Here is a 57671-nt window from a genome sequence, read left to right on the forward strand (position 1 = left end):
CGCCGGCGTGCGCGGCGATCTGTCGGAGGGCGAACGGGCCAAGAAATTCGCCGGCCACTCACTGCGCGCCGGCCTCGCCTCGTCGGCCGAGGTCGACGAACGCTATGTGCAAAAACAGCTCGGCCATGCCTCCGCGGAGATGACCCGCCGCTATCAGCGCCGCAGAGATCGCTTCCGCATCAACCTGACCAAGGCGTCCGGCCTCTAAGGAGGCAAAGCCCCTTCCCCTGCCGTTCTTGCCTCTCGGGATCCGCGCAGGCCTTGCACCCTGACCAGGCATCTTCGCTAAATGAATTGGTCACTTCTGTCGTTCGGGACCGCCCCTGCCCATCCGGCCTGTTTCATCGCCAGGACAGCTGGTCTTTCGGCAGCCGACCGCTCGGATCGAACACGTTCACCTTGTGCGGAAGATCCGGGCCCCAGTCCCATAGCACCAGATTGCGGTCCTCCGTCTCCGCGCCCGGAGCGAAACTCGGCACCAGAATTCCAGCGATGCCTTGAGGCCGCAGCCGGTCATAGATAGACCAGGATCCAAGTCGCTCGCCGTTGCTGAGAGCCGTGGCCCAGGCGCTGCCCATGTCCGCAAGCGTGACAGAAGATCCTCCCCTCCCCTGCTCGGTTGCCAGATCAGTGATGTCCTCGCAGTCCACCTCATAAGAGCACAGCACGCAGGGATCGATGCGATGCGCGAAGCCCTGGTTGGCTTCCTTGACAGCCGGCATGCCAGATACAGCGCGGGCACACCTTTGGGATTGAATCGAGCGCCCCTGATCGCCGCTCCATCACCGGAACTCGGCTTGAATGCCCAACGTGGATCATGCGCCCTGTAGCAGGTTCCGACAAACCTCAAGCAAAGCCACCCAGGGCCATGTGATCGAGGTAGTCGCGAATAGCAGCGGCCTTGCCGTCCTTCACGAGGGCTTCGGCGGTGCGTCCACCGAATGCCGGCAGCGGCTGGGCTCGGTACCAGGCCATGGCCTGTTCCTTGCCTCCGGCCCATTCCGTCACGCGACTGATGATCTCGAGCATCTCGCGCAGACGGCTCTGCGTCTTGGCCGTGCGGCTGCGCTCCAGCCGATAGAGGGTTTCACGGGCAAGCCCGGCCGTCTGAGCCAACTGACCCTTGGACATTCCAAAGCTGTCGGCCACCTGGCCAACGGCAATTTTCCCGGCCCGGTCCATATAGGACAAAAAACCAGGGGTTCATTCTGCACGGATTTCTTGAGGGCCTGCCCCATCGAGTTCCTTGTCATATTAGCAGCCGCCTTCACTGTGCAAAGGGCGCTTTTCCACTGGTTCAAGCCCGCAGGCGCATGGCGTGCTTCTGATTGCGTACGACCCGCTTGCCATCCGCCTCATCGACCGCGCGCGGACCACCAGCAACGGCAGCATTACGCACAAGAGTTTTCAGCCCTTAGCCGGTCATTCTTGCCGTCGTGCCATTGGCCTTGAGTGCTGCCATCAGCATGGGTCCGACCGAGAACTGTCCTGCCCTCGCCTTTTCAGTCAGCACGCGCAGATAGCCCCCGGCCGAGTTGATATGCTGCGCCCTTTGCAGGATACAGGCAATCACGATCGCGGCGACCTCCTGGCCCATCACATGGCAAGCCTCCTCATACGCGGAGGGCGACACGCCAAGGTAGCCACGCACCTGGGCGGCGGTGATCATCAAATCGCGCCAGCTTGCGATTCCATGGGCGGCATAGTCGGCAAGTTCGGGGCAGGCCTTCAGCACAAGTCCTATCGGGAAGCCTTTCGGCTTCTCGGCGTAGGCCGTTCTTGGTTCGACCGTCGCCCTGCTTTGTTCTAAAGCTGGTTCAAATACAAAAGTGGAGTCTGTGTTTGAATCAGATTGCTGCCGCTCGTTTTGGGACTCATTGCCGCTAGGATTCGTGGAATTCATGAAGCTTTCCAGCATCATATCCACTTCGTCGTGCAGCAAGGAGAGCTCCGCAACAATCGCTTCCAGATCCGACAGCCCTGCCCGCCGAGGAATAGCCTCCACGATTGCTCTGAACCGCCTCCAAATGGTTCCCCAGTCGCCAGGCGCGCCCTCGTCGATCGCGGCTTCGACCAGCTTGTGAATGTCGCGCCGATGGAGGGTGATCCGCTCCCGCGTTAATTTGAGCGCCCGGCTGTCGGCGCGGACCTGCTCGGCAGCCTCCTGAAACTCCGCGGCCCGTGCAAGCAGTGGCGCCAGCGAGAACCCGAACGCCTCCTCGACTGCGCCGCCCTTTGCCTTGCGAGCGAACCGTTTGCCGTTTGGACTGTCTCGGCGGATGATCAGCCCGCTATTCACCAGTTCGGCCAGGTTCCTGCGCAGCGTGGAATCGGCCATGCCGTGCGCCCGCAGTGACAGCTGCGCGTTCGAAGGATAGACCATCAGCCCGTTCTCTTCGCTGATCTGATCGTCCGGATAGAACGACAGCAGTCCGCTGAGGACGGCCAGGGCGCGATCTCCCACGCCTATGATCGTCTTGCCCTCGCACAGCCAGCGATACACCTGCCATTTCTCGACGGCGGCCCCTTCAGGAATCTTTCGTGATGTCGTGTTCGCTTGCACCAAGGCAAGCGTCATCGGCCGCCGCCCAAAGGGCGTCGTCGCATAACCACTCTCCATTTCCCTCGCCTTTCAATCAGGCAAAAGAAAACTGCTCGTCGAAACGACGCCAACGACTCTTGACAGTGATTCGGGGAAATGCGATTCTCAGCTTGCTACAGACCTGAGAAGGGCTTCCGCGACGGTGACGTTCGGGGGCCTTTTTCTTTTGCGGTTTCAGTCTCCTGTTTTCTTTGCCGTTTCCGATGCCCTGAAAGCCTCGAAAAGCTCGTCGAGCTTGTCGGCGATGAATGCGCCGAAGGGCGATGCATCCTTTGACTTCAAGGCAAGCGTAAACACCTTTCCCGTGTCGGTGATCTTGGCTCGGACCGACCTGTCCTGGGGCACCCAGGCCTTTTCCTCAGGCTTCGATGCGGCTCGCGGCTGCTTCACCGGCGCATTCAAAAAGTCGAACAGACGAGCAAAACGAGCGTCACTGCCCGGTTGCCCGAAATCGGCACTTGTCACGTACTCTGCCGCCCGTGCGGCGGTCCCGGGATGCTCCATGAGCTTGGCAAGCTGCCACCAGCGGTCCCGGCCTATGCTCTTGGCGGCGCCGACGGCCACAATGACCTGCTCGGGAATGTTGTTGGTCACGGAGCGCATCTTCGAGAAGGTCGTATCGTCGAGCGCAAGGGCCGACTTCACCGTGTCCGGCGAATGGCCCCGCTTGAGAATGCGATCGGCAAAAAGCGTCCTTTCGATGAAGGACAGGTTGGCCCTGGCAGCATTCTCCTGGCCCTGCGCGATGACATGGTCCTCATCGCCGATCTTCTTGACGACTGCACGAACGGGCCTGCCCAGCTGGCGTGCGACCTTGACGCGCCTGTGGCCGAACACGGTCTGAAACCGGCCGGAACTATCCGGGTGGGGCCTGACCAGAATCGGAGAATCCTGCCCTCGCTCGCGAATCGCCGCCAGCAGCTCATGAAATGCTTCATCGTCATCGTCCATGCGGTCCGAGACGAATGAGGTGTCGACCAACGCCGGATCGAGATCGACGACCGAACTCTTAGAGAGCTCCTCGAATGACTGCATGATCGACCGGGATGCCCCGCGAACCGCATAGCCCGAGACATCCCCGCTGTCGGCGACTGACGTCGCGGGGCCCATCACGCTGCCGAATACATCCTTGCGCGCCATTCAATCACTCCGATTCGCAGCTAGTCGGCTGATTTCACGAGCGAAATTTCCACTTTTTACTGCCGTAAAATGCGCCGTCATGACCGCCCCCATGCGCGATGGATAAGCGCGACAATCTCGGAATTCACCGCGTCCAGCGATTCCAGCGCCCTCTCGTAAGTTGAGCGCGTGAAAGACGACTTCTCCACCTCGTAGAGCGTCTGCTTCGTCAGGCCTGCATCCGAAATCGCCGTCGACTTGAGCATCGGGTTTTCGAGGATCTGGCCGGCAAGCATCGATTGCATGAAGCCCACCATCTGCGCCTGGGGAATGTCGGTGGGTTCGTAGCGCGTGATCAGATAACGGAACCAATCCAGCTCGATCGCAGCACCTGCAGCTTTGATGGTCTTCAATATGCCGCCCAGCATCAGCAGGAACTGGCTCATCGACATAAGGTCGAGCATCTGGGGGTGGACGGTGATGAGAACCGACGTCGCCGCCGACATGGCGGTCAAGGTGAGGTAGCCAAGTTGCGGCGGGCAATCGACCACGACCACATCATAGCGCTCGTCGACTTCGGACAAGGCCTTTGCAATCCTGGTGAAGAACTGGCGGCCAATGCTGGATGATTTGTCCTGCATGGCAAGCGGCGTGTCGTACTCATACTCCTGAAGCTCGAGGTTGGCCGGGATGATATCCAGGCCCGGAAAATTGGTAGGCACGATGACGTCGGATATCGGCTTGCGCTCGTCGTCGTACCGGATCGCCTCATACAAAGAGAGATTGCGATCGAGTTCCGGCTGGAAGCCATGAAGAGCCGAAAGTGACGCCTGCGGGTCGAGATCGATGGCAAGCACGCGGTGCCCGGTCAGCGCAAGGTGCTGGGCGAGGTGGGCCGCAGTCGTCGTCTTGCCGCTGCCGCCTTTGAAATTGACGACAGCAACCACCTGGAGCTTGTCTCCAGGCTTGCGGTGCGGGACATATTTTTTTACCTCGGTCCTGCCATGCCGATCCAGAAAATGGCGCAGTTCAAGCATCTGTTCGGCGGTATAGGAACGGCGTCCGGAAGGTATCTGCTCGGGCAGGGGGCCCTTGCCCTCCAGATGGAGGCGCTTGAGATTGTTCTGCGAGACCCCGAGGTAGTGGGCCACTTCCGCCAGCGAAAAAGGACGAAGCGTCTTTGTTGCGTTTGGCGGAAACTTCTCCATGCGGAGCTGGTTAAGCCGCCGCGATATTTCTGCGCCCTGCTCGAGGATCTTGTCATCGAACTCGAAGCGTGGCAGCCGCATGGATATATTCATTTCTGTCGAAACCTGAATTGGCGCTTTTTGTGAGCAATTCACTCAACAAGCGCCATTAAGCTCCGATTCGGCCGGCCCCGGCAAGAAGTTTTAGGTTAACAAAAGGTTAACGGGCCTGACTGGCTTTTTCTTGCTCTCAGCTGCTCTTACCGTCACGGAGGCTGCTCAGTTTTTTGAACGCGGTATTGTCCTGCTATCCAAGCTAACGGCATGTTTTCTCTGTCATAAGGATCATATTTTACGGCAGTAAATCAGGCACGCTCAGATGCGGGATGCAAGTGCCGGCGGGCAGGGCAGGGCAGGGCACCGGATCCGATGGCACGTGGCCGGTTGGGTTCGTTGTCGGTTAGGGTAAAGCTGTTCAACGCCAGACTGACTCTTTCAGCTCGAGGAGCGGACCGGCTGGGGCGAGGCCGATATCGGAATAGCCGACTACAATGAAGACAGTGAGGGGAGACCGTTGACGGAGTGGGTGAAGCCCCTCCTCAAGACCGAGGTAAAGCCTGATCAACACCGGGAAGCAAGGAAAGAGACAGCGTCGAGTTCATGCGGAGAACGCTCCCCGGTCCATAACGGCGAAGCTCGATCTCAACACCGTGGCGCACTAGAATTCGAGCACCTTCGCGTCAGCATGGCGGCAGGGGCGTCGGACCATGGTCGCGGTTGTCCGGAGTTCATGTGTCCTGCTTGGTGTCCGGTCGACTTCGAAGACCAGGTCAGCCACCGCTGGCATATTGGGTTATCGCGATGAATCGCTGGCGCACAATCTCGACCCGGCCTTGGGGGCCTCTGATGTTGCCTTCCAGAAAGTCGTCGAAATCTGGGGCTGCAAGCATGTCTTTGAACTGGTCGCCGATATAGGTACGGACCTCCTCTTCCGCGGCTCCCAGCTCAGCGACCAACTCTTCTCGGCCGTCGACGATCAAAAGTATGTCCTCGGCATCCCGGCTAGAAAGCAGATCGTTCCCACCTCTGCCGAGATATGCCTCCAGCTTCGTCGCGACGAAGAGTGCCGGTGTTAAGAGGCGGATGATGAGCTTATCGTCCAACGGACAATCGACCGCCGTCTCAATACCCGCTTCATACCAACGATTGCTGAATCCGAGGATTTTGGGATCGTCCGGCATGAAGTCGACTTTGATCTGGCCAAGATGCATTCGGCAAATGACACTGTCGTTAGGTGACTCCGAGAAACCCCGCTCTCGAAGCCGTTCCAGGAGCTGCCCCCATTCCGAAAAGCCGGCCAGATCGACAATTAGGTCGACGTCGTCAGTCGCCCTGACATCCTCGAGCGTGATGGCATCGGTGATGAAAAGAGCGGTCGTACATCCGCCGATGAACACAAGACGTTTGCGCAGGTCATCGCCTAGAGCTTCCGCGACAGCCCTTAGCATTGCTAGTAGCTGGCCTTGGATGCTGGTCATTTCTGCCCGAGCCTTTCCGCAAGACGCTCCGCCGCGAGGCCAGCCTCGCGCTGGTTTCCGAGTCTTACTGCGTCCGCAAGGGCAAGATACTCGTACAGCCGATCATCCTTTTGAACGGCTTCAGGTACGCTTTTGAACAACGGCGTCACCGATTGTCCCATGTCGCGGCCGCTGGCATAGGGCCACACATAGATGTAGCTGCCAGCGCTTATTAGCGCGTTCTTTAGGATGGGCGCCGCAAAAGCGGTCGGGATTCCGCGCTGCATTGCTCCGGGCTTCGCTGGAAAAACGAACTTCAACCCGTGCACGATGAAATTCTGCAGGCTCCTGCGGCTCGGCTTCGCTCGGCCCGTGTCTCTGTCCCTGGCCGCGATACCGGATGCAAGACTTCGATTGATGGATGCATTGACCTCCGTCTTGCTTATGCCAAGAGAAGACTCCAGATTGCGCACCGAGTACGGATCCTCGCCCTGCGCTTCTCGGCGCAGAGTTTCGACACCTTTTTCTTTCTCCTGCTCCTGAAGGCTGACGAGCTTGAGCAGGACGACGATGTCCTGGCTTTTCATTTGATTCCGATCCGCTGTCCGCTGTCCGAGGACCACGGACACCTACACGGGCAGTGCGGTTCTGTCAAAGAGTATCAAGAATGCCCGGAGCTCACGTGGGCCAATAAGAATTCGGCCGCATTCAGAATAGAGCCGTGCGCGTTTCAATTTAAGGCGATTCCGCTGCGCTGATCCGTCTTGAATTTCGTTGAGCCTTTCGGGCTTTGTATAGGTGTACCCGCGCTTTCCCCTTGCGAGTTGTGCCCTCTCGAATATTTGAACCGTCACAATCGGCTCCATGACCCGGATACGGACCCATTTATCGGGAAAGTTTGGCTTGGATCGGCTACTCATACTGTGCGACGTTCGGTTGTAGACATAGTAGCTATCATCAACTCGCTTTTGAGGAGGGATGCGACGCGCCCGGTCGTCCACACATAGCCATATGTGGAGGGCACTCCTTCCTTGTTCAGACGAACCGATATGCCGGCCATGCTCTGCCCTTCAGCAACAAACATGTTGAAGATGCGCCTAACAAGCTCGGTTTCGTTCGGCGGGCCGGGCACAAGGAGAACGCGGTCGCCAGCGAGCCCTTTCTGTTCTCCAGAGCCGAGAAGGTATCGGGGCTCCCCATCTTTATCCAGCAACAGTCGCCTGACGCCGTAGGGCACAGGTCCGCCCTGTCTGAATCCGAGACGAGCCTGCTGCAGGTGCGCTCTGGAGACCTTTGCGGATAGCTCGCGGCTGTACTCGCTTGCCATCACCCGTTTCATGTTCTTGAGGATTGCAGAGACCATGCTGCCGTCGTTCTCGAATTCTTCGCCGCAATATTCCACCGCGACGCCTGCATCACGACAGAGAAACTCGTAATGAGCGGACTGGTCCGTATCCGGAAAGCGGCCCCAGCGGCTGACGTCAAGAACGAGGATTGCCGAGAAAGTCTTTTGGCCAGTCATGACATCGGCCAGTAACTGCTTCAGTCCGTCGCGACCTCTTATGCTCAGGCCGCTTTTCCCAGCGTCTTCGTAGGTTTGGACGATAGTGTATCCGCGCCGCTCCGCGTACTCTCTAATGGCCATCGCCTGGTTCTCCAGGGAATAGAGTTGATGTTCAGTGGACATGCGAATGTACTGCGCCGCACGGATAGGGGGCGCTGTCTGCAACTCGAAAGCCATGGGGTCTCCTTGGGCTTGAACAACCCCAGAGACACGAAATGTCTTTCAGAACTCTGTCGCATTCGGTGAATTCCCCATTCGGCGGCCCGCAGATCTCAGTGTCTTTGAACATTGGCGACGCATCTTGTCTGGCAATGCACGAGTTTGTTGCCTGCTCGCACAAAGTGCTCGAAACCGGTAAGGTCCTGGGTTAGAAGAACTGGCAGGATGCCCCTTATGAAAAACCCGACGATGGACGATACCGACGATGGGCGCCCGAATGGCGGACGCAGCGCTCTGTTCACGCCGCCCGGCGATGCGTCCGGCGCGGAGCGGGTTTCGCGCCGGCGCAAGGCGCTGCTGTCGTCCTCGATGGTCGGCTCGACCAATCGCGGCCGTGTGCTGCAGGCCCTGTTCGATCTTGGGCCGACGAGCAGGGCTGAACTGGCCCGCCTGGCCGGGGTCAACCGCACCACCATTTCCGGAATCGTGCAGCCGCTGATCGACGATCAGGTGCTGGTCGAGAGCGACCCGGTTCCTCCCAGTCCGGGCGGCGGCAAGCCGGCCCGGCCGCTGTGGTTTTCGCCCAATGCCCGTCCGATCTGCGGTGTGCTGCTCATGCCGGATTCCGTGCATGCCTGCGTGGCGACGCTCGACGGCAAGATCGAATCGGAACGCAAGATGGCCCTGCCGGACGGCAGGGGTCCGGTCCGGCCAATCATCGAGACCATCGCCGAATGCGTCGGCGACACTCTCTCTAGGGCGCGGCGCACGCCTCTCGGGATCGGTGTTGGCGTCGGCGGCATGGTTGACACCGATCGCGGGTCGATCGTCGCTGTCAATCTCGCGCCGGCGCTCGACCGCTACCCGCTTGCCGACGAGCTCGGGCGACGCTTCGGCCTGCCGGTCAAGCTCGACCATCATCCGCGCGCCTTGCTGGTCGGTGACCGCTGGTTCGGCGCCGGGCGCGGCGTGAGGCAATTCGCGGTTGTCTACACGGGCGAGGTTCTGGGCGGCGCACTCTATTTCGACGGGCACCTCTATCGTGGCACGGCAGGCGCAGGCGGCGAACTGGGACACACTTTCGTGCAGCTCGACGGCGAGCCCTGCCGCTGTGGCAGGCGCGGCTGCTGGGACACCATCGCCACCTTGAGCTGGCTCCGGCGCGAGGCCGCCCGCGCGGCTCTGCCCGAACCCGACCTGATCGACTCGGCCCGCCTCGTCGACATGGCGGCGCGGCGGCTGCCGGGGGCGGCTGAACTGCTCGACCGCTATGCCCGCAATGTCGCCGTCGGCATCGCCAATCTCCAGCAGACGGTGGCGCCCAACATTTTCATCATGCATGGCGATGTCGTGCTGGGCGGCGATCGCCTGCTGGGCGCAATCGCGGAGCATGTGCGCAGCATGGTTCCGACACGACCGGGCGGCGCCATCGAATTCATTGCCGGCGATGCAGGCGACCGGGCCGCCCTCGTTGGCGCAGCCGGTCTGGTGATTTCCGAGCTGCTGCAGCTTCCGATCTAGTACCGCCGTTTTCACGGCCCGCGTTGGAGCTTTCCACGCTGACGCACACGCCTGCTTCCATACCGCTGGCCGATGACAGCCTCGAAGAGGTCGTTCGAGGGCAGGAACATGTCGAATCGTCAATCATTACCAACTGGAGGCAGGGAGGTTCCCGACAGCGCAAGACGGCTACGCGGCCTGTTGGCTGCGGCCGGCGCCACGACCGCCATGGCTTTCGGATTTGGCAGCCTGGCGCTCACATCCGTCTTCATCAGACCGCTTGAGGCGGAGTTTGGCTGGTCGCGAGCCGATATAAGCCTTGCCTACACGCTATCGAGCGTCGGCATGGCCCTGGGCGGGCTGTTCTGGGGCCGGCTTGCGGACCGTTTGAATATCAGAACACTGCTATTCATCGGCTCGGCCGGCATGGTGATCGCGCTCGCCGCGCTTTCCTTCGCCACTTCGCTCTGGCAGATCTATGCGGCCAACTTCGCTTTGGGCGGGCTAGGTTTTGCCTGTCTGTACGCGCCGGTACTTGGCGTAACCGGACTCTGGTTCGACCGCCGGCGCGGCCTGGCGATAGGGATCGTCACAGCAGGCGGAGCCCTTGGTCAGGGCATACTGCCCTACGCCGCAAATGCATTGATCGACGGTGTCGGCTGGCGCCTCGCATACGCGATCATAGCTGTGGCGACGACGGCTGCGCTGGCGATCTTCATGCCGGCGGTTCAGGCGCCGCCCGTAGATCGGATCCTTGCCGCACCGGTGCGTTTTTCAGCGACGCCAGGCTTCCAAGGTGGCCATCTTTCCCCGGTGACGCTGCTATCTGCCGCAGCCTTCCTTTGCTGCGCCTGCATGGGCGTCCCGCTGATGCACCTCACGAGTTTCGTCACGGCCGTGTGCGGGTCTTCGGATGTCGGATCGCTTAGCGTGTTGATCGCCATGCTGTTCGGCGCCATCGGGCGGATCGCATTCGGGCTCCTCGCCGACCGGGCAGGCAACCTTTCTGCCTACGCCCTGGCGTCGTTTATTCAGACGGCATGCGTTGCGATTTTTCCCGCGCTTGACCAGCAATTGAGCCTGCTGTCGCTGTCGGCGGTTTTCGGCTTCGGCTTTGCCGGGAACATGACGTGCCTGATCCTTTGCGTGCGCCAGTTTGCGCCAGCCGAACGCTTTGGCCAGTCACTCGGCATCGTCATGCTGATCGCCTGGGTGGGCATGGGCGTGGCCGGCTATTTCGGCGGTTTCGTCTATGACAGCTTCGGCAGCTATGGGCCTGCTTTCCTGGTGGCATCTGTCGCAGGCGCGGCCAATCTCGTGGTTCTGGGCCTGTTGGCGGCATCATCCGGCGCAAGAGCGCAGGTCCCATTATGCGGCCGCCTTGCGGATCCTGCGATGAGGCGCTGATTCAAACGTTGAAATTCGGCTTAATTCCACGTTGGTTCGAACGCTGCAAACCACGGCCTTCCTGCCAAACTCAGAGATCGAAGAGGGCGGAGCACCGTCATCACCAGGCAAGGACAGCTGAGATGAGCAGTATCTACGACAGCATTCTCGACACGATCGGCGACACGCCGGTCGTCCGCCTTTCCCGCATCAACAATGGTGCCGCTTCGCTCTATGCCAAGATCGAGGCATTCAATCCTGGTGGCTCGATCAAGGACCGTCTTGCCGCCGCGATCATCGAAGAAGCGGAGAGTTCGGGTGCACTTCGGCCTGGCCAGACGGTGATCGAGGCGACGAGCGGCAACACGGGCATCGGACTTGCCATGGTTTGCGCGCGGAAAGGCTATCCTCTCGTCATCGTAATGCCGGAGAACGCCAGCCTCGAACGCCGCAAGCTGATGCGTTTCTTCGGTGCCAAGGTCGTGTTGACCCCTGCCGTCGAGCGCGGCAGCGGCATGCTCGCCAAGGCGGTCGAGCTGGCCGGAGCGCACGGCTGGTTCCTCTGCCGGCAATTCGAGACGCCCGTCAACGCCGATGTCCATGCCCGCACGACAGCGCTCGAAATCCTCGCGGCGTTCCAGGACCGTCCACTCGACTACTGGGTCACCGGCACCGGGACCGGCGGAACGCTGGCCGGTGTGGCGCGAGTACTCAAGCGCGAGCGCCCGGAAACGCGGATCATCGTCTGCGAGCCCGACAATTCGGCGCTGCTGTCGAGTGGCATTCCTCAAACTTTCGACGAACAGGGGCTGCCGACTCGGGCGCATACTCGGTTCCGGCCACACCCGATGCAGGGGTGGAGCCCTGATTTCATTCCGCAGATTGTCGGCAAGGCGATGGCTGACGATCTTGTGGACGAGATCATACCCGTTTCAGGCGCCAGCGCTCTGGAAACCGCGCGCCGGCTTGCGACGGAAGAAGGAATACTGGCGGGCATCTCCGGCGGAGCAACTTTGAGCGGGGCACTGGAAATTGCTCGACGCGTCGGCCCGGACCGGAACGTGCTCTGTATGTTGCCTGATACGGGTGAGCGGTATCTCAGCACGATCCTGTTCGATCACATCAGCGAGGACATGTCGCCCGCCGAAGAGGCGATCTCTCGCTCCACACCCGGCTACCGCTTCGACCGGCCGCCGTCCTTCGCCCTTTCATCGGCACCCGTAAACGAAATCCAAATCGATCAGTCGGCGCATGCGATGGTCGACAAGGCGATCCATGATCCGGAGCGTCCGGTGGTCATGTTCGCGCTGACATGGTGCGAATTCTGCTGGACGGTAAGAAAGCTCTTCGACCGTGCCGGAATCGCCTACAGGTCCATCGAAATCGATACTCCGGAATTCCAGAAGAACGGCCTGGACGGGGAAATCCGCAAGGCCCTGAGGGCCCGGATCGGTTCGCCTACAATTCCGCAGGTCTTTGTCGGCGGCGAGCATATCGGTGGCTGCATGGATACGCTTGCGGCCTGGCGGGACGGCACGCTCGCCGCCCGGCTGGAGTTTGTCGGCGCAAACTACACGCCCGGCGCATGCGCAAATCCCGAGAGCCTGCTGCCTCGATGGGTGCGCGCGGCAGCGTGAGATCCCGCCTCCGGGTCTTTTCAGAGTGCCGTCGCCACCATCAAGCGAGCGGAACGGGCGTGATCCCGTTCCGGCTCGGCTTTCATCTGTACTTGTCCGTGTCGGCCTTGTCGGCCTTCCCACCAAGAGAAGAGCAAATCAGCGCAGGCGGAAACCTCGCGCTCCGGAAACGAACGCTTTCGGCAGCGGCACGGACTTGATACAATCCATCGCTAATTTAGCAGGCGCACTAGGATCAACAAAGTGTCGCTCGAAATTCGCGTTCTCGGAGATCTGACCGTCCTTCGCCTTGGCGAGGTCGTTTCCTTGCCGCCTTCGAAAAAGACGCGGGCGCTGCTGGCCTATCTTGCGCTCGTAGAGCGCCCGCAGCGGCGCGAGCGCCTTTGCGAAATGTTCTGGGAGGTACCGGACGATCCTCGCGGCGCCCTGCGCTGGAGTCTCTCGAAGATCCGACAGGTCGTCGACCTCGGGGACGGCGAGATCCTGCAAGCCGACCGCAACGCAGTTCGCCTGAACACCAGCGAAATCGTGCTGGACATCGCGCCGCTCCGCGGCCTTGGCACTCGCGACATAGAGGCTCTCGAACGGGAAAAGCTGGAAGCCCTCGCCGGAGCGTTTCGCGGACGTTTCCTGGATGACCTCTCACTGCCGCGTTGTCCGGAATTCGAAGCCTGGCGCATTGCGACCGCCGACGAACTGCACGTGACGCATCTGCGCATCCTTCGGGTGCTAGTCGACCGGCTGGCGGATGAGCCGGCGCGGGCGCTTCCGTACGCCCATGTCCTGCACGGGCTGGAGCCCGGAGACGAGGCTCTTCGAGCAGACATCCGTCGGCTGAGCGAGGCAGCACGGCAATCCGCCATGGTCCAGAGCCGCGCCTCCACGGAGGTCGCTCCCGCCGGTGAGAGCGTCACTCCGACCCAGGTTTGGCCGGGGGCGGAGATACAGCTCCCCCCTGCGCCGGAGCGGGTCCTTGCGCAGGAGATCCGGCGGTGCACAACGCCCGACGGCGCGCGCCTCGCCTATTCCTTGAGTGGTCAAGGCCCCCCTTTGGTAAGGGCCGCCCACTGGATGTCCCATCTCGAGCTCGAATGGGACAGTCCGGTATGGAAGCATTGGATCGAGGGCCTGTCCGCGCACTACCAGCTGATACGCTACGACCAGCGCGGGAACGGCCTATCGGATCGGTATCCCGCCGACCTATCCTTCGAGGCCATGGTCGCCGACCTGGAGAGCATCATCGATGCGGCCGGTCTGCGCCGCGTTTCCCTGCTTGGCATTTCCCAGGGATGCGCCGTTTCGATAGCCTATGCCGTCCGGCATCCTGAGCGCGTGGCCGGGATGGTGCTGTATGGCGGATTTACCAAAGGCTGGCGCAAACGGGGCAATCAGCGCGAAATAGCCCGCCGCGAAGCGATGGGAGCGCTGATACAGGAAGGCTGGGGCCAAGACGACCCGGTGTTCCGGCAGATGTTCACCTCTCTCTTCATTCCGCAAGCAACGCCGGAACAGAGGAATTGGTACAACGAGCTGCAACGCAATACCGTCTCGCCCGAGATTGCCCATCGCATCTTCGAGGAAGGCGCCGTCATCGACGTGGACGAGCTGTTACCGCGGGTCCGCGTTCCGACCCTGGTGATGCATGCCACGAGGGACGCAGTCATTCCGTTCGATCATGGCCAGGCGATGGCTGGGAAAATCCCCGGGGCGCGTTTCGTCGCGCTCGACAGCGTCAACCACGTGCTGCTTGGCCATGAACCGGCATTCGCGACCTTCGTGGAAGAAACGCGTCGTTTCCTCGCCGACCCCGAACAGACGCAGCAACTGGCAGGCCCTCCGGCGTCCTTGGGAATCAACCGCTCTCGGCAGTACATAACAGTGCTGGCCGCGGAAGTGATCAGTCCCGTGCATCTCCTCGAAACGGCGGATCCGGAAGTAGCAATTCGCGAATTCCAGCCCGTCGAGGATCGGGTGATAGAAGTCGTGGAAAGCCACGGCGGCGTCGTCACGTCGGCTGCTGACGGGACAATCACCGCAGCATTCGGCCTCGCTCGCGCCACCGAGGATCACGCTTATCTTGCGTGCCGCGCCGCGCTTGCGGCCAAGCTGGCAGTGGAGGAGCTTTCCCAGGGCGGGATCCAGTTGAGGGCCGCAATAGACACCGGGGAGGTGATCGTACGGCAGCAATGGACGACCGAAGCCAGTAAGGTTGAACTGGCCGGAGCCGCGCCGCGTGCAGCCAACCGGCTGATGCGTGCCTTGCACCGTGCGACGATCGCCGCGACAGGCCGAGCGCGCGCAGCCGCGGGGGGCTATGTGCAGATGCACCGCTTGGCGCATTCGGAGCATCCGCACCTTGGCCGCGACGAACGCATTTACGAGCTGTTGGGCGAAAATTACGCGCTGTCGCGCTGGCACCTGAGGGCCAACCGTGGCCTCACCGGACTGGTGGCGCGCGAGCTCGAGCTCAAAATCCTTCTTTCAACCTGGCGCAGGGTCAGGGAGGGCCACGGCCAGGTCGTCGGGATCGTCGCCGACCCCGGCATGGGCAAGTCGAGGCTTGCCCATGAATTTCTCTCCCTCGACGAGGTGGCTGGTTTTACTGTGCTTGAATGCGGCGGTCTGGAGTTTGATTCGTCAGTTACTCTGGGCGCTGTAAAGAAACTGCTGCTCTCGGCTTGTGGCATTCGCGGCGAAGACGGCCTGGCGGAGGCCCAGCGCCTGTTTGCCTTCAAACAGGCGGAGCTGAACCTGGATCCACGTCACACGGCGCCGCTCTCCTTCCTCGCGGACCTGCCGATCAACGATTCTTCCTGGCAGCATCTCGATGCGCGAGAGCGGACCTCACGGGTATCCGAGGCGATGAGCGCCTTTCTCGTTGCCTTGAGCCGGGCCGCGCCCGTAGCCGTGCTTATCGAGGATCTGCACTGGATGGATGCCGAGAGCGAGGCCGTAATGAACAGGCTGGTCGAAGTCATGGGCGCCAACCGTATCATGCTGCTCGCCACCTACAGGCCGCAGTACCGGCACGAATGGAACCGCCGCGGCTATTTCCAGCAGATAAGGCTCGAGCGGTTCGCGCGGGACGAAATGGAGCAGTTCCTCACCGAATTGCTGGGATTCGATCCCAGTTTGGGGGAACTGCGGAAATCACTTGCCGAGCGGGCCGAGGGCACGCCGCTATTCCTGGAAGAAATGGTGCGCGGACTGGTGGCGGACGGCGTCCTTGCCGGCCAGTCGGGCCGCTACGAGCTCACGAGACCGGTGGAATCCATCACCATCCCGTCGACGGTTCAATCGCTCATCGCCGCACGCATCCAGCAGCTGGGTGACTCGGAAAGGCAGGCACTCCAACTCGCTTCGGTTATCGGCAAGAATGTTCCGTATCCGCTGCTGCGGGCGCTCTCGCCGCTCTCGGAGGCGGAGCTGGAGGTATGCCTGGCCAAACTGCAGACTTTGGAATTCCTGTTCGAGGTCCAGAGCTATCCTCACGTGGAATATACGTTCAAGCACGCGCTGACGCTGAAGGTGACCTACGAATCCCTCCTGGCAGAGGACCGAAAAAGGCTGCATCGGGCTGCATTGGTTGCGATGGAAAGACTCTATGCCGGATCGCTGAACCACCACATCGAGCAACTGGCCGAACACGCGCTTCGTGCCGAGGCATGGGAACCTGCCGCGGATTATCTGCTGCAAGCGGCGGGTCGGGCCGAGGAACGCTCGGCCTATTCCGCCGCGGTCCAGTTCCTCGAAAGCGCCCGCAAAGCGGTCGCCGCTTTGCCCCGAAATCCGAAAACCCTCGCCCAGGCGATCAACCTGCGGGTGCGGATGCGGCCCGCCTACGGCGCCCTCGGTGCCTATCGGAAGGTGCTGCCGCAGCTGTTGGAAGCGCGCGAACTGGCCATGGAACTGGGCGATCCGCAACTCATTTCCGACGTGTTGCTCCACTTGAGCTATCTCAACAGCTCCCACGGCCGCTACGAGGAGGCGCTGGAACCGGCCGATACACTCAAGCGCGGCGCGACGGCAAACGGCGTGCAGCGCTGCATAAGCGAGTCGGATCTGGCCGCCTCACAGGCGCTTCTGATCCGCAGCGAGGCGCGGCAGGTGCTGGAGCGGCTTGTTCCGCATGAGGAGAGATTCACCAAAGCTTGGCGTCTTGAGCGTTTCGGACAGCTCGGTGCGCGTGCGGTTTGGTACCTGGGGCACCGCGCGCAGGCGGAAGCGCGCCTTGGCCGGTTCGACGATGCGGAGCGCTCGCTTGGCGAGTTGCAGAAGGTCGCCGCCGAAGTGGCGCGCCCGATCGACAGCTGCGCGGCCGCCTATTTCACCGGTGTGGTGGGCGTCCTGCGCGGGCCCGAGCCGACGCTTGTCGAGGCGCTGCAATTGTGGTCCTCCGAAGCCGCGACCAGCGGATCTATCCTACTCCGGCCATGGCTGTTGACGGTGCTCGGGTATGCGGAATTCCTGCTAGGCCGCAACCACGACGCGGGCGCCACCTTGGAGATGGCGGTGACCGAGTCTGAGCGGCTCGATCTTGCCCAGTTCGAATGTCACGCGCGCGCTGTACTCGCATGCGTGCGTGCGCGCCTCTGTGAGCCGGAAGCCGCGGCCAATCTCGGCCATGCGCTCGAGCTTGCACGGGGACGCCGCGATCCGTGGAGCGAGATCGTCGCACTGCGCGGCCTTGCCGAGCTGAAAACTTCCAGATCGGCCATTAGTTGGCTCGAACAGGCCTGCAGCCTTGCCAGGCGGGTTGAACTACGGCCGGAGCTTGCCCGCTCCTTGCTAGCTCTCGGGCTTGCGAAGCGGCGCGGCAAGATCGCTGGCGCGGATGCCACTCTCGCGGAAGCGGCCAAGCTCTACACAGAAATGCAGATGCGGGAGGATTTCTTCGAAACGGAGGATCCGGCCGGAAATATCGTGCGCGATCGCATAGCCGCCACGGTGTGACTCCTCCGCATCCACGCAGTTGCCTCGAAGGTTTACGCTGCCTGTAGGGCAGGCAAGTTGCGGTCACGCAGCTCGCGCATGGGTCAGCAGCGCCGGGAACAATCGCCCAATCGCGGCCGGAATGCGGAAACCAGCTCACGGATGATGAGCCGAGTCGGAGCCGGTGCAACTTCGCCGCACAACACCAAGACCCGAAAGCCAAATCGGGCATATTCCCGAGCCGGCAGGGACGTGTGGAAGTCGAGCCTGCTCCGCAGAAACTGTACGAGTGCAGTCTGAAGTTTGGCTCATCGCGTCGAAGGTGCCGGCTCCGCTCCAGTGGTCGATGAAACGAGCTGTCCGGAGAGATGGCTACCGCCGATCAAGCCGTCGTGTATCGCGCTGCGACCGCCGGCATTCGCCGAGCACCTCGTGGCCCTCAGAGTCCAGCTTACGCTGCCGGCGAAAGGCAACGGTTCATAAAGGGAGAGGCCGGCCAGCCGGTCTTGACGCATCGCCGCTGTATGCAGGGCCAATCCACCGCCATAGGAATGGCCAACAAGATGCACTCCGTCATGGTGGTCGATCATCTCCGGGACCCCGGCGGCTTCGTCGGCCAGATGGAAAGCGCCGGCGATAGTCCAGGTGCCGCCGCCCGGCGCCCCGATCAGACCGGGTGGGATGAACCGGTATCCGTCATCGAGCCGCTCCGCCAGGTTGCGCCATTGCCGTCCGCTGCCGCCGGGAGCAGTACAGGACGATGACAAGCGCGTGGCACACCTTAGCGAGACGCAGAACGTCGATACGTCATCGGATGACCTCCCCCTTCGCGCTCAAAAACGCCTGAACGCGTGCTGGTATCACGCCCAGCAAACCAAGTGATCGAGTTGATTTCGAAGCGGGTGATGCCGACGTCGCGCAGGAGGTAGTCCGGCAGCTCATGAAGCTGTCGACGGTCCCGCTGGATGCGAATGAAACGCCAGACTGCGGCCAGCATTGTTCCGCCGGCCCAGCGCGAACCTCGCGTTGTGGTGAGCGAGAGGGATGGGTTCACCATTGCACTCATTTTGATTTTCTCCATGGTTGCGGGCGCTGACTACGGCGCCAGTGGAGCCCTTGTCGTGGTCGGGCGTGAGCGTCAGCGTTGAAGTCAACGTCGATTTTTTGCCGCGCCAACGTTGTATTCGACGGTCAGGCCGCGGCTCGGCGGGAGGCGTCGAGAAACATTGCCATGTGAGCCGCCAAAGCCTCGGCATCGCGGCCGACGCCATCGAGGAAGCTGGAGCTTCGATGGCGCATGAAATTGAGGCCGAGCACGTAAAGTCCCGGATACGAGCAGATGCCGCCATCGTTCAGGATTTCGCCCCGGGTGTCGAACACATCCAACTTCAGCCATGGGTATTCGCGGCGATAGCCGGTGGCCCATATGATGGTCTCGATACCCTCGTCGATGAGGTCGATTTCGGTCGGTTCGGCGCTCAGGATCAGGCTCGGAATGGAACCGGGATCGATCGAGTCACGACCCTCGGCGACGGCCGCGCGGTCTATGTTGTCCAGTACGCGCCTCAGTGTGCGTTCCGCCGCCGCGGTCGTGTCGGCGAGATCGCCATTGAACCGAATGCGTGTATCGCAGGCGGCAATGGCTCGACCGACAAGACGAACGCCTTGCTCCTGAAGGCCGGCGAGATCGAGCGACCTGCGCTCGGGTGTCCCTATGAGCTGCAGCGAGGGCTGCCGCCGTGCCGCGGCGAGATCCGAGACTTCGGCGACGGGCTTGACAAGCGCTCCCAGCCGGTCGAGCCACCACAGGATGTCATGCCCGCGATATAGCCTAGGCAGGCGTGTATGGCTGCCGACCGACAGGGTTACCGGGCGCCCGGAGCGATGGATCTCCTCCGCAAGTTGTATTCCCGTCGCCGAGGCTCCGGCCACGAGAACGCCGCCCTGAACCAGCTGCCGAGGATTGCGATAGTCTCGCGGCACGATCTGCCTGATACGGGAGGAGATGTGCTTTGCGATTGATGGAATTCGGGGCCGGTCGCTGTTTCCGGTCGCGACCACGACCGCACGCACGCTCCATTGGCCACGATCGGTCAGCAGCCGGAAGCCTCCCTCGATCTTTTCGACCGAAAGCACCTCCACACCGTCCTCTACCGGCGCGGTGATCGAGCACGCGTAGTCCTCCAGGAACCCGACGGTCTCGGCCATTGTCATGAAGCCATCGGGATCGGCCCCGCGATAGCCGCCGCCGGGCAGGCGCGTCATCCAGTTGGGCGTCAGCAGGCGCAGCGAATCCCACCGTTCGCTGCGCCAGCGCTCCGCGATCCGGCCGCGCTCCAGAATGACGTGGTAGATTCCGCGCTCGGACAGGCACCGGCTCATGGCGAGACCCGCCTGTCCGGCGCCGATAATGGCTACGTCTGTACGCTGCATGGATTCGCGCCTTGTAAGCAGGGGCAACAGATCGCCGGCGCCATCCTCTCCAGGACGAGGCCGGCGATATTGCTCTTGCGGACCGAAGTCAGCCTTTGACGGCAACCGAGACCGGCACGCCGTTGGTCAGCACGTCGAACACGGCGGAACGGGTGCGCGACTGCATCACGATTTCCTCGAGCTTCTCAGCGGGAGCATCGCCCTTGATCTTGAAGGAGATACGGATTCCTTGGTAGCCGTTGCGGACCTCATTCGAGATGCCGAGGATGCCGCGAAGGTCGATGTCGCCTTCGACGGTCGATTCCACCTCATGCAGCGTCACCCCGCGCACGGCCGCGATGTTCGCGATGCCGGCCGTGAGGCATGAAGCAAGCGCGTGCAGAAGATATTCGACCGGCGTCGGGCCGTTGTCAGTGCCGCATAGGACGGCTGGATGGTCGCTGTCAGCCCGGTAGGCCGTCTTGTGAGACTGCTCGGTGCCGGCGCCGAAGAAGTTGGCCATCGTGCTGCTGCTGTGCGTGCCGGCAATCCAGCGGCTTTTGGCACGGAACTGGAACTTGGCAAGCTCGGGCTGCCCCGCGACGGCGTTGATGGTGGCCAGAAGGGTGGGCGTGTCGACGCCGTTCCTTGGCTCCCGCGGCGCCTTCTTAACGGCAGACTTTTCCATGACCATTGTATCGTCGTGCATGTCATTCACTCCTGGGTTCGGATGTTGCGCGACCGGGATCGTCCCGGACGGCTAACCCTCGGGCGGCAGCGTTTGACGTGCAGTGGGAACGACAGTGGGAAAACGAGAGGTTTTTTGCGTCAGCCAACGGTGAGCCGCGCTGGTCTGCAGTCAGCAAAACGACGGGCCTTCAAACGCTTGCTTCGCCGCCACGCTGCGATCCTCCCGTAAGCGCCGAGAAGGCGTCACAACCGAAACCACAGGAGATCAGACCATGTCTCGTTCGTTTGGAATGGATACCCGCCCGTCCTCGACCGACTGGGCAGTGATAGTTCGCGGGCCAAGCAAAGCCGAGGTGCTTGCCCATATCGCGAAGACTCACACATACGCGAGCACCCTGAATCGGCACGGCCGCGAAAAAACCACATGAGGCTTGTTGCGGCGGGAGTGCCGATCGGCCCCCTCGACAACACTTGTCGGAATAATGTTTTCGGTCGACGTCCAGCCAGGCAAAGAAGACCGCGCCCGAACACGTCCGGCGAATGTCGGGATTTTCGCTCGACGCCTGCTTCGAGGAGCCAGCCCGCACTCGGGAATGACCGCATTACGATCAACTTGCGTCGTGCCCGGTCTTGCCCAAAATTCCCGGAGATGCTCGGCGCCCAACCTGAGATTGCCGCTCTGTCCGGTTTCAACTCGGTCACCCGAGTTGGAGGTGGTGGCTCCAACGCCGAGGTCGTCGACCGACACGCCTCCCACAGAAGTCGATGTGGTCGCGCTGGATGACCTCGCAGTCAGGTTGGCAACGGCCTACCAAGCTGCTTCGCCAGCTATTCGCTAGTCGGGCCAGTTCTCATCCCGTTATCCGCCTGTTCGCTTCTCGGGTTCGCGGTGGGTTTCCGACGTACGCCCGCCGATGCGAGCTCAGTCGACGAGGTGAATACTGTTATCAGAGGAGCTGATGTGGGCTGCTGACTCAACGTAACATATGGCGGGCTTTGCTTAGCACGCCGACCAGTCCGGTAAAGGGGGGTCTGCCTCTGCGATTACTTAGTTCAGGCAAGTATGTATCAGCCCGCACTTGCGGGCCGATATCAGCGTATCAGCGGCCGTGGAACTCGAAATCCCAGCCGACGGCCGAAGAGAGCGGCGGAAAGCTAATGTGCGAGGGAGATCGGTTCCCCCTTGAGGCCTATTTTTACGCCAACAGCGTGAACCCATCCTTCTCTCAGATTTATGGGTTCACGACCTAGGGTATTCCGACACCCAACTATCCAGCGAGCCCCGGATAGCTTAGGAACCAGGGCTGCATGCGTTCGAACTGAGCCGCCATCGCCAGAACGGTTTCGTCGGCGTGCCGCCGCCCGATGATCTGCAGGCCGACCGGCAGGCCCCGCGCCGTAAGGCCGGCCGGAACCGAAATCGCCGGATGGCCGGTATAGTTGATCGGATAGGTCATGCACCAGCCGATCAGCGGATCGACCGCCTCGCCATTGATCGATGTCGGCCCGATCGTGTTGCCGTCGGGGGCATTCTTGACGGGCGGAACGGCCAGCGTCGGCGAGACGATCAGGTCATGGGATTCGAATACATCCTCGAGGCCGTCAAGGACGCCGGTGCGCAAAAGATCGTCGAGCGCATGGTCGACGGCGGACACCTTGTAGCCGCCCTCCAGCATGGCGAGGAACTGCGGGGTGAGCACCTTGGCGTGCTTGCCCATTAGGTCGATGCCCTCCTGTTTCCAGTACACGGCGATGGCAGCATAGTGGATCGAGATCGTGCGCACCCAAAGCGCCGCCAGTTCCTTGTGATCGGCCCTGAAATCGAGCTCGACCTCATCAACCTCAATGCCATGTGCTCGCATGACATCGACGGCCCGGGCAACGACGGTGGCGACCTCAGCGTCGACCGGAAAATTGCCCAGTCGCGGGCTGTAGGCCACGCGCAGTTTCGGCGTCCGCCCGGCAACGGCGCCGACATAGTCAACGCCGTGATCCGGCAGGCAGAACGGGTCGCGGTTGTGAGGCCCGGCCATGATCTTGGTCATCAGCGCGGCGTCCGCAACGGTGCGGGTCAGCGGTCCGATATGGACCAGAGGATGTCCCCACAAGAAGGCGTCGGGGCGAGTCACCGAAGGAATGCGGCCGAAAGAGGGCTTGAAGCCGACGGTGCCGCTGAACGAGGCGGGGATGCGGACCGAACCGCCGCCGTCCGTGCCTTGCGCCAGGGCCGCCATGCCGTCGCCGACCGCTGCCGCACTGCCGCCGGACGAGCCGCCGGAATTGTAGCCGATCGCGAAGGGCGTGCTGGTCGGCCCGAAGCGCAGATTGTCGGTGATACCTTTATGGCCGAACTCCGGCGTGTTGGTCTTGCCGAGCACGATGGCGCCTGCGTCGAGCAGGCGATCGACCGCCACAGCACTTGTTTTGGGCACCCGGTCGTGCACCGCCCACGACCCCATCGAGGTCGGCACGCCGGCCATATCGTCGAGGTCCTTGATGCCGACTGGGACGCCATGCAGCGGTCCAAGCGGACCGCCTGCCATCACGGCCTTTTCGGCGGCCCGCGCAGCTTCCATCGCCTGGTCGCCGAGAACCAGCGTATAGGCGTTGACCACCGGGTTGCGCGCCTCGATGCGGCGCAGATAAGCCTCGGTTACTTCAACCGGCGACAGGTCGCGGCGCCGGATGCGCTGGGCCAGTTCCGTGGCCGGCAGGAAACAGATCTGGTCGTCTGCAGAAGTCATAAGCCGTTCCACCTTGTTGGGTGCTATTTGATGAACACTGGATTTGCCGCGCCGCCGGTGCCCTTGCTCACTTTGACCGGACTGGCGCAGTAGAAGCCTTCGTAGCGGCGGTCCGAGGCACAGTCGGCGGCCAGCAGGTCGAGCGATGCCATTTCGGTGAACGCCACGCCCAGATTGCGCATCAGCGCGGCGTGCAGCACCAGCATCAACCCGGTCTCGGGCTCGTAGGTTGTCTCGTTGGCCAGCGTGTCGGTAACCAGACAGGGGATCTGCATCTCGTCGAACCAGCGCACGAGGTCGAGGCTGAAGGTCAGTCCGGGTTCCCAATATCCATCGCCGACGCGCTGGCTTCCCGCCGCCAGTGCGCCGACCCAGCCGGTGCGAACGAGAAGGATGCTGCGCGGCAGGATATCGACCGCTTGGGCCCGGGCGCATTCCATGAGGTCGCGATGCGTGAATGTTTCAGCGCGCTCAAGGGCCGGTTTGCCGCGGAACCGGGCGATGTCGAGCAGCACGCCGCGTCCGACGATCCCGCGCTCCGCGATCGGCATGATGCTGGCCTTGGTCATGCCGCCATTGGTACTGCTTGCCGCGAAGCCGTTCCAAAGCGTGTCGTCGAACCACATGTGGCCGAGCGCGTCGCAATGCGTGCCGGCCTGTGCGAAGCCGGTGATATAGTCGTCTGCGAATTCGAGGCCGCCGGCAAGCGGTTGCCAATGACCGTTCTCGAAGCCGGCCTTGTCGGCGACCATGAAATGCTTCGCCGGCCAGCGGCCGGGAAAGACGGCATCGCCCTCAGAGGTCCCGACCGGCACGCCGAGGGTGAAGGTGCGGCCGTCCCGCACCGACGCCAGGCCGCGCTTGACCTCGTCGGCGGTCAGATAGTTGAGCGCTCCGATCTCGTCGTCGGCACCCCAATGCCCCCAGCGGCTCGGCGCATTGCCCAGCAGCCGGCGCAGCGTCATCGTTTCAGTCGCGCTCATGCTTCCGCCTGCGCGGTCGCCGGCTGCCTGGCGCCGGTGATATAAGCGACGACGTCCTCCATGTTGGTGCCGGAACTTGCGAGATCGGCGACCTTGCGGCCCCTGCGCATCACCACCACGCGGTTGCACACTTGCCAGAGGTGATCGAGATTGTGGGTGACCATGACGATCGTCAGCCCCTGGGCGCCGAGTCGTTTGATGAGGTCGAGCACCTCACGGGATTCGCGCACGCCGAGCGCCGCGGTGGGCTCGTCGAGCAGCAGCAGCTTGTGGCCCCAAAAGGCACCGCGCGCGATCGCCACCAATTGGCGCTGGCCGCCGGACATGCGATCCACCGGTTTGCTGCGCACCCCGGGGATATCGATGTGCAGTTCCTCGAGGCCGCGCATCGCGATGTCGCCCATCGATTTGCGGCGGATCCAGCGCAGCAGCGCCGGGCCGCGGCCAAGCGCAATCTCGCGGCCGAGAAAGAAGTTTTCGGCGGCAGTGAACGTGCCGATCAGCGACAGGTCCTGATAGACCGTCTCGATGCCGAGGCGTTGCGCTTCGGACGGCGGCGACAACTTTTGCGGCCGCCCTTCGAGGATCACGTCGCCGGAAGTTGGGTCATGCGCGCCGGCCAGGATTTTGATCAGCGTCGACTTGCCGGCACCATTGTCGCCAACGAGGCCGAGTATGTCGCCCCTGGCGATGTCCAGCGAAACGTCATCGAGTGCCTGGATGCCGCCGAAGCTGCGGCAGATCCGGCGCAGGCTGAGCAGCATCTTCTGCGCCATGGCCTATCCCCTCGCATAGCGGCGGCCAATACCGCCGAGCGCTACGGCGACGACGAGAAGGCAGCCGGTGAACAGGAACTGCGTGAAGATCGGCGCGCCGATCATGGCCAGCCCATTGTTGCCGACGGCGACCGTCAGCACGCCGATCAAGGTGCCGAGGATATGGAACTGACCCTCTCGCAGCGCCGCCGAGCCGAGGAAGGCGGCCGAAAACGACGTCAGCATGAAGCTGTCACCCGCCGTCACCTGGCCGGAGCCGAGATTGGAGGCCATCAGCACGCCACCTATAGCAGCACAGGTGCTGGCGATGGCGAAGGCAACGATGCGGCTGCGATCGACGGCGACGCCGGCGCGGCGCGCTGATTCCGGGCTGACGCCAATGGCCTTGATGTGTTGGCCCTGCACTGTGCGGTTGAGGATCACCCACAGCAGCGCAAGCACGACGGCCATGATGATGACGAGGTGCGGCACTCCGGCAATCCGGCCGATCGCGATATTTGTGAATTCGCGCGACTGGGTGAGCTGCAGCGGAATTCCGCCCGAATAGGCGTAGTTCAGCCCGACGACGATGGTGCCCGTGCCAAGCGTGGCAATGAAGGCGTTCACCCCGATCTTCGAAACGACAATGCCGTTGACAATGCCGATGACCGTTCCGAGGCCGACGACGAGGAAGATGGCGGGTAGGATCGGCAAGCCACTGCTGCTCAACAGCCCGACCACGAGAAGCCCGCAGAAACTCGCGACATAGCCGATACTGAGGTCGAAATCACCGGCGACGAGGGGCACGGTGAGGCCGGCCGCGACAATGGTGCCGATCGCCATGTCGTTTACGATGTTGCGAAAATTGCCGATGGTTGCGAAGGTCCCCGGCTCCAGCACCGAGAAGATCCCCAGCATTGACGCCAGCACGATGATGGTGCCGTAGGTTCCAAGCAGGCGCATGAGCAACGCGCGCCGCTGTCGGGCATTGGGCGAGGCATAGCCGGTCTGCGTTGACGGCAGGACGCGGGGCGCCTCTGCCGGAGCGTGGGTTTCGGGCAGGGAATGATTAGCGGACATGGCGGCTCTCATGACAGCACTCCGGCCCAGCCAGGCAAGTCCGGCCCAGACCCACAATCAGGAGAGCTTACTGCGGATTGTCCTTGATGAACTTGTCGACGTTCTCTTTGGTGACGAGCGTATAGCCTGGCACGAAGGATTTGGGCTTCCACTGGTCGCCGGCTGCCAGGATGTCGGGAATCTGATCGACTAGCATTTTGCCTGCCGAAGTCAGATCGACACCGAGCGTGGCGGTCATCGTCCCGTCCTTGACAGCCTGGACAGCGGGCGCCGTGGCGTTGAACGAATAGACCTTCACGTCGCTGCGGCCGTTCTGCCTCAGCGCCGCGATCGCGCCCATAGCGTTGTCGTCATAGCAGTTGAAGATGGCGAACGGCCCCTTGGCGTTGGCATTGGCTGCAAGCCAGGCGCTGGTCGCGGCCTGCGAGGATTCGGCAGCACCCGGGATGCTGATCTCGTGCGAGGTCGCCTTGAGCCCCGGATTTGCCTTGACCGCCGCATCGAAGGCGTCGGCTCGTTCGCGGCACGGAATGCCGGGATGGTAGGTGAGGTCGAGTACAGTTCCGGACTTGCCGATGTCCTTCAGCATCAAGTCGATCAGCGGTTGCGCAGCACCGGTACTTGCAGATAGCGCGATCCCGTCTGCCATGCCGCCGCCGGCCGAAAGCACGGGGATCTTTGCGTCCGCCGCCGCCTGGAGCCCGGCCGCCAGACCCGTCGAATCGAAGACCGTGACGATGATGGCGTCCACCTTCTTGGTTGCCAGCTGCTTGATGCTGGTGATCGCTTGCGAAGGATCGCCATTGGCATTGAGCGTTTCCACCGACCAGCCCTTAGACTTGGCTTCCTGGCTCATCGTGTCGACCATCTGGTTTGTGTCGACGTCGGATGTCGAGAAGGTGACGATGCCGATCGTCAGCTTGTCATTCGCGGCGAGGGCGGCCGACGTGAAGGATGCTGCGACGAGCGCTGCGGTCGAGAGTTTCTGAAAGCGGTTCACTGTGCGTATCCCCTGTTGACCGAGTGTTCCGGCTCACCTCCAGACCGCGCAGCAGCCCAGCTTGGGCCCATCTACAGGTCGTCACAGTCAGTCTGTTTGTTCGTGCGAGCCACGTACTAACTATAGGCACAAGCTCTTATGCCGCGCAACGGCTAATTTCAACCGGCTTTGGTCACTCGAGGTTCAATCGCTGTGGGGCTCTTGGGGCAAGCGCGCAGCTAGGCCGCCTTCTTGATCTCCGCGACCTGAACGCCCAGTCGGAACGCCTGACCGTCTGCAAACGAACGCGCGTAGCTCTCAGATGTAAAAGGGACCGTGGTGGTGGTGCCGTTGACCGTCACGCGAACCGACCACTCTTTGTCCCTAATGATTTCAACGGCATGTTGCTCATGCGCAGCCATGCATTCCTCCCAGAATCTTCCGTTGAGGATGGGAGGATAGCGTCGTAAAACTGGTTTGCATGCAAATAATCCGACACCGCGACGTCGAAATGTCGAAACACGCACAGCTAGGCTTAAGTCGATGGCCTCGCCTTGAGCTGTTCGAGGTGTTCCTTGGCGAGGTTGAAAAGTGCGGTGGCAGTCTCTTCAGCCTCCGCCCGGAAGCGGACATCGCGGGTGACAATGCTGCAGGTCGTGTTCGCGCCAACTGCGGACGCTTGAAGCGAAGTGCGCAATGACCGGTCCGTTGGCTCAAAGAACGTTCCGCTCCGCCGGGTTTCGCTCTATCAACTCCGCCACAAGGCGTTGAAGCCGCCAGAGGCTGCTGTCATGTATGCCTTTGGCTTCGAGGTGAGAAACCGTGTTGAACAGGTATTCGGCCCCGCTTCCCCAATGACCGCAGGCCAGGGCCAGGACATCGGCAACGGCTTCAAGCGACTGACGACCGGCATAGAGAGGTGACGCGCGGTTCATCACAAAGGCCAAGGCCGAGATAGGCCCGGAAGCGGTCGCCACCGTGATCCACCGGGGCATGCTGTTGGCCGGCTTGTAGGTGAATTCGCGTCGAAAGAGTTTGCCGAATTGGCGTTCGAGGTTGTCCTTTGGCAGGTCGTACAGGACGCCGCTGCATTGCCCCCCACGATCGAGGGCCATCATAAGGCCTGGCTGCTCCGGCGTGCCCCGAAAACGGGTCATGCGAAAGCAGAAAGCGCGATGCCACCCACGAGCGAGGCCTACCTGCTCACCGATATGCTCGATCTCCGGCTTCCAGATCAAGGAGCCGTAGGCGAACAGGCGGGTCGGTGCTTTCGGGGCCGGATGAGTTCGGATCATTTGCTCGACCCAGCTGTCGTAGTCGGCATCGGTGTGTAGCTCGGCACCTGGCGTCCAACCCTGGTCCTGAACGACCTTGTGGACCCGCGCGACGTGGTCCGCGGTCAAGGTCAGCTTTCTCATTTGGCTCGGCATCCCGTGCTCCATCGGATCAGGATCGCGTATCCTTGGCAGATACTACGGGCGTTGCAAGATACGAACCGATGCACGGCGTGAATGAGTCTTTGCCCCTTCACCGATGACAGCAAAGCGCCCCGCATATTCGCCCTCGAACGATTCCATGTGGTTTCGGCAATCTAGGTTTGGGAGACGCTTTTCTACTCACTGTGAAACCCTGACCATCAGCTTGCCGAAATTGCGGCCCTTGAGAAGACCGATGAAGGCCATCGGCGCGTTCGCGAGTCCCTCGACAATGTCCTCACGATATTTGACCTTCCCCGCTTGGAGCCAGGCCGAAACGTCCCTGCCGGGGCGGTTGGACGTGTGCTGTTTGGGACATGCAGAATAATTGGCGGAGTGCCAGAAAGTTCCTCCGCGCTCGCGCTTCGCACCGCGGTGCGACCCACAGCGTCTTGCCTAAGGGACTTTGCGGCGTAATTCGCTCGCGTTCGAATTGAGAGCGACCTCGGATTGAACTCGCGGATTACCAGGCGGACAAAAAAACCCCGGCGCTGGGTCGTTGCGCCGGGGCTTTGGGCACGTACAAGCTACACCAACATGTCCGTTTATGAACGTGCGCTAATAAAGTGAAAAAACGGTGAACCACGCATAGGCTGAAGGGCGCACGCTCAAAGCTGGGGTGAAGCGGCAATATCAGTGATGACAAGTTGCGCACCTGATTGTTCCACCCAGCTTTCGACCGAACGAGGGGGCGAGTATGCCGGCTGTGTTGATTTGCCAAGATGATGTACTCCGTCACCCCTCATGCCGATGAAGGGAGCCCGCTCGAACCGCAAATCTCGAAATGTCTAGTGATGGCCCCTGGACCCCGCACATTCGGGGATTCGAAACTGATTTCCAGGTGGTGCTAAGCAAGGCCGGCAAGGCGGAGACGATCACCGTAATGCTAGTATGCTCATACATCGCGCTTTGCTCTGAGGGCGGCCCAGCAGCTTGGGTTAGGGGGGCCGCTGGGCCTGACCAGCGAGCGTTCGGGAATGCTCGACTGGCTGGTTAGTATTTTAGATAAATCTAATATAATCGAACCATGCGAACGAAGTACGCGGCGGTAAGAAAGTGGCTAGCGTCCGATTCACTTACCGCGCGTTTTTGCCTTGGGTTCTGGCGAGCTTTCGGACGGGTTTGCAGCCAATTTTGCAGATCGCCGATCTGTTACCCACAGGGACTTTTTCCTCGTCAGCAAATCGTCACGATCGCCCTCAGCGGTCGCTCGGCTATGCATGGCAGCTATGGCGTAGTCGGCTCTGTTGGTTCGATAGTCTTCTTTTTGGACAGTCATCGTTTGCTCCCAGTTTCATAGCCCCTCTTTTGCCCTGGCGGGGAGATTAACTGCCGGTCCATCACGCGAGTCAATCGATGAAACGACCCCTCCGCAGTCGCGAGGGCGGGGAGCAACCCGACAATTTTTAACGTTGGAACGGCTTACAGACTGCAACACAGCCGCCCTTTCGTCGGGCTGCGTTGATCGCGTTCATGTTGCCCTTCAGCTCGCCGGTCTTGGCTTCACGTGCCTTGATGTCGTGTTGTCCATCATGCTGCCAACCGGCAAGCCAAGCCAAAACACGCCGTCCACGTCACGGCGCGCGCCTGTCTTGTACGGCCATTATCGGCGCCAGGTCGGAACTCGTTTCGGTAAAGTTCGGCTTCCAACTGGCTGCAGGACTTGCCCGCGTATACGCTGGACGAAACCAGCGTGGGCTTGATGTCGGCTGGGCGAGTAGCGCAGCCCGACAAAACGCTGATGGCTACAAACGCACATAACTTGATTTTCATGCTTCCCCGCAAAATGCCCGCGGTGAGCAGGCGCTGAGGGCAGGACGAAGTCTATGTGCCTTGACGGCATGCGGAATATATTCCTATTTTGCGGGATGCCGCACCCTCGCCGACACGAAGCCGTTTCCGAATATCACCTCGCCAAAATTGAACGACAGGCGTGGCTTCTGACGGTAGAACTCCGCGACGCGCAGTTGTCGCTCAAGCCATTTGGCGAGCATTGGGAAGCGATCGACCATCTGCAACGGGACATAAAGCGGGCGCTCAATCTGCTTAACAATAGGCCGGCAGACTACGAGGAGCCGCATTTCGCGCCCATGTCGCGAGGGTGAAGAACTAGCCTGTCAGTTTAGTGAAGTCGTGGCGCCGCGCGCGAACATGTGCCAGCAAATTCGTTTCGTTTACGACCCCTGATTGAAAGAGATTCAGCGTGGTCGAGGCTAGAATCTGACCGTCTATCGGGGTGCTATACCATTTGGCGTCGGCGGTTACCTGGTCGACAACCCGCTGGCAGATCGCCCGATCTTTAGGTCTAAGGAACTGACTGTTCAGTGCTCGTAGCATCTCGACGCCTTGAAACGGGGAGTCACCTGTCTCCCGCGCGATACCCATGCGTGGTCTCCGAGCATGGACCCTAAACGCATTCAGACGGAAAATTGCCATTCGTTTGAGTGGTACCGACGTCGCGGATAAGCGGCGGTCCGCGAGCTGATCCACCATGTCGCGCAGCGGCTTCTTGCGTTTTGGCGTCCTGTACTTCTCGACCAGCCTGACCTTGTCGATGTCGATCGTCACCAGCGGTCCCAGATCGACGGTCACCCTGCCGCCTTCCTCGTGTATGCGCGTGATCTCTCCGGTAGGCTCGATCTGCTGCCCCTTCTTCACCTTGGTATGATCGATGATCGAATGCGGAAGCTATAGCTCGGGATCGAGACGTTACGCCGTGCTGAGTGACCCGTTTGCGAAGGTGGCCGGGATCGCCACCTCGTCACGAATGGAAATTCCGCGCGCCGTTCCATGAGTCTGGTGCGCTCGGCGCCTTACTCAAGATATTGCTAATTATGCATGAGCCCGCTTCCTCCAATCGATGGATGAAGCCGATCGTGCCGGTGCTACTTTGATGCATCGCGCGACTTACGCGACAAGAGCTGGCTCCAGGGGCAAAATATGAGCAAGACGACTCTCACTGCTATCGCAATCCTCGCGATCAGTGTCGGCTGTGCCGAAGCCCGTAAGGTCGAATCCGCGACCCTCGGCACGTACGCCAATTCGAAGAACCTGCCGGCTTGTACCGCGTCAAGCTCACTCTTCGAAGTCCTTGGTGATAAATGTTTTCTCGTCCCAGGTTCGATGATCTATGGCGACATCGCCGAACTGTCGCAGACAATCACTTTGAGTTGGTAGCCGAAGCAAAAACCTCCCAGCGCGGCCTCCATTCTCCGGTATGAAGTTGCCCTTGCAGGTGCTGCCGTGACCCCAGATATCGACCCAGTCTTCGCGCGCCGCCAATACCGGCGCAATCCCCAGTCACCGCGGGCCTCTCCAAAATTCTTATGCCGTCCGCACCTGCGGTCGAGCGTGTCGCGCCAACACAGCAGCGCCTCTGCATCGTTTGGGCAACCTAACGCATAGCTTCCGGTCCGGAAATTCGCTTACGCGTCTCATCGTCCATTCGGCAGTGGAAAATTAGGCCGATTTGGCAGTGCTCAGATTCGCGTAGCCGTCCTGTGTTCCGCTCGGAGAGGATGGCGAGTGGTTGCGGCAACTGCGCCTCAAGCTGGCTGGCGACCGCCGTCTGCAGCGTGCTGCTGCGGAGCAGCGCTGACGCTGCGTTCGTCCGGACCGTCGCAAGACCGGCTTGATTGTATCGAACCTGAAACAGACCAACGCCGGCCCAACCTACACCTGAAACCAAAAGACAATATCGATGACCTCCAACAGCTACGCTCCCAAGGGTTCAAGCGCCTGCAAACATTGACCATGCCACTTTCGCTATCGCCGCTTGGATGATGACGGCGGCATCAATTTCATGGAGCAAGCTTTGCCGCCAGGGGGTTCTGCCCGATGGCCGCGACCAGGCTCGTGCATACCTCGATCACCATCACCACACCCTGCGAGACGCGGAAGAGGCAAGCCGCTTCATGAACTGGCTAGAAGACCCCAAAACCCAAAAGCCGCTGATCGATGCGAGCCCCAGTAACGAAGTGTAACCGGGTTCCCACTACAAGAAGTTCAAACCGCGCAGACCGCTGATCGATACGACCACGATCTTCAACGGTCTTGCCCTAATGGAAGCCGCCCCAATGGAAATCGCCACGAACGGCTATACGAACAGCCATCTGATGACGTCACGGCGCTTTGCGCCTCTCTTCTGGACGCAGTTCCTGTCCGCCTTCAACGACAATTTCCTCAAGAACACGCTGGTGTTCCTTATTCTGTTCACCCTGGCGGCGGACAAGGCAGCATCACTGGTCACGCTGGCGGGTGCCGTCTTCATGGCTCCTTTCCTGCTCCTGTCCGCCCTTGGTGGCGAGATCGCCGACCGGTTCGACAAGGCGCTCATCGCCCGTCGGCTGAAATTCACCGAGATCGCCGCTGCGGCTGTCGCTGTCGTTGGAATCGCGCTGTCGTCGATCCCGGTGCTGATGATGGCGTTGCTCATGTTCGGCATCATCTCGGCACTGTTCGGACCGATCAAGTACGGCATCTTGCCGGATCATCTCGAGCGCAAGGAATTGCCTCGCGCCAATGCCTGGATCGAATCGGCAACCTTCGCCGCCATCCTCGGCGGCACTATCGCCGGAGGCGTCGTCTCGGCCGATGGCATTGGCGTCTCGGTGTTCGGGCCGATCATGATGACCCTTGCCGTGGCCTGTTGGTTTGTCAGCCGCTACATTCCGTCCACCGGTTCTGCGGCTCCCGACCTAGTCATCGACAAAAACATCTTTCGCTCGACCTGGCGACAGGTGAACGGTTTGCGTGCCGACAAGCGGATCTGGCGCGCCGGACTGATGACGTCGTGGTTCTGGCTGATCGGGGCCATTGTCCTTTCGATCCTGCCTGCGTTGGTCAAGGATTCGCTCGGTGGCGGAGAAATCGCTGTCACCGCCTATCTCGCGGTGTTCGCCGTCTCGATCGCCATTGGCTCTGCCATAGCCGCATGGATGTCGCAGGGCCGCATTGTGCTCTTGCCAGCCCCGGTTGGCACTGCGTTGATGGCACTATTCGGCTTGGACCTGGCCTGGACCATCTGGGGTATGCAGCCTTCGCTCGGGGCCGAAACGCTCGCAATATTCTTCGCCGGGCCAAACACGGTCCATGTTGCGATCGACCTTGCCGGCATGGCTATTGCCAGCGCCTTTCTTGTCGTACCGACGTTCGCCGCCGTACAAGCCTGGGCGCCCGAAGCCAGCCGCGCTCGCGTCGTCGCCGCCGTGAGCATCGTCAATGCAGGCTTTATGACGGTGGGCGGCATACTTGTTGCCGCGATTCAAGCAGCGGGCGTCTCCACTGGAGGTATCCTGTTCGGCCTCGCCGCACTCAACGTGGTCGCCGCCTGGCTGATGCTGAGATATCTGCCAACCAACGCCTTCCGCGACTTCGTTTCCATTCTGTTCCGAGCCTTCCATCGTCTGGAGGTGGAGGGGCTGGAAAACCTCCAGGCGGCCGGCCCGGCACCCATCCTGGCGCTCAACCATGTCAGTTTCCTCGACGGGCCGCTGGCTTTGACGCTGACGGATGAGGAGCCGGTGTTTGCCATCGACTACACCATCGCCCAAGCCTGGTGGATGAAGCCGTTCATGAAACTTGCGCGCGCTGTGCCGCTCAATCCGGCCAAGCCGATGTCGACCCGCACGCTTATCAAGGTCGTGCAAGGCGGCGATCCGCTTGTCATCTTCCCCGAAGGCCGGATCACCGTGACCGGCGGCCTGATGAAGGTCTATGACGGTGCCGCCATGGTGGCCGACAAGACCGGCTCGATGGTCGTGCCAGTGCGCATCGACGGCCTGGAGAAGAGCTATTTTTCGCGGCTGAGTTCGCTGCATGTGCGCCGCCAGCTGTTCCCAAAGGTCAAGGTGACGATACTAGAACCGGCCAAACTTGAAGTACCGCCGGATCTCAAGGGCCGGAAGCGCCGCGCAGCGGCGGGTGCTGCCCTCTACCAGGTCATGTCGGATCTCGTCTTCCGCACCCAGGACATCGACAAGACTGTGCTGGAGAAGATCATCCAGACGGCGAGCGAACGCGGCATGAAGCAACTGGCCGTGCAGGACCCCGTCACCGGTTCGCTGAGCTACGGCAAGCTGCTGACAGCCGCCGCCGTGCTTGGCGAGAAATTCAAAAACCTCTATGCCGGCCAGCAGACGCTCGGCATCATGCTGCCCAACGCTAACGGCGCCTGTGCGACGCTGCTCGGCATCATGTCCGCCGGCAAGGTTCCGGCGATGATGAACTTCACTGCCGGTGCGGCCAACATCCTCTCCGCTTGCAAGGCCGCCGAGGTGCGCACCGTGCTGACTTCACGCGCCTTTGTCGAACAAGCGAAACTTGGCGCCGTGGTCGAGGAACTCGGCCGCTCGGTCGATATTGTGTGGCTTGATGATCTGCGGGCCACCATTGGCCTCAAGGACAAGCTGCTCGGCCTTTTGCGCAAACATAGACCCCGGGTCGCCCGCAAGCCCGGCCAACCGGCGGTGATCCTGTTCACCTCAGGTTCTGAAGGCACGCCTAAGGGCGTGGTGCTCACCCATCGCAACATCCTGGCTAATGCCGCCCAGGCCGCCTCGCGTATCGACTTCCATTCGGGCGACAAGGTCTTCAACGTGCTGCCGATCTTCCACTCGTTCGGCATGACAGCAGGTACGGTGCTGCCGCTGATCTCGGGCGTGCCGGTCTATTTCTATCCCTCCCCGCTGCACTATCGCATCGTGCCGGAGTTGGTCTACGCATCGAACGCGACGATCATCTTCGGCACCGATACGTTCCTCAGCGGCTATGCGCGTACGGCACACCCTTACGACTTCCGCTCAGTGCGCTATTGCTTTGCCGGCGCGGAACCGGTCAAGGCTTCTACGCGCGCGACCTATATGGAAAAGTTCGGCCTCCGCATCCTCGAAGGCTATGGCGTGACCGAAACCGCGCCCGTGATCTCCATCAATACGCCGATGTACAACCGCTCCGGCAGTGTCGGCAAAATCATGCCGGGGATGGAGTACCGCCTGGACCCGGTGCCTGGCGTCGAGGATGGCGGACGGCTTTTCGTGCGCGGGCCCAATGTCATGGCAGGCTATCTGCGCACCGAGAAGCCGGGCGTGCCCGCGCGGCTCGACGCCGGCGGGCTGTCCCCCGGCGGCGCCGGCGGCGCCGTCGACGACGTCGGCTTCATCACCATTCGAGGCCGCGCCAAGCGCTTTGCCAAGATCGGTGGCGAGATGATTTCGCTGGCCGCCGTCGAGGCGCTGGCGGGCGAATTGTGGAAAGGCTCGCTCTCGGCGGTCGCCGCCGTGCCAGATGCGCGCAAGGGCGAAAAGCTGGTGCTCATTACCGAGGCCGTCAACGCCACACGTGCCGAATTCCTGGCCTTCGCCAAGGCCAACGGCGCCATGGACCTGATGGTGCCGGCCGAAGTGCGCGTCGTTGCGAAAGTGCCTGTCCTCGGCTCAGGCAAGCTCGATTTCTCCGCTGTGACCAAAAAGGTGAGCGGCGAAGACATGAAAACCCAAGCGGGCTTGACAATAGCCGACTGAGGAAGTCGGCCTGTTTGCCCAATCACGTGAAACTAGGCTAGACGCGGATGCATGCAGTTTCGAACGAGGCTTCGACTCGCTTCTTGTAAAAAAAAGGCAACGTTGAATGCTGACATTCGATGGCTACCACGCCTCGGGCCTGTCGATGCCGTCGAAGAAGGTGACGGGGCAATCTGACGCCGGCAGACCTGCCCAAGGAAGGCAGCTATTCAGCCGGGAATCCCCCGAATTGTCCGGGAGTTAGCCTATTGCCCGTTGTTTAACTCACCAGAAACTCACTGGAGATGATTCATTATCGACGAAACTATGCGGGAAGCGTTGCCTTGGATATCCGCTCTCCGTCCAACACGGAAGCAAGCGAACCTCAAATGCAGTCTGTCTCACAACACTGCGCTGGCTACAGCCAAGTTCATTTCATCAGTCTCGTTGCAGAATTCGTTGTCAATAAGTCACTTGCGCCAGCAAAATAAATTGAGCCATTGCCGTTCATCTCGATCCGGTTGACCACAAAGATGCGAGGCTTACTGTCGGTCGACAATGCACCGCCACCTGTAAGAAAAAGCTTTTGTGACGGCAGATAGACTATACCGCCTAGATCTGTATCGCCACCGCCAATGAGCGTGGAGGTTCTCTCCACGCCTTGGGGTTTTTGAGCTAGCGCGATCCCCCTCCACGGGCCGCTGGTCGGCGCCGTCAGGCGTAGCTTGGCGCCGGCCTGCATTGTGGTGGTTGCCTGATCGTCGAGTAGAACGATAGTGGTACCTTCAGCTGCATCGAGAACCGCGCCGGAGGAGAGCGAAAGCCCTCCCGTCCTGATAACATACGTTCCCGCGGCAAGATTGACCACCGCTCCGACCGATAGAGTGAGCCCTCCACAAAAAGTGCCGGGAACGAGATTTGCGGTGGCGTTTTTGATCACCACGTTATTGTAGGTGCAGACATTGTCTGTTGGCCAGACCAGTCGGGAGATAATGGGATCTGCCAGCTCTTTCTGATTGAAAAGCGGTTGAGGGTTGAAGCCGACAGACGGCCCGGAGGGGCCGACGACTGACGTCACCAATGTCCTGATGGACGATGCGCCATTCGTGGCTAGCGCAGACCCCGATGTTGAATTCACCTGCGCAACGCATTTCTGGCCATTTATCGATGAAGACCCCGAATTCGACCATGCGTTCGAGGCGGACCGATCTAACACGAGAAGACAGACTGGGTATCGCGGATAGGCAATCGCGGTTGCGCTTCGGCTAATATCAAGTTTATCGACGCCAAGGATTGCCGAGAAGGCCAATTCCTGCGGTTGGTGCAATACAACCGTCACAATTGTGGGATTGGTTGATCCAACCGTCTGGTGGGCGTCACCACTATAGGGACTTCGCGTGGCCACAAAGGTGGGGCTGGCGAAAGTATCAACGTTCTCCTGACGCTGCTCCGACGTCATATCGCTGCTGTTCGCGCTTGCCACGGCCAACTGAAGGGCCGTGGAGTCGGCTCCCTCCTGCAACTGTTGGGCAGTTCGGCTCACGCGCGCAAAGTCTATCGCCACTCCGACGCCCAAAAGCACGACTGGCAAGACCAACGCAAACACCACGGCGAGGTTGCCGCGTTCTGAACGCCAAAATCGTTCGGTCACCCGCATGGAAGCCCCCTTCATTTAGCTGGGACTAACCTAGAGGCAGCATATGGAGGGTCCGTTTCGCGAGCCGGTAAAGTTGTCTCGATCCCACAATCAGCTTGCGGGGAGCAGCTGAATCAGCGTCTCAAATTCACCACGATGACGCCGCCGAGCGCCAGTGCGCCGCCGTCTGGCGCCGGTCTGGCGATCGTCAAGGCCGGCGCCATTTCGATTGGATGTTCGAGCTGCCCGAAACCACAGGACCTAAGTCTGACCGCGTTGGGCAATGATCCTGCGCACAATGGCGCCTGGAACTTGCACGGCGGGTTGAAGTTGATAGCGTCGTCATGCGTATCCTAGTCCTTCATGCGCTGATAGGGTCCGCTCCCACTGCTCGCACAGTGGCGAGCGGACCCTCGATCGCGCCCGCCTGCAGGAAGCCGCCAAGACCTGCGACCCCAAACGAAATAAGAACAAAAATGTCAAGAGCGCCTTGACCGGAGAGGAATTTGTTCCTTATTTCTGTTTCAATCTGAGGCGGGAAGGAATGGTCGCGAAGTGCCAAAAGCGCTGGTAGGCGAAGCTATGGCAAGAACAGCGGAGGACAATTTCCGGATCGAGGTTTGGGACCGCGAGGAGAAGGCGCTTGTTGAGACGATAAGTCGATCGCCGGATTCGAGCGTCAGCCAGGCCGCCTGGCAGGCAGCTATCAGGCGCCGGCCGGGGATGCTGCTGATCCACTACAACAGCCGGCATGTGATGGAGAAGATCGTTACACCAGGCGAGCCCACGGTTCCGCCGCATGCCATCGTTGCGGGTAGCGTGCACGCCGGCCTCGACGTATCGCTTGGCGATCTGCGCGAATGGCACACGCTGCGCGCTTGGTGCAAAAACTGCTCACATCATGCCGAGGTGAAGGCCGCTGGCCTGGTCCGGCCCTATGGCAAAGATGCGCTGTTCAGCACGGTCGAAAGGGCCCTGTTCTGTACGAGCTGTGACAGAGGCGGCCCGGTCAGGTTGGAGATCCACAAGCTGCCGAGGAACTGAAGCGCTCGCCTCGTGGGGAAGGTGGCCGGCGCCGCTTGGGGGGCGTTGGGGTAGTTTGCCTGAATAGGCGCCGGCCGGGCGGGTTGGGGTCCGCCGCGGTGAATAGTACCGAACTCGGCGATTCAGGTAATTCCGCGATCACGGAAGACGGCCTACGCGCACCCGTCGGTTTCGCTTTCCTCATCAATCGTCTTCACTGCCAGGTAGGCGTTGGTTTCCAGCCACTCGCCAAAGCACAACCTGGATGAGGTCCATTCGGCCAATTTTCATCTCAGCGGGCGATGGAATTGGGCGCGTGATTGTCAGGGAAAAATGTTTTGTTCGTCTCGAGAGCTTCAGCCCAGCTTCAACAATCCGGAAAGTGGCCGCTCACTATTCAGGTCGGCGGCAGCCGAGTGCCGGTCGCGCAAAGTGCCCCACTTGGAGATACAGACCGATACGGCGCAGCCCCTTCCACCGCTGAGTGGCGGCAGGCGATGTCGGCACGGACCTTCAGGCTCGATCCCCGGGCACTTCCCGCCCAAGCTCGAGCTTGCGCTGCTTCTGAAAGGTAGCAGCCAGGATATTCTGCCGATGACCAAGTCGGCGGGCGGCACGTTCGCAGGGCAGTTAGTGCCTGTGGCACGCAAGTCGGCAAGCTAAGGGCCGGAGGGAACGAGCGGGCCGTGATAACCCAGGACAGCATGGATGGCTGGAGGGGCTTCACGCCGGAAAGGAAAATTCCTGTCGACATGTGAGACGAGTGGGCCATCCGAGAGAAGGTGGTATTCTGGTCGATCCATCCGGGCCTTGCGATTTCTCACTTTTGCTGCGTCTATTTATGAACCGGTCTGGCCTCTTCGTCGGATCAAACACGCTGGGAAGTCACAAGGAGTATATGCCCATGGCAACTGGAACCGTGAAGTGGTTCAACAGCACAAAAGGGTTTGGGTTTATCCAACCCGACGATGGCGGTCAGGACGTTTTCGTTCACATCTCCGCCGTCGAGCGCGCTGGTTTGTCGAACCTCGTTGAGGGCCAAAAGATCAACTACGACATTGAGCAGGACCGACGTACCGGCAAGTCTTCTGCTGGCAATCTCCGCAAAGCAGGTTGATTTCTCGCGCGCCGTGGCGAAAGCCGCAGGAGCGCGGCAAGTCACGAAATGTACTGACCGCCGTGTAGAAAGCGCGCCAAGCTTGGTGTGATGTAGAGACCTGGGCAGCAGATTGCTGCAACGCTTCAGAAATGTTCGTGTGAACCAGGTTGTCTAGGCAACGGAAGGCGGGAAGTCCCCTGCATTTTTCGCGTTTGCGTCCTCCAGCGTAGGATGGTTGGCGACGTGGGGTTGCCCCGCGAAGCACTTTGGCTTGTTGCATCCCACAGCAATGTCATTGAAGATAGCCTGAGTTGGCCCACATGGACATTGCGTCGGATTTCTCCTCCCATTCGTCCGGCGCGTTCCCCTTTGGAGGTTTAGGCTGCCTTCATACTTGGCCGGGCTCAACAGTCCGGCCTTTTTCTTTTTGTCGGTGGGCTGCGGTACATTGGATATGATGCGCATTCGCACTGAGCCGCTCGACAAGCATTATGACCAGTCAGGATCATCAAATGGCAAATCCTCCACGCCGACCCACAAATCCGATGTCAGCCGCTGAAGCCGCCTTCAAGCCGATCAAAAAGCCGGCGGCGCCGGTTCGCGAACCGTCGGCTGCTCCAAATATCAGAGAGCTTGTTTCGATCAGGATCGATAGGGCCGTGCTGGACCACTTCCAGGAAGATGGACCGGGCTGGCAGGATCGGATCAACGACACCTTGCGGCGCGCTATCTCCAAAGAACCGACCAATGCCGGTGACAAACGATCAGACGACTACTGATCGGCACGGCGCTGATAGCGGCGACGCAGATGGAGTTGAACGGAAGCATAAGCGTAAGCGATTGCGCATCTTTTGGACAACCGACAACGCGTATCCTGGAATTTTTTTCATCGAGCCGCGGCCGAACCCCTCTATGCTCCGGGCGGAGACCCGAATGGCATTTCGATTCGTACACACGGCCGACATTCACCTCGACTCGCCGCTGCGTTCGCTGGCGCTGCGAAACCCTGATCTTGCCGAACTCGTGGGAGACGCCAGTCGCCAGGCATTTGTCTCGATAATAGATCTCTGCCTTGCGGAAGGTGTCGATGCGCTCGTCGTTGCCGGCGATCTTTATGATGGCGACCAGACGTCGATGAAAACCGCCCGTTTCCTGGCGTCGCAAATGACACGCCTCCACCAGGCCGGCATCAGGGTTTTCAAGATCCGCGGAAACCACGACGCCTTATCGCGCATATCGAAACAGCTCGTTTTTCCGGACACGGTCAGGATCTTCGGCGGCCGCCCCCAGTCGGTGCTGCAAACGGCCGGCGGGCTTGACGTCGCATTCCATGGATTGAGCTTCGCGAACCCAAAGGCCCCGGAAAGCCTGCTGCCCAAGTATCCGGCGGCCCGGGAAGGGGCGGTCAATGTGGGCATCATGCACACCAGCCTCGCTGGATCGCCCGGTCACGATGTCTATGCCCCTTGCAGCATCGCTGACCTGCACGGCCATGGTTTTGACTATTGGGCGCTTGGGCACATCCACGTGCGCCAAGTCCCTCCTGGAGCAAGCACCGTTGTGATGCCGGGAATGCCGCAGGGCAGGGACATCAACGAGGCCGGAGAGAAATCCGTCACTCTGGTCACGATACGAGATGACCGGTCCGTCGAGATCGAGGACAAACTGACCAGTATCGCGCAGTTCGAGCGGGCGAGCGTCGATCTGACTGGTACGGTCGAATGGTCTGAGGTCGTCGGCCGTGTCCGCTCCGCGCTCGAAGATATCCGGGGTTGCGTCAGATCCCGCCACGCTGTGGTCCGTCTCGGACTGGCCGGGGCGTCGCCGTTGTCATGGGCGCTGATCCGCGACAGGGACCTGCTGCTGGCCGAAGCCGAGCAGGCGGCGGAGCAGACGGGCGACACATGGGTCGAAAAGCTTGAGCTTGACCTCGCTCCACAGAGCTCGGAAACAGCCGATGACGTCGCCGATCCGATTTTCGAACTCGCGCAATCCATGCGTGCCGATGTCAAGTCAGAGGCCTTCCGCGCCGAGGCGAGGGCGCTTGTCCAAAAGATTATTGCCGATCTGCCGCCGGACGGGCGCGGCTTCGCCGGACGGGACGAAGCTGGGCTGGAACTGTTCATCGACAAGGTGCTTGCCAGCGGTGCCGACCTGGTCACGGCCCGCCTCAAGGCAGGTGGAGCGCAATGAGGCTGCGGCGCCTTGATCTTATTCGTTATGGAAAGTTCACCGACGGGACGATCGAATTCGGCCCAAGGCCGGAGTCCGGTCCCGACTTCCACATTGTGTTCGGGCTGAACGAAGCCGGCAAGTCGACCGCACTTTCCGGTTATCTGGACCTGCTGTTCGGTATCGAGGAACGCAGCCGCTACAATTTCCTGCACGAGTACAGCGCGATGCGTATCGGCGGGGTGCTCGAACTCGCCGGCACTGAGCACACATTCACGCGCACGAAGCAGCGTACCAACTCGCTGCTGAACGCAATGGAGCAACCGGTGAGCGAAGTGGCGATAGCGGCCCATCTCGCAGGTCTGTCGCGTGACGCATACAAGACCATGTTCTCGCTGGACGACGACACGCTGGAAGCAGGCGGAAAATCAATCCTGGAGTCGCGTGGCGACCTGGGCAAGCTCCTGTTCACGGCCAGCGCCGGTCTTGGGCATGCGAGCGACACGTTGAGCGCGCTAGAGACCGAAGCGGACGGGCTCTATCGCAAGCAGGCTCACGGAACCGAACTTGCGCTGCTCAAGAAGCGCCTTGCGGAACTCAAGTCACGCAGGGACGCGATCGACACCTTGGCATCGACTTTTGAAAGCCTTGAGGCCGGACGTCTTGACGCGGCGGAAAAATACGACCGCAGTATTGCTGAACGGTCGGTGCTGTCGGCTCGGCTTGACACCATTGCCAGGTATCTTCGCGCTATCCCGATCCTCGCCGACATCCGACGCAAGGCGGCCCAGCTTGCCGAGCTGCCTGACATCGCTTCACCGTTGCGCACCTGGACAGGCACCGTCACCGGACTGATCGATGACGACGCCAGCCTGAGAACGCGGCTGTCAGGGAACATCGACGACGCCGAGCGCGTGACAATGAAAATCGGCTCGGTCGATGTGGACGAGGCGATCCTGGCAATGTCCGAGCGGGTTCGGGCGCTCGCGGATCGCAGAGTACGCCATGTCTCCGCAGGCCTGGACCTGCCAAGCCGCAGGACCGAGCTGCAGATACTCGACAGCGCCGTGGCGACTTGCCTTGCCGCCCTTGGAAGATCGTCCGAGGCAGACCCGGCTGCGCTGCTTTTGCCTGCTGCCACAGTCGGCGCTGTTCGCGCCATGCTCGAAGAGCGATCGGGAATCGCCACCGGCGTACGCGTTGCCCGCAACGAATGCGCGGCGGCGCTCGATGCACTTCAGGCGGCACGCGAGCGGGTTGGGCAAGAGAGGGGGGTGCCCGAACCTGCCAGGGCAAGGCTGGCCTCGGCCTTGTCGAAAGCGCGAGCCAGCGGGCACCTAAAAGACCTCAAGATGGCCCGCGAGGCGCAGGACGCGAGCACGGTTCGATGGGAGGCGGCAATCGCTCGACTGCATCCCTGGTCCGGAGACGCCGGGGCACTGGCCAGGGTGCCCGTCCCGAGTGTCAGGCAGGTTGGTGCATGGAAGGTGCGGGCAGCTGGGTTGGGAAAGAGCAGGGCTGTCCTTTGCGAACGTCTCGCCGAACACCAGGAGAGTCACGACCTGCTCTCGGCTCGCCTGGATGCGGTTCGTGCCTCGGTCGATGTACCCGATGATGAGGCGGCCTCCGCCATTCGCCGCGCCCGAGACGAGGCGTGGGCCAGGCATCGGGGCGAACTTACTGGCCAAACTGCTGACGATTTCGAGGCGCTATTGGCGCGTGACGACAGTGTTGGAGCGGTTCGGCTGGCCAACGCGCGAGAGCTCGCCGAGATCCGGACAACGCTCCGCAGCCTCACCGAAACAACAGCCGCCATCACACGTATCCGCGACCAACTTGCACCGATCGACCTGGACGATCAGGCTGTACTCTCAGAACTTCGCGCGGTGGCCAGCGAGCTGCTGGCAGAGTGCGTGGAATTCTCGCCCGAGCGTCTGATCGAAACGATCGAGGATCGTACCTCTGCCCGCATTGATGCGCTCGCGGCCTGGAAGGAGGTCGAGCTGGCACGCAAGAAGGCCCGCCGCGCGCTCGACGAGGGAGAGCAGGTCCAGCTGGAGTTGATCGGGGCGTTGGCGAGGGTCGGCCTGGACTCGGAACCCGGCGACAGCCTGGAGACTGTCATGGCCGTGGCAGAACTGTTCCTCGACAGGCAGCTCAAGATCGATGCGGAGCGTGCCGAGGCGCTTAAGACCGTGGGCGCGAAAGAGGAGGATCTGGCCGCCAGACGACGGGCTTTGGACGTGGCAGAAAGGCGCGAGGAGGAATGGTTGGCAGGCATTACCGAAGCGCTTGCCGGCACCTGGCTTGAAAGCGGCATTTCGGCGCCCGGCGTCGGCAACGTGCTCGATCAATTGGCTGAGCTGTCGCAAAGCATTCAGGAGCGCGATGCCATGCGGCTCCGCATAGAGAAGATGGAGGCAGACCGAGACAACTTCATTGTCGAGGTCACCGCTGCCGCAGCTGAAGCGGGTGAGCCGGCGAACGACGACGAACCGGAGCAGTTGGCGATCCGGCTTGCTGAGCGCTTGGAGCGCGCCGATCGCGCCAGAGAGATGAAGGCAGACCTCATCAATGACCTGAAGCGCCTGCAGGACGCTCGTGACAGTCTCAATCTCGAGACAATGGCGCATGAGCGACGCAAAAGTGAGGTCCTGACCGCCTTTGCCGTCACCACGTTGTCGGAAGTCGTGGAACGCGACGAGTTGCTACGGGAAAGGGATCGCCTGCGCGCTGCCGTTGCCGAGCTTGAGGAGCAGCTGTCGGCAGAGCTCGCGGTCGAAGGGTTCGACCAGGCGCGTTCGATGCTGGATTCTGTCGAGGTCGATAATCTCCTGGTCGAGAAAGCTGAAAGTGAGCAACGGCTTCGGGATCTCGATGAAGCGATACAACAGCAGCTTATTCGCCAGACCCGGGCGACCGACAAGCTGGACGCGATTGGCGGCGACAGCGCGGTTGCGCGGATAGATGCCGAGCGCCGCACCGTCGTGCTGGAAATCGAAGAAAAGGCAGTCCGCTACTTCGAGCTAAAACTAGGAGTTATGGCCGCAAGGAACGCTCTGCGCGTGTACCGCGAGCGCCATCGCTCCGGGATGATGAAGCGGGCATCTGACGCTTTCGCACTCATCACGCGCGGTCAGTATTCGGGGCTTGCGACCCAACCTGTGAAGGGCGGGGAAGTCCTCATCGCATTGCAGCGCGACGGGCAGTCCAAGGTCGCCGACGCACTATCAAAGGGTGCGCGTTTTCAGCTCTACCTGGCGCTGCGGCTTGCCGGATACTACGAGTTCGCCCAGGTTCGACCCTCGGTGCCGTTCATTGCCGACGACATCATGGAGACCTTCGACCATTTCCGGTCCGAGGAGGTTTTTAGGTTGTTTGGTGAGATGGCACGCGCTGGCCAGGTGATTTATCTGACGCATCACCAGCACCTGTGCGAGATCGCGAAGGCTGTTGTTCCCGGCGTTACAATTCACGAGCTCGGATAGTGCCTGGCATCGCGTGGGATGAGTTGAGGCCCGGCTGCAAACTCCATCGCAGCCGGCGAAGCTCCGACGATCGCGTGCCGGTAAAGAGGGAGTGCCGAGAAGCGGGCACCAGCGTCCCGTCAACGAGGCAAGAAGGGCCTTGATCTCTTCGCGCATCGGTATGTCGACGCTGATCTTGAGCTTGCCTTTCTGTCGCTTTTCCGGCTAGCGCTCCTTGCCTCTGCGCCGCGCGCCGCGGAGACCGTGACCGGATCGCGTGGAGCCAGGCCGCGTTCCTGTGCGTCTGAGCAAAGCGCCCCAAGCGAGCCGAGAGCCTTCCGGGCCATCGCGTGCAATCGGCCTTCGTTGCTTCATTGCGCAGCTTGTCCGCGAACTCGCGCGCCGCCGGCACCGTGATGTGGGAAAGCAGCGTCGTTCCGATGAATGGTTCAATGTGAAGTTTCAGGTGCCGTTTCCACTGGTCAATCGATGAACGCTCGAGGCCTTCATTTTTCGCCAGTCGCAATCCAGAACGCTGCGACACCCAGCTTCGCACGACATCATGGGAACGATATCGGCCCCCATGTATTAGAGATCCATGGACACTATGGAACCCCAGGGCCATGGGATAGCGGCCGATATTTTGACATCGGAAGTTGCCAATGCCAGGCAGCGCATCCACCGGACCGAGCTCGCGCTTCAACGCACTGAAGAAATGCTGGCCGAGAATCTCGCGCTGTGCAGCAGGCTACGAACTGCGGTCGAGGCCGCAGACCGCTTGGTGAAGAACGATCCCCGCAGCTTTGAAATACGTGGGGCGGGTTGATCTGGGCCGGCGTTTCGTTCGTCGCGACCTTCAGGCCACAGGCGCCACCACTCGCTCCAGAACTGTGCCCGCCAGATCGACGTCTGAGCTGCCGCTCGCGAACAGCCGGAACCAACGGCGACCACAAGCGGTTTGCAAATCGAAGGGACCGGAATAACAACTTTTGGATATGGAACTGGCGAGAGCCCGACAGCGGCTTAACCGGGCCGAACGCTCTCTCGAACGTGCAAATGACATGCTGGATGAAGGCTGCGGTCCGGCATTAATCTCGCGTTGTGCAGCAGGATCCGGGCTGCGCAACGACGCGTGGCCGAGGCGAGATCGCGGTTGGCGAAGATCGATCCTAGCAGCACGGACGCCGGCTGGAGAAACACCATCGTTCGGCAAAGTACGGGAGCGCCAATGGATCGTGAAGGTCATCCAGTAACCTGACGACCGAGAGGACAGCCCGCCGTTTCGAAAGGTACGGCGGGAAAGTCGCGACCGGAGAAGCGCAAGTGGGGAATCGAAGCCGACGATTAATGGGCTGAATGCCGCGACTGTTGCCGCTGCTATAGCCGCCCGGGTTGAATGGGCTTCGGAGCTCACCGACCTTCCCAGTCGGCTCCGGGCACGCCGAGCCTGCTCAGCATCCGCGACGGCAAGTCCGGCTACGACGTGACAACGGCTGCGACCGCGTTCGCTACGTTCAACGTGCTGAGCTATCGCCGCACGCCCGATGAGGTGCTTGGTCGCTTCGACCGGCTTTGCGCCGATGCTTCTTCTGCCTGCCTGGTGGAGCTGAAACGGCGGCATCCCCTGCACGGCACCAACGCGGTCGATCTCGCCGAAACAATTCCCCTATATCGCTACGAGGCAGTGTTGGACCGTCTCGATGGGGAAGCACGATCAAGGCTTGGCACCGTCAGCGCGTCACTTGCCGCCGGCGATCTCCCGCTGCGCGAGCAGTGCCGGCTGGTCACCGAGGAGACATGGCGTTTGAGCCGCTTGCCGGGACCGGCAATGCGTCACCGGCTTCGGCTCAATACCTTATCTGCCGACGAATCTTTAGGACAACCCCGGCAGCGGCGAGGTTGCGCGCGATTGCCTCGGACATCGCAGCCGGCGCAAGCGCCCGCTATGGCTCGGCGATCGGCTGTGCGGATTACTTCGCCGGCATCTCGGATATGAGCTTCTTTGGCGAGGCTACCGATCCGGTCTCAACGTCGTCGCCCGCAACACCCCGATGTGGCGCGACGGCATTCGCTGGCCGAAGTCAGGCGGGCTGGCCAACATTCCACCATCAATATCGGCCCGTAGGGACGAGACTACCACCCCCCGCTCGAGCGGCTTCACATCGGCTATGCTTTCGATGTCTTGCCCGCAAGTCGTGAGCGATGTTTGTGCCGCCTTCTCGCGAAGCAGGGGTAGCGCGCGGAAGGCGTACCTCGATACCTCGCCAGGAGCAAATCTGCAAGTCCGAGGTTGGATGCCAGATCAATCCCGAGGCATGCGCTCGCCGGCGAAGAGATCCTCAAGAACAGCTTCGCCAGCGCACCACAAAACCGGCGGCAGCGCTATGACGAAGTTTTGGGAGGCTCGTCCGTCTCCGGCAAACGATCGCGAATAGCTTCCTCGGTTTTGCTTGCCGTCTTCTTTACCACTTCGCCGACGCGGTCGACTAGCGTCTCGTCGCCGCTGGCGCCCTGGCGGTCAGCCTCTTCCTTTACGGTCTCATAGGCTTCGGCGGCGACCTGCTTGGCTTGCTCCATGCCCTTCTCGAGGACGACCTCGGCACTCTCACGGAGCTGGTCGCTGTAGCGGCCAAGTTGCTCGTCTTCCGTGGCGGTGTGGGGCAGCATCACACCGATGGCGGTGCCCACGGCGAGGCCGACAGCAGCCATTGCCAGAGGTTCGCGCTGGAACAAGTCCAGCGCAGACTCGCGCGCCTGTGCAGCCGCATCACTAACGCCTAAGGCGACTTGTCCGCCCGTGCTTCTCAACTTTTCTCTAGCCCCGCTCGCAAGGTCTGCAACAGCTTCGGTAGCACCGCCTGCTACCGAAGCCACCGAATCAGCGGCATCTGAGAGCATGGAGCCGCCTCCGGCAGCTTCGCTTTCGGCACCGTAGTACTCGCTGCTCGACTCCTGCCAGCCCTCGCCGAAGCTCTGCCGGTCGGAGAAATTGCGGGAGCCCCCAGATGGCCTGCCGCTCCGATACGCGCCTGGCGCTGACCTGTCTAGCGAAGTGCCTTTGCCGAGCATCAGCCACGCCAGGCCGGCGCCCACCAATGTAAGGGGCAGGGGATTGTCCCTGACCTGAGCCTTGAGGTTGCTGAGCATGGCGGCCCCCTCACCGGTGAACATCCCGGTGAATTCGTCGATCAGCTGACCCGGTGTCATCTTGCTGCGGATCGAGTCTGCGGTGTCCGTTATCTTGGCTCGGGCAATGTCGGCATCGCGTTCGAGTTCGGCTGAGGATTTGTCGATCATCTTATCTGGTCCTTGATCACGCGTGCGTCGCGCTTGAGTTGGTCTTGCGTGCGGTCGGGCGTCAGCTCCGAGGGAGCCATGCTTGCCGTGCCGGTGCGCAAGAGTATGACGCCCAGTACTGCCACCACGACGCCGACGAGCAGCGAGGACCATCCGGCTCCGAGCCCGGCGCTCGCCAAAGCAATTACCAGCGCCTGCAAGAGCACAATCAGGGCGGCGAGCAGGCAAATGGCGCCGCCCAGGACCTCAACTGCCCCAGCGCCGGCCTTGCTCGCTTTTTCCGAAATTTCAGCTCGCAACAGCCTGCTTTCGGTTTGAAGCAGCGTCGTGACCTGCTGTGCGAGATCCCCCACAAGTGTTGTCAGGCTGCGACTGTCCTGGTTGTCTGTCATGGGTTTCGCTCCAGGCTTGCATTGGCCCAGTCGTCGCCGGACTGATCGGATCGTAGCGGCGTCGGCTCTAGTGCCTCTGCCGATCGAGAGTTCGAACCCGTTTCGGATGCTTGGCCTGTTCCCGGCTGGACCGGTGTCCCGGTCGAGACAGATGGTGGCGAGCTCTTGATGAACCGTCCCAGCGCCAGGCCCGCCAATACGGAACCGGCGATCAGCGCCCCCGAGTTGTCGCGGCCGAACGACCGGATCTCACCAAGCACCTCGTCGAACGGTTTATCCTTCAAGGACGACGAAAGCCGCTCGAGCCCCCCTGCGGCGTCGAGGGCGAATTTCGAAGCGGTCCGTTGATCGCTGTTGGCAAGATGCTCGCTTGCCGCGCGCAATGCGCCGCTGAAAGCCTTCAGATTGGCGCTCACGTCGCGCTGCGTTCCCTCCGCCTTGTCGAACAACGCTTCCTTTGCTTCCGAGGCGTAATCGGCGGCTTTCCTAGTGATTTCGTCGCGAGCATCGTGGAGCGCCTCTGTCGCGGTCTGCTTTTCCAGTTGTAGTCTTTCCGAAAGCTGGCTTTTGGCTGCCTCGAAATCGGCCGTCTGACGGCCCTGGTCGTCCTGGTCCTGCATGGTATCTCCTAGTGGAATCCGAGGAAGGAGAGGATCGCAAGCACGATGACGACAAGGCCGATGAGATAAATGACACTGTTCATGGCGCAATCTCCTCCACTGCCCACCGAACTTGCCTGCGCTTTCTGTGTTCCGTTCGAACAGCACTTTTTTGGTAAGCGCCGCCTAACTAGCCTGAACGGGTGCCTTATGCCCAAGGCAGTGAGCGTTAGAATGATATCAGCGACCGGACTCCGGTGCGACTTACAGGTAGACGGGTGCGGTCCGGATGGATGGCTTACGAAGCGAACTGCTTCCGGGGTTTCCGACGCAATGGCTAAGAAAGGCATGATGCCCGTAGCGGTCGACTGCCGGTTCGATCGCACAGACCCGGACAATGCGGCCTTTGGATCAAAGGTTACTTGGAAACCTGCCCCACCAAATTTCCTCTGGCAATGGCATGTCGGCTATCCCGATACGTTGCGACGAAGGAAGCTAGATCACGCGCAATGGGCCTTCATCGCCTGTTTTCGAAAAGAGTTCGTGACCGGGCAACGGGTCAAGTAGTTCAGTGTTCAATCTGGAGGAATTGATCCTCTCAGCGGTGCGGACCATCCGTTAACCAAAAAATGCTTCTGCAAGGGACCTATGCCCAGCTTTGTCGCGCTTTGTCATGTCGGCCGAGGTTCCCCGCCTGTCGCGCAACTCGCAGGTCAGGGAATGGTTGCACTAGGCGTCAGGAATGTTTGGAAACGGGCTCGGGTAACTGGCCCATTCAGCCCTAGGCATGAGGGGACTTAGAGCGGGACGAGCCGGCTGAACACACAGTCGTAGCGCCGCACGCATTCGGGGAACAAATGCAGGCCCTCGCCGGTTAAAGACTTGCAGGGGTCGATCCGTCTCGGTGCAGCCACTGCGGGGTCCGTCGCCCATCCCTCCGAGGCGGCGGGCTCCCCTAGCAGAGCCCAATGCCCGAGCCCCTAACCTTCAAGTCGCACGACCCAGAGCGGATGAAACTACAGCCGCTTCCGTTCCCGGCAGTTCGAACAGCATGGGCAGATGGCGACACTCGGCTTCGTCCACGATCAGCTCCTCGATAGCCGCGATGGAAAGATGGCTTTTGAGGCGCAGCCGGACAACCGCCGCGAGTTTGTGAACGGGGACCGGTACCACCCCGGCGTGATGGTCTAGCAGACTATTGATCTCAGCAACTATCTTTGGATCGACGGCGTGGGGTAGTGGTAGCATGGAAGCCTCCCCTTTCGGAAGAATAACGATACGCCGATAGGGACTATGAGTCCGGCCGCGTACGTTTTTAACCAAATGCGCGGACATCATTGGACGTCAGATCACGCTCGTTAGCGGTTGCGTGCATTAGAGCGGCGGGCGCCGGCTGCATAGCCAATCGTGAAGCAAGATGAACCTTTCCCGCATTATTGTGTTTGTAGGGGATGCCTCGCATTTTCTTCGACTTCACCGATAACGGGCAAGTCTTCCCCGACGTCGAAGGCACCGATCTGCCCGACCTCGAAGCTGCAAAACAAGAGGCGGTAAGAGCCTTGGTCGAAATCACCAAAGATAAGCTGCCGGACGTCTCTATCGAGAGTTTGTGATGAAGGTACGCGACGAAAGCGGCCAGAGGTTCGCAGAGGCAATGCTCAAGTTTGAGCTGCGGGAGCGCTAGGGGTCTTCAAAATGGTTTCCGCCTGGGACAAGTTTGAAATAGTAGCTGCTCGATTGAATGAGCGCCGCGCGCGCGCAGACATCGAAGACCTTCGGCAGACCATCGACGAAACCCCCCGTGTAATCGCAGCTTCGCGTAAGCTGTTGGACCGGATAGCCGAAGACCACGGGGCCATCTCGTCAGAAAGCAGCTCCTCCCGCCCTACCTAGGCGCTGTTGATGCCCGCTCTGCGGTTCATTCAGAGGGCCGCAGCTGTGCTTGCGCTGTCATATCAGATAAGCCTAATGTAATCCGCCTCGCCCTTGAGCGCGCCCGCGGCGTACTCGGATTGGGCGCTATCCATCGGGTGGCCTGTGGAGCACGCAAAGGGAGGACAAAATGAGACTGGCTAAGTCATTTGCACTTGCTGCTTTGCTGCTTCTTTCGTCTGCATTGTCTGCGGCCGCCCAGTCGGCTCGCGAGGACATCGAAGCGGCGTTGGTAAAATTCATGGATGCCTTCAACAACGGAAACGCAGCAGCGGTGGGTCAAATGTATACCGACGATGCCGCCCTGCTGCCACCCGATAGCAAGCGCGTCGATGGCCGCAAGGGCGTGGAAGAATTCTGGCAGGGCGCAATCAAGGCCGGGATGAAGAATCTCACCCTGAAAGCGCTGGAAGTGGAAGGGAGCGGGAATCTCGCCTACGAAGTTGGCGCATTTACGCTCGGTGTGCCGAGCAAAAGTGGCGACCCCTCCACCGTCGCAGGCAAGTACATTGTCGTCTGGAAAAAAGGCGACGACGGGACATGGCGTCTGCATCGGGACATCTGGAACTTGGGTGCGGCCCAATAGGGATGCCGTGACCCCTGAGACCGGGGAGGGCGAAGTGTCCGACGAACCAATAACCGTTCTGATGGTCAATGAGTACCCTGACTACATTGATGCACAAGTGTGGGCTGCTGAGCTGAAAACCCGTGTGCCGCAGCTGGAGTTCAGGCTTTGGCCAGACGCCGGGAACAAAAGTGACATAGATATTGTGCTGATCGACAAGGGCGCCAGTCCTGGCTTTTTTGATGCCATGACGGGGCTAAGCGCCGTCGTCTATTTGGGAGCTGGTGTCGAGGGTATTGATCTTCAGAGCTTTCCCAAGAGTGTTCCGCTCATCAGGCTCGCAACGCGTGAGCAGGCTTCGGAAGTGGTGCAGTACATCGTCCTTCGCGTTCTCTGCCAGCAACGGCATGTGGCGGATTACATGAGTCTACAAGCCCGCAAGTTGTGGAATCCGATCGCGCCGCGGAAGATCTCCGAGACAAGAATAGTTGTGCTGGGTGCGGGCCGGATCGGTGGCTGGGCCGCAAAGCTGTTTGCGGACTTGGGCTACGACACGGCAGTCTGGTCTCGTCATCAAAAGACGCTTCCTGGTATACACAGTTACTTTGGCCGTGCCCAGCTTGCGGACGCACTCACAAGTCGGGACTACGTTATCTGTTCACTTCCCTTGACTGGTGACACTCGTGGGATACTGAACTCGAGTGCCTTTCAAAAAATGAAGCAAGGTGCCTACCTTGTGAATGTCGGCAGGGGCGCGCATGTCAACGAAGACGACCTGATCCGCGCTCTCGACGAAGGTCAGCTTTCTGGAGCTTGTCTTGACGTGTTTGAGCGTGAACCGCTGGAGACTTCATCGCCGTTGTGGACTCATCCCAAGGTGACCATCACACCTCATGTCGCGAGCTTCTGGGTAGATTCTGGAATTGACCAGGTCGCCGATCTCTGCGGTCAAGTCGCAAGAGGAGAGCCTCTGTCCAACAAGATCGACTTCGAGCAGGGTTATTGAAGCTAATGTCATTACCCGCCGCGGCGGAATACTCTTTGCCTTCGTGTTCATTCAAAGCGCGTGGCTGCGTGAGCATACACAATACTGGTACTTCGAGACCGCCTGACGGGCGCGGCCACACGCCTTGCGCGCCTAAGAACTTTGGATATGCTCCACTTCGGTGGGGATATGACCATGAGTGCAGTTCTCTCGATCTGGCGGCGGCGGTGCCGAAGCCTTGACGAAGCTCTAAATCGTGAGTGAGGGCCCCAGCGTCCTCGGGGAAACTGCGGACTGGCTGGCGCCATTCCTCAGCGAAGTAGTGAGACCTCCAGTCCTCGTCGCCTTGGTACGGCTCACAGCCGAGCGACGATGTTTCGCAGGCGGTTTATGTCAAAGCTCGCCAACTCTGCCTGCAAATTTGAGAATGACGCTCTTGCCGGCATCCGAGACCTGCCGCCTCCATGATGTCGCGCAGCGCCAAAGCGGCATCGATGACTTCATACCATTCGACGCCTTCGCCGGGATCGAGGTCCAGAACGACGCGATCGGCATGCTCGATGTCGTCCACCGTAGCGTTCCAGGGATGAAGCTCCACGACGTCCATTTCGACCAATCCGATACCCTCCGGCGAAGGCCGCCTTGCGAGAGGATGGCACGGTAGCGAGGCTGCGCTCTTAAGGTCGTCCTTACGAGCGAAGTTAGCAGCACAGCATGAGCCATATGACGTTATTGACCGGGCCGGAGCGGCGGCGTCGTTGGAGTGAAGCGGATCAGTGCCGGATACTGGCGGCGGCATTCGCGCCCGGGGCCACAGTGGCGGCGGTGGCCCGTCAGTACGATGTCGCGACCAGCCTGATCTACAAATGGCGCCGCACGATGAGAGCCCGCGAGACGGGCTTTGCCGAAGTTGTCGTGGTTCCCGATGAGCCTGTCGCCGTTTCGCGGCCGGCGGCATCCCCAGCGGTGATCGAGCTGGAGGTCGCCGGCAAGGTGCGGCTGCGGATTCCGCTGACCACGCCGCCAACACTGGCGGCAGCGATGGTGAAGGCGCTGGGCGTTTCATGATCCCGGTTCCGAGCCAGGTGCGGATCTGGTTGGCGGTCGGCCGGACCGATATGCGTCGCGGGATGCAAGGCCTCGCTCTGCAGGTTCAGGAGACGCTGGGCCGGGACCCGCATGCCGGCGATATTTACGTCTTCCGCGGCCGCAGCGGCAATCTGATCAAGATTATCTGGCATGATGGGCTCGGCATGTCGCTGTATGCAAAACGGCTCGAGAAGGGCCGGTTTCTATGGCCGTCGCCGGCGGACGGCACGGTTTCCATATCACCGGCGCAGCTCGCCTACATGCTCGACGGGATCGATTGGCGCAACCCGCGTCACACGTTCCGACCGCAGCGCGCGGGCTGAGTTTTTCTTTGAGTTTGCGCCATTTTCCGCGAGTCAGCGGACGCGTTTTATGATTCACTCCAGGGCATGGTTGCCACCGCCCAGGATGCTGTTCCGGACGATATTGGCGCGCTGAGAGCAGCGCTGACCGCGGCGCTGGCCAGAGCCGAAGACGAGGCCGCGCGCGCTGCGCTGGTCGAGGCCGAACTGGCGGTCGCCAGGGCCAAGGCATCGGATGATGCGGCGCTGGTCGCGCATCAGCATCTGACGATCCGGAAGCTGCAGCGGGCGCTGCATGGTCAGAGTTCTGAACGCTCAGCCCGCCTGCACGACCAGATGGAACTCACCTTCGAGAAACTCGAGAGCACCGCGACGGAAGACGAGATCGCCGCCGAACAGGCCGCGGCCCGGACCACCGAGGTGGCGCCTTACATGCGCAAGCGACCGGCGCGCCAGCCATTTCCCGAGCATCTGCCGCGCGAACGCGTGGTCGAGCCGGCGCCGGCCGCTTGCCATTGCTGCGGCGGTCATCGGCTGCGCAAGCTGGGTGAGGATATCACCGAGACGCTGGAGGTGGTGCCGCGGCAATGGAAGGTGATCCAGCACGTGCGGGAGAAGTTCACCTGCCGCGACTGCGAGGCGATCAGCCAGGCTCCGGCGCCGTTCCACGCCACCCCGCGCGGCTGGGCCGGTCCCGGCCTGCTGGCGATGATCCTGTTCGAGAAGTTCGGCCAGCATCAGCCGCTCAACCGACAGGCTGAACGCTATGCCCGCGAAGGCGTGCCGCTCAGCCTGTCGACGCTCGCCGACCAGGTCGGCGCCGGCGCCGCGGCGCTGATGCCGCTGTTCAAACAGCTCGAAGCCCATGTGCTGGCCGCTTCACGTCTGCACGGCGACGACACGACGGTGCCGGTCCTGGCCAAGACCGATACCGGCCGATTATGGACCTATGTGCGTGATGACCGACCGTTCGGCGGCGCCGATCCGCCGGCGGCGGTGTTCTATTATTCCCGCGATCGCCGAGGCGAACATCCCGCAGCGCATCTCGCCGGCTGGAGCGGCATTCTGCAGGCCGATGCCTTTGGTGGTTATGGCGATCTCTATGCGACGGGTCGTCAGCCGGCGCCTATTCTGGAAGCCAGCTGCTGGGCCCACAGCCGGCGCAAAGTGTTCGAGCTGGCCGATATCGAGGCGGCGGCGCGCAAGAAGGCGCACGGCGAGAAGCCCAACCTGGTCTATCCGCTGGCGGTCGAAGCCGTGAAGCGCATCGATGCCCTGTTCGATATCGAGCGCGAGATCAACGGCCTGTCGCCGGCCCAACGCCACGCCGTGCGCCAGGAGCGGAGCGCGCCGCTGGTCACCGAACTCGAGCGCTGGATGATCAAGACGCGCGACAAGCTCTCGCGCGGGCACGATCTGACCAAGGCCTTCAACTACATGCTGCGCCGCTGGTCATCCTTCGCCCGGTTCCTCGACGACGGGCGGATCTGCCTATCGAACAATGCAGCCGAGCGAGCCCTGCGCGGCATCGCTCTCGGCAGAAAGTCCTGGCTGTTCTGCGGTTCCGATCGCGGCGGACAGCGCGCTGCCGTTCTCTACAGCCTGATCGTCAGCGCCAAGATGAACGATGTCGACCCGCAGGCCTGGCTCGCCGACGTCCTCGCCCGACTGCCCGCCTATCCGGCCCATCGGATCGATGATTTGCTGCCGTGGAATTGGAGATCCGCAAAATTGCGGACCCAACCAGCGGCGGCCTGATCATGCAGCGCAATAAGGTGCATCACGTCTACACCGTCGATCGTGTCGCCAGGGACCTCGGCGTCAGCGAAGCGCTCATCCAGGACCTGACCCTCGGTCTCGAGCCCGAGGACGGCGTCATCTGGGTCTACGGCGCCAACGATGACGACGGGATCTTGGCCTTCACCGATGAAGGGATCGAGGAGGTCAAACTCCTCCTCGAAGAATATCATCGCGTCTCCCCAAAGAAACCTTGACCCCAGCACTCCGGTGCTCAGGTTCTCCTGGCCGCCGGATGCGCACGTCTGCGGTCTTCACCGGATGCGTACACCAATCCGAGCAAACCGGAAAGATCATCCACCCACACGCGCACCCCTTCACCACCCTCGCGCTTGTGGACCCGCAATTGGTGCACTGCTGCGGGAATGTCCGGCAGCGGTCCCTTGTGATAGAAGATGGCCCCGAAGGCATGGCGAACCAGCTTCAGCGGCCGCCGGCCAAGATGAACCAACGCCTGATCGGCAACCCGTTCCCAGTAGCCAGCGAGCTCTTCTTTGGAGGGTGAGACCGCATCGGGCAGCAGCTGCAGGATGTTCTCGCGCGGGACGCCATGGTTGCGGTCCAGCCGTCGCTTCGACCGTGCGGGCGGTTTTGCCTGGATAGGCACGAGGTCTTCGCGCAATCCCTTGAACACCGCCTCGCGCAAGATGCCGCGATCAGTCACGCCAGTGAATTGCACCTCCGCCAGAACGTCTGGTCTGACCCAGCTCGCTTTGGGCTTGTCGACAGGCAGTGACAGCGGCGACTTGTCGATGATCAGGGGGCCCCTCCAGGCCCATCCTGCAGGCGTGAGCGAACATGTCGCTGCGGCTTACCTTGAGGTGCTCGGCATAGGTCAATCTCGGCGCTGTATCGCTCAGCAGCTTCTCCAGCGCGGCCTTGCGCTCAATCAGCGGCTGCTGGCGAAGGTCGCGCCCGCTAAGTGCAGAGATCGAATGCATAGAAGATAAGCCTGAGCGAGTTCGGGTTGCCCAATTCCCCGCTCCAAGGCTTGATAGTCCGGCAGACCCGTGTCGCCGAGGACAACGGCTTCGCCGTCGATGATCGCAGACCTTATCGGCAGGTTCGCCGCGGCTTGGACAATGCTCTTGTGGCG

Annotated in this window: 45 protein-coding genes and 4 pseudogenes (1 of these 49 running past the window's edge); 21 read left to right on the plus strand and 28 right to left on the minus strand. The window is 61.2% G+C overall.

Annotated elements, in window-relative coordinates:
* A partial coding sequence (locus NKH93_RS26945) for a tyrosine-type recombinase/integrase (RefSeq protein ID WP_352973594.1) occupies positions 1-208 on the plus strand: 208 nt, incomplete at its 5' end.
* A gap of 133 nt (positions 209-341) precedes the next feature.
* Here NKH93_RS26945 and NKH93_RS26950 read toward each other — a convergent pair.
* The 8 genes and pseudogenes from NKH93_RS26950 to NKH93_RS26985 all read right to left on the minus strand — a co-directional run bounded on the left by NKH93_RS26950 (position 342) and on the right by NKH93_RS26985 (position 8166).
* Positions 342-850 (minus strand): annotated as a pseudogene (locus tag NKH93_RS26950) (RES family NAD+ phosphorylase).
* Positions 847-1182: an antitoxin Xre/MbcA/ParS toxin-binding domain-containing protein gene (locus NKH93_RS26955; protein ID WP_352973629.1), complete on the minus strand. Its 336-nt coding sequence runs from the start codon at positions 1180-1182 to the stop codon at positions 847-849. Before NKH93_RS26955 ends, NKH93_RS26950 begins: the two are co-directional and overlap by 4 nt.
* A 232-nt stretch (positions 1183-1414) precedes the next feature.
* Positions 1415-2620, minus strand: coding sequence for a plasmid replication protein RepC (gene repC, locus NKH93_RS26960; RefSeq protein ID WP_352973595.1), 1206 nt, complete (start codon positions 2618-2620; stop codon positions 1415-1417).
* A gap of 156 nt (positions 2621-2776) precedes the next feature.
* Positions 2777-3742 carry a plasmid partitioning protein RepB gene (gene repB / locus NKH93_RS26965; protein WP_352973596.1) on the minus strand — a complete coding sequence of 322 codons (966 nt, stop codon included), beginning with the start codon at positions 3740-3742 and terminating at the stop codon, positions 2777-2779.
* 77 nt (positions 3743-3819) lie between these two features.
* On the minus strand, positions 3820-5022 hold the full coding sequence (repA, locus tag NKH93_RS26970; RefSeq protein ID WP_352973597.1) for a plasmid partitioning protein RepA: 1203 nt from the start codon (positions 5020-5022) through the stop codon (positions 3820-3822).
* Positions 5023-5738: 716 nt separating this feature from the next.
* Positions 5739-6446 (minus strand): hypothetical protein, encoded by a 708-nt coding sequence (locus tag NKH93_RS26975; protein ID WP_352973598.1) that lies wholly within the window; start codon positions 6444-6446, stop codon positions 5739-5741.
* Positions 6443-7012, minus strand: coding sequence for a hypothetical protein (locus NKH93_RS26980; protein WP_352973599.1), 570 nt, complete (start codon positions 7010-7012; stop codon positions 6443-6445). The genes NKH93_RS26975 and NKH93_RS26980 overlap by 4 nt, the downstream gene beginning before the upstream one ends.
* A gap of 329 nt (positions 7013-7341) precedes the next feature.
* Positions 7342-8166: a recombinase family protein gene (locus NKH93_RS26985; protein WP_352973600.1), complete on the minus strand. Its 825-nt coding sequence runs from the start codon at positions 8164-8166 to the stop codon at positions 7342-7344.
* Positions 8167-8382: 216 nt separating this feature from the next.
* On the opposite strand from NKH93_RS26985, the gene NKH93_RS26990 reads away from it, so the two are divergent.
* From NKH93_RS26990 to NKH93_RS27005, 4 genes are all read left to right on the plus strand, one after another.
* Positions 8383-9669 (plus strand): ROK family protein, encoded by a 1287-nt coding sequence (locus NKH93_RS26990; RefSeq protein WP_352973601.1) that lies wholly within the window; start codon positions 8383-8385, stop codon positions 9667-9669.
* A gap of 207 nt (positions 9670-9876) precedes the next feature.
* A complete protein-coding gene (locus NKH93_RS26995; protein ID WP_352973602.1) occupies positions 9877-11055 on the plus strand; it encodes an MFS transporter in 1179 nt (392 codons plus the stop codon).
* A 122-nt stretch (positions 11056-11177) separates the two neighbouring features.
* A complete protein-coding gene (cysK, locus tag NKH93_RS27000; protein ID WP_352973603.1) occupies positions 11178-12671 on the plus strand; it encodes a cysteine synthase A in 1494 nt (497 codons plus the stop codon).
* A 243-nt stretch (positions 12672-12914) separates the two neighbouring features.
* Positions 12915-17624, plus strand: coding sequence for an alpha/beta fold hydrolase (locus NKH93_RS27005; RefSeq protein ID WP_352973604.1), 4710 nt, complete (start codon positions 12915-12917; stop codon positions 17622-17624).
* Between the two features lie 287 nt (positions 17625-17911).
* Here NKH93_RS27005 and NKH93_RS27010 read toward each other — a convergent pair whose 3' ends face one another.
* The 14 genes and pseudogenes from NKH93_RS27010 to NKH93_RS27075 all read right to left on the minus strand — a co-directional run bounded on the left by NKH93_RS27010 (position 17912) and on the right by NKH93_RS27075 (position 31313).
* Complete coding sequence (locus NKH93_RS27010; protein ID WP_352973605.1) at positions 17912-18370, minus strand: alpha/beta fold hydrolase; 459 nt, start codon at positions 18368-18370, stop codon at positions 17912-17914.
* 14 nt (positions 18371-18384) lie between these two features.
* Positions 18385-18684 carry a DUF1127 domain-containing protein gene (locus NKH93_RS27015; RefSeq protein WP_352973606.1) on the minus strand — a complete coding sequence of 100 codons (300 nt, stop codon included), beginning with the start codon at positions 18682-18684 and terminating at the stop codon, positions 18385-18387.
* A gap of 110 nt (positions 18685-18794) precedes the next feature.
* Positions 18795-20036 carry an NAD(P)-binding domain-containing protein gene (locus tag NKH93_RS27020; protein WP_352973607.1) on the minus strand — a complete coding sequence of 414 codons (1242 nt, stop codon included), beginning with the start codon at positions 20034-20036 and terminating at the stop codon, positions 18795-18797.
* A gap of 88 nt (positions 20037-20124) precedes the next feature.
* Positions 20125-20709 carry an OsmC family protein gene (locus NKH93_RS27025; RefSeq protein WP_352838150.1) on the minus strand — a complete coding sequence of 195 codons (585 nt, stop codon included), beginning with the start codon at positions 20707-20709 and terminating at the stop codon, positions 20125-20127.
* 1264 nt (positions 20710-21973) lie between these two features.
* Positions 21974-23449, minus strand: coding sequence for an amidase (locus tag NKH93_RS27030; protein ID WP_352973608.1), 1476 nt, complete (start codon positions 23447-23449; stop codon positions 21974-21976).
* A 23-nt stretch (positions 23450-23472) separates the two neighbouring features.
* Complete coding sequence (locus tag NKH93_RS27035; protein ID WP_352450303.1) at positions 23473-24432, minus strand: cyclase family protein; 960 nt, start codon at positions 24430-24432, stop codon at positions 23473-23475.
* Positions 24429-25208 carry an ATP-binding cassette domain-containing protein gene (locus NKH93_RS27040; RefSeq protein ID WP_352973609.1) on the minus strand — a complete coding sequence of 260 codons (780 nt, stop codon included), beginning with the start codon at positions 25206-25208 and terminating at the stop codon, positions 24429-24431. The genes NKH93_RS27035 and NKH93_RS27040 overlap by 4 nt, the downstream gene beginning before the upstream one ends.
* A gap of 3 nt (positions 25209-25211) precedes the next feature.
* Positions 25212-26267 carry an ABC transporter permease gene (locus NKH93_RS27045; protein WP_352973610.1) on the minus strand — a complete coding sequence of 352 codons (1056 nt, stop codon included), beginning with the start codon at positions 26265-26267 and terminating at the stop codon, positions 25212-25214.
* Between the two features lie 67 nt (positions 26268-26334).
* Positions 26335-27267: a sugar ABC transporter substrate-binding protein gene (locus NKH93_RS27050; protein ID WP_352450300.1), complete on the minus strand. Its 933-nt coding sequence runs from the start codon at positions 27265-27267 to the stop codon at positions 26335-26337.
* A gap of 218 nt (positions 27268-27485) precedes the next feature.
* Positions 27486-27668, minus strand: coding sequence for a hypothetical protein (locus tag NKH93_RS27055; protein WP_023679139.1), 183 nt, complete (start codon positions 27666-27668; stop codon positions 27486-27488).
* Between the two features lie 291 nt (positions 27669-27959).
* On the minus strand, positions 27960-28664 hold the full coding sequence (locus NKH93_RS27060) for a gamma-glutamylcyclotransferase (protein WP_352973611.1): 705 nt from the start codon (positions 28662-28664) through the stop codon (positions 27960-27962).
* 198 nt (positions 28665-28862) lie between these two features.
* Positions 28863-29006: pseudogene (locus NKH93_RS27065) on the minus strand (NADP-dependent oxidoreductase); the annotation flags it as partial.
* Between the two features lie 1571 nt (positions 29007-30577).
* A complete protein-coding gene (locus tag NKH93_RS27070) occupies positions 30578-30802 on the minus strand; it encodes a hypothetical protein (RefSeq protein ID WP_352450298.1) in 225 nt (74 codons plus the stop codon).
* A 28-nt stretch (positions 30803-30830) separates the two neighbouring features.
* Entirely contained in the window at positions 30831-31313 is a 483-nt protein-coding gene (locus NKH93_RS27075; RefSeq protein ID WP_352450297.1) for a hypothetical protein, read from the minus strand.
* A 348-nt stretch (positions 31314-31661) separates the two neighbouring features.
* On the opposite strand from NKH93_RS27075, the gene NKH93_RS27080 reads away from it, so the two are divergent.
* Together NKH93_RS27080 and NKH93_RS27085 are read left to right on the plus strand one after the other, a co-directional pair.
* On the plus strand, positions 31662-31898 hold the full coding sequence (locus tag NKH93_RS27080) for a hypothetical protein (RefSeq protein WP_352450296.1): 237 nt from the start codon (positions 31662-31664) through the stop codon (positions 31896-31898).
* An 899-nt stretch (positions 31899-32797) separates the two neighbouring features.
* A complete protein-coding gene (locus NKH93_RS27085) occupies positions 32798-36241 on the plus strand; it encodes an acyl-[ACP]--phospholipid O-acyltransferase (RefSeq protein WP_352973612.1) in 3444 nt (1147 codons plus the stop codon).
* 409 nt (positions 36242-36650) lie between these two features.
* Here NKH93_RS27085 and NKH93_RS27090 read toward each other — a convergent pair whose 3' ends face one another.
* Positions 36651-37877 carry a pilus assembly protein TadG-related protein gene (locus NKH93_RS27090; RefSeq protein ID WP_352973613.1) on the minus strand — a complete coding sequence of 409 codons (1227 nt, stop codon included), beginning with the start codon at positions 37875-37877 and terminating at the stop codon, positions 36651-36653.
* A 561-nt stretch (positions 37878-38438) separates the two neighbouring features.
* On the opposite strand from NKH93_RS27090, the gene NKH93_RS27095 reads away from it, so the two are divergent.
* From NKH93_RS27095 to NKH93_RS27120, 6 genes are all read left to right on the plus strand, one after another.
* Positions 38439-38900 carry a hypothetical protein gene (locus NKH93_RS27095; protein WP_352973614.1) on the plus strand — a complete coding sequence of 154 codons (462 nt, stop codon included), beginning with the start codon at positions 38439-38441 and terminating at the stop codon, positions 38898-38900.
* Positions 38901-39783: 883 nt separating this feature from the next.
* A complete protein-coding gene (locus NKH93_RS27100; RefSeq protein ID WP_031194806.1) occupies positions 39784-39996 on the plus strand; it encodes a cold-shock protein in 213 nt (70 codons plus the stop codon).
* 494 nt (positions 39997-40490) lie between these two features.
* Positions 40491-40757, plus strand: coding sequence for a BrnA antitoxin family protein (locus NKH93_RS27105; RefSeq protein ID WP_352450411.1), 267 nt, complete (start codon positions 40491-40493; stop codon positions 40755-40757).
* 154 nt (positions 40758-40911) lie between these two features.
* A complete protein-coding gene (locus tag NKH93_RS27110; protein ID WP_352973630.1) occupies positions 40912-42171 on the plus strand; it encodes a metallophosphoesterase family protein in 1260 nt (419 codons plus the stop codon).
* On the plus strand, positions 42168-45638 hold the full coding sequence (locus NKH93_RS27115) for an AAA family ATPase (RefSeq protein ID WP_352973615.1): 3471 nt from the start codon (positions 42168-42170) through the stop codon (positions 45636-45638). The genes NKH93_RS27110 and NKH93_RS27115 overlap by 4 nt, the downstream gene beginning before the upstream one ends.
* A gap of 577 nt (positions 45639-46215) precedes the next feature.
* A complete protein-coding gene (locus NKH93_RS27120) occupies positions 46216-46443 on the plus strand; it encodes a hypothetical protein (protein ID WP_352450291.1) in 228 nt (75 codons plus the stop codon).
* 1556 nt (positions 46444-47999) lie between these two features.
* Here the strand turns inward: NKH93_RS27120 and NKH93_RS27125 are convergent.
* Genes NKH93_RS27125 through NKH93_RS27135 form a run of 3 tightly spaced genes read right to left on the minus strand, consistent with a single transcriptional unit; the run spans position 48000 to position 49926 of the window.
* Positions 48000-48914, minus strand: coding sequence for a hypothetical protein (locus NKH93_RS27125; protein WP_352450290.1), 915 nt, complete (start codon positions 48912-48914; stop codon positions 48000-48002).
* Entirely contained in the window at positions 48911-49306 is a 396-nt protein-coding gene (locus tag NKH93_RS27130) for a phage holin family protein (RefSeq protein WP_352450289.1), read from the minus strand. The genes NKH93_RS27125 and NKH93_RS27130 overlap by 4 nt, the downstream gene beginning before the upstream one ends.
* Positions 49303-49926: a hypothetical protein gene (locus tag NKH93_RS27135; RefSeq protein ID WP_352450288.1), complete on the minus strand. Its 624-nt coding sequence runs from the start codon at positions 49924-49926 to the stop codon at positions 49303-49305. Before NKH93_RS27135 ends, NKH93_RS27130 begins: the two co-directional genes overlap by 4 nt.
* A 1038-nt stretch (positions 49927-50964) precedes the next feature.
* Between NKH93_RS27135 and NKH93_RS27140 the strand changes: the two genes are divergently transcribed.
* The 4 genes from NKH93_RS27140 (at position 50965) to NKH93_RS27155 (ending at position 53408) form a co-directional block, all read left to right on the plus strand.
* On the plus strand, positions 50965-51096 hold the full coding sequence (locus NKH93_RS27140) for a hypothetical protein (protein WP_352450286.1): 132 nt from the start codon (positions 50965-50967) through the stop codon (positions 51094-51096).
* A gap of 260 nt (positions 51097-51356) precedes the next feature.
* Entirely contained in the window at positions 51357-51518 is a 162-nt protein-coding gene (locus NKH93_RS27145; RefSeq protein ID WP_352450285.1) for a DUF6894 family protein, read from the plus strand.
* Between the two features lie 449 nt (positions 51519-51967).
* Positions 51968-52423, plus strand: coding sequence for a YybH family protein (locus tag NKH93_RS27150; protein WP_352450284.1), 456 nt, complete (start codon positions 51968-51970; stop codon positions 52421-52423).
* A 34-nt stretch (positions 52424-52457) separates the two neighbouring features.
* Positions 52458-53408, plus strand: coding sequence for a 2-hydroxyacid dehydrogenase (locus NKH93_RS27155; protein WP_352973616.1), 951 nt, complete (start codon positions 52458-52460; stop codon positions 53406-53408).
* Between the two features lie 430 nt (positions 53409-53838).
* Here the strand turns inward: NKH93_RS27155 and ligD are convergent.
* A pseudogene (gene ligD, locus NKH93_RS27160) lies at positions 53839-54009 on the minus strand (non-homologous end-joining DNA ligase LigD); the annotation flags it as partial.
* Positions 54010-54101: 92 nt separating this feature from the next.
* Between ligD and tnpA the strand changes: the two are divergent.
* The 4 genes from tnpA to NKH93_RS27180 all read left to right on the plus strand — a co-directional run bounded on the left by tnpA (position 54102) and on the right by NKH93_RS27180 (position 56772).
* Positions 54102-54455, plus strand: coding sequence for an IS66-like element accessory protein TnpA (tnpA, locus tag NKH93_RS27165; RefSeq protein ID WP_352973617.1), 354 nt, complete (start codon positions 54102-54104; stop codon positions 54453-54455).
* Between the two features lie 29 nt (positions 54456-54484).
* The gene (gene tnpB, locus NKH93_RS27170; protein WP_352973618.1) at positions 54485-54799 is read left to right on the plus strand and encodes an IS66 family insertion sequence element accessory protein TnpB; all 315 of its coding nucleotides are present in this window, start codon (positions 54485-54487) and stop codon (positions 54797-54799) included.
* Between the two features lie 66 nt (positions 54800-54865).
* Positions 54866-56536, plus strand: a complete 1671-nt coding sequence (gene tnpC / locus NKH93_RS27175; protein ID WP_352973619.1) for an IS66 family transposase — start codon at positions 54866-54868, stop codon at positions 56534-56536.
* A 2-nt stretch (positions 56537-56538) separates the two neighbouring features.
* On the plus strand, positions 56539-56772 hold the full coding sequence (locus NKH93_RS27180) for a hypothetical protein (protein WP_352973620.1): 234 nt from the start codon (positions 56539-56541) through the stop codon (positions 56770-56772).
* Between the two features lie 71 nt (positions 56773-56843).
* On the opposite strand, the pseudogene NKH93_RS34375 reads toward NKH93_RS27180, so the two are convergent.
* Positions 56844-57671 (minus strand): annotated as a pseudogene (locus tag NKH93_RS34375) (ATP-dependent DNA ligase); its annotated part runs 180 nt beyond the window's last position; the annotation flags it as partial.

It is taken from the genome of Mesorhizobium sp. M0954 (assembly GCF_040319155.1).
GTDB lineage: Bacteria > Pseudomonadota > Alphaproteobacteria > Rhizobiales > Rhizobiaceae > Mesorhizobium.

Coding starts and splice junctions, on each gene's coding strand:
- NKH93_RS27055 (WP_023679139.1), bottom strand. CDS start 27,668: ATGGCTGCGCATGAGCAACATGCCGTTGAAATCATTAGGGACAAAGAG.
- NKH93_RS27015 (WP_352973606.1), bottom strand. CDS start 18,684: ATGGAGAAAATCAAAATGAGTGCAATGGTGAACCCATCCCTCTCGCTC.
- NKH93_RS27105 (WP_352450411.1), top strand. CDS start 40,491: ATGGCAAATCCTCCACGCCGACCCACAAATCCGATGTCAGCCGCTGAA.
- NKH93_RS27035 (WP_352450303.1), bottom strand. CDS start 24,432: ATGAGCGCGACTGAAACGATGACGCTGCGCCGGCTGCTGGGCAATGCG.
- NKH93_RS27150 (WP_352450284.1), top strand. CDS start 51,968: ATGAGACTGGCTAAGTCATTTGCACTTGCTGCTTTGCTGCTTCTTTCG.
- repA (WP_352973597.1), bottom strand. CDS start 5,022: ATGAATATATCCATGCGGCTGCCACGCTTCGAGTTCGATGACAAGATC.
- repB (WP_352973596.1), bottom strand. CDS start 3,742: ATGGCGCGCAAGGATGTATTCGGCAGCGTGATGGGCCCCGCGACGTCA.
- NKH93_RS26975 (WP_352973598.1), bottom strand. CDS start 6,446: ATGACCAGCATCCAAGGCCAGCTACTAGCAATGCTAAGGGCTGTCGCG.
- NKH93_RS26990 (WP_352973601.1), top strand. CDS start 8,383: ATGAAAAACCCGACGATGGACGATACCGACGATGGGCGCCCGAATGGC.
- NKH93_RS27095 (WP_352973614.1), top strand. CDS start 38,439: ATGGCAAGAACAGCGGAGGACAATTTCCGGATCGAGGTTTGGGACCGC.
- NKH93_RS27135 (WP_352450288.1), bottom strand. CDS start 49,926: ATGCAGGACCAGGACGACCAGGGCCGTCAGACGGCCGATTTCGAGGCA.
- NKH93_RS27020 (WP_352973607.1), bottom strand. CDS start 20,036: ATGCAGCGTACAGACGTAGCCATTATCGGCGCCGGACAGGCGGGTCTC.
- NKH93_RS27100 (WP_031194806.1), top strand. CDS start 39,784: ATGGCAACTGGAACCGTGAAGTGGTTCAACAGCACAAAAGGGTTTGGG.
- NKH93_RS27090 (WP_352973613.1), bottom strand. CDS start 37,877: ATGCGGGTGACCGAACGATTTTGGCGTTCAGAACGCGGCAACCTCGCC.
- NKH93_RS27030 (WP_352973608.1), bottom strand. CDS start 23,449: ATGACTTCTGCAGACGACCAGATCTGTTTCCTGCCGGCCACGGAACTG.
- NKH93_RS27115 (WP_352973615.1), top strand. CDS start 42,168: ATGAGGCTGCGGCGCCTTGATCTTATTCGTTATGGAAAGTTCACCGAC.
- NKH93_RS27180 (WP_352973620.1), top strand. CDS start 56,539: ATGCAGCGCAATAAGGTGCATCACGTCTACACCGTCGATCGTGTCGCC.
- tnpC (WP_352973619.1), top strand. CDS start 54,866: ATGGTTGCCACCGCCCAGGATGCTGTTCCGGACGATATTGGCGCGCTG.
- NKH93_RS27140 (WP_352450286.1), top strand. CDS start 50,965: ATGGCGACACTCGGCTTCGTCCACGATCAGCTCCTCGATAGCCGCGAT.
- NKH93_RS27025 (WP_352838150.1), bottom strand. CDS start 20,709: ATGGTCATGGAAAAGTCTGCCGTTAAGAAGGCGCCGCGGGAGCCAAGG.
- cysK (WP_352973603.1), top strand. CDS start 11,178: ATGAGCAGTATCTACGACAGCATTCTCGACACGATCGGCGACACGCCG.
- NKH93_RS26980 (WP_352973599.1), bottom strand. CDS start 7,012: ATGAAAAGCCAGGACATCGTCGTCCTGCTCAAGCTCGTCAGCCTTCAG.
- NKH93_RS27070 (WP_352450298.1), bottom strand. CDS start 30,802: ATGCGGCTCCTCGTAGTCTGCCGGCCTATTGTTAAGCAGATTGAGCGC.
- NKH93_RS27085 (WP_352973612.1), top strand. CDS start 32,798: ATGGAAATCGCCACGAACGGCTATACGAACAGCCATCTGATGACGTCA.
- NKH93_RS26955 (WP_352973629.1), bottom strand. CDS start 1,182: ATGGACCGGGCCGGGAAAATTGCCGTTGGCCAGGTGGCCGACAGCTTT.
- NKH93_RS26995 (WP_352973602.1), top strand. CDS start 9,877: ATGGCTTTCGGATTTGGCAGCCTGGCGCTCACATCCGTCTTCATCAGA.
- NKH93_RS27060 (WP_352973611.1), bottom strand. CDS start 28,664: ATGAGAAAGCTGACCTTGACCGCGGACCACGTCGCGCGGGTCCACAAG.
- NKH93_RS27130 (WP_352450289.1), bottom strand. CDS start 49,306: ATGACAGACAACCAGGACAGTCGCAGCCTGACAACACTTGTGGGGGAT.
- NKH93_RS27080 (WP_352450296.1), top strand. CDS start 31,662: ATGAGCAAGACGACTCTCACTGCTATCGCAATCCTCGCGATCAGTGTC.
- NKH93_RS27040 (WP_352973609.1), bottom strand. CDS start 25,208: ATGGCGCAGAAGATGCTGCTCAGCCTGCGCCGGATCTGCCGCAGCTTC.
- NKH93_RS27110 (WP_352973630.1), top strand. CDS start 40,912: ATGGCATTTCGATTCGTACACACGGCCGACATTCACCTCGACTCGCCG.
- repC (WP_352973595.1), bottom strand. CDS start 2,620: ATGGAGAGTGGTTATGCGACGACGCCCTTTGGGCGGCGGCCGATGACG.
- NKH93_RS26985 (WP_352973600.1), bottom strand. CDS start 8,166: ATGGCTTTCGAGTTGCAGACAGCGCCCCCTATCCGTGCGGCGCAGTAC.
- NKH93_RS27120 (WP_352450291.1), top strand. CDS start 46,216: ATGGACACTATGGAACCCCAGGGCCATGGGATAGCGGCCGATATTTTG.
- NKH93_RS27045 (WP_352973610.1), bottom strand. CDS start 26,267: ATGTCCGCTAATCATTCCCTGCCCGAAACCCACGCTCCGGCAGAGGCG.
- tnpA (WP_352973617.1), top strand. CDS start 54,102: ATGAGCCATATGACGTTATTGACCGGGCCGGAGCGGCGGCGTCGTTGG.
- NKH93_RS27145 (WP_352450285.1), top strand. CDS start 51,357: ATGCCTCGCATTTTCTTCGACTTCACCGATAACGGGCAAGTCTTCCCC.
- NKH93_RS27125 (WP_352450290.1), bottom strand. CDS start 48,914: ATGATCGACAAATCCTCAGCCGAACTCGAACGCGATGCCGACATTGCC.